The following is a 57671-nucleotide window of genomic DNA, read 5'->3' as shown; positions in this document are numbered from 1 at the left end:
GAGAACTCAAGCTTGTCCACCAGGTCGGCCGAGCACTTGTTCAGGCAGAGCAATTCCATGAACGGCAGCGCGAAGCACAGAAGAGCCCCGACGGGCGCGACAAGGGCGCTCAGGCTGATGGTGATGGCGAAGACGAGGGCGCTCGCGGGAACGGAGAGCGCCGTGCACAGGGCGATGGTGGGCAGGTCGCATACGCTGAAAGACACTCCGAAGCTCATGAGGAGCATGGCCGAGCCCACGCCGCTCGTTACGCCGGCGGCGACGAACACGGCGGCGGCCAGCGCGCCTGCCCCCAGCAGGTTCCCCGCCATGCACAGAAGCGTGGCCGCGGCCACGAGGATGGCGGCGATAACGCGGTTGCGGCGGATGTGCTGGGGTGTGTCGAACAGCGTGCGCGCCTGCTTCAAGAAGATGGCGTACATCAGCAGCGCCGCGGCATGGGTCGCGCCCGAGGTGGCCGATAGCAGCGTCTGCATGGCGGCCGTCTCGGGAAAGAGGATGTACTGGCCGTTGAACATGAAGAGATACACCCAGGCCCAATGCAACCCGAACCCGGCGATGAGCGCTGGCGACACCTTTCCGGGCGCGCCCGTCTCCTCTTCGCGATATTCCACTTCAACCTTGATGTGCGGCAGCTTCATGGTTCCCCTCTTCCAGCGCATACCCCGTAAGGGCGTTCCTCGAAACGCTCCTCCGGCACTTCTCTATGCAGCTGCTCCCCCATATGTCCGCAGCAAGATTTTCGCTTGGGCGATGATAACACAGAGTCAGCAACTCGGCGAAAAAATGACGGCCCTTTCAACTCGACCCCAGGTCAGGGGGTCTCATATGACCTTATCTCCGCAGAAATAATAAGCCGAATCATAGATGCCCTATGAAGGGGTGCACTGGCTGCCTTCGTAGAATTGCGCCCGTAAGGCACCGGTCTTCAAGCGTCCCGGGGAAAACGGCGCAGCGTCGCTCGACAGCGCGGCGTCGTGGGACATGTCGCCCGCAGACTCGGTGGGAGAAACGGCAAGGAACAGAAAGAGAGAGGTGGGGATTTTATGGCACAGCTAACCATGTCGCGACGCAACTTCGTGAAGACGATGGCCGTCACCGGCGCAGCTGCCGCAGTAAGCTCCTCGATGGTCGCTCCGATGCGAGCCCTCGCCGAAGACGCCGATGCCACCGCTGGCGAGCTGAAGCACGTGCGCACGTGCTGCCGCGCCTGCGGCAAGGTGGAGTGCGGCGTGTGGGTGACGGTGCAGGACGGCAAGGCCATCAAGGTGGAGGGCGACGAGTCGGCCCCCCAGAGCCGCGGCCATTGCTGCGCAAAGTCGCAGTCGTCCATGCACGCGGCGTATCATCCGGACCGTCTGCGCTACCCCGTGAAGCGCACGAACCCCAAGGGCTCGGACGATCCGGGCTGGGTGCGCATCACGCTGGATGAGGCCTTCGAGCTGACCGGCCAGGGCCTGGGCGAGTGCGTCGACAAGTACGGCGGACAGTCCATCTTCGTGATGTGCGGCACTTCGCGCGTGTGGTCGCTCGGCCCCTACCAGGGCATGAAGCAGCTGTTCGGCACCCCGAACGCGCATCTGGCCTATCAGGTGTGCAAGGGCCCGCGTCACTGGGCCGGCATCATGACCGACGAGATGGGCTCCCCCTGGATGGAGGTGGAGGCCGAGCCGAAGGTGTATCTGCAGTGGGGTACCGCGGTAGAGTACTCCAACTACGACACCACCAACCGCACCATCTCGGATGTGGCTCCGCATGCCACGGCGCACATCTGCGTCGACCCGCGCGTGACGCCGCTGTCCAAGGAGGCCGACATCTGGCTGCCCCTGCGCCCCGGCACCGACGGCGCGCTGGCGCTCGGCTGGTTCAACTGGATCATCGAGAACGAAGCCTACGACGACACCATGGTGCGCCGCTGGTCCAACGCCCCCTTCCTGTTCTGCGACGACAAGCCGTGGAAGACGGAAGGCTGGCTCGTGGAGGGCAACGGCGGCATCAACATGCGCACGAAGCTCATCACCGAGGCCGACATCAAGGAAGGCGGCAAGTACCAGCGCTTCATGGTGTGGGACGAGAACAACAACCGCCTGACCTACTGGGATGCCGAAGAGGGCAAGTGGGAAGGCGAGATGCACAAGATCCCGACCACCGGCTCGTTCATCGAGCACCCGCTGGAGGGCCTCGTGGCTCCCGGCTGGCTGCCCGACCCGTCGGTGTGGTGCGACCCGGCCGATGCCAAGTTCGACGCCTACTGGGACGAGGGCAACGAGAAGGGCAAGATGACCAACCCGGCCGGCCTGCCCAAGAAGCCCGCGCTGTTCCCCGGCGAGGTGGAGGTGCAGCTGAAGGACGGCAACACTTATAAGTGCCGCACCGTGTGGGATGGCTTCCACGACCTGACGAGCCAGTACACCTGGGACAAGGTGGAGGAGATCACCGGCGTTCCGGCCGACAAGAACGAGGAGGCCGTGAAGACGTGGACCACCCGCGTGGACCCGCGCCACGGCAACGGCGGCATCCACTTCCAGCTGGCCACCGACCAGAACGGCAACTCCATCCAGAACTGCCGCGTGCTGCAGATGATGTCCTGCGTGACCGGCAACTCCGATGAGCCCGCCGGCAACCGCGGCTCCTGCAAGAGCCAGTTCGACGGCAACCCGGGCCGTTCCAACATGCAGAAGGCTGCTCCCTACGGCGATGCGGCCAAGGTGTGGCCGGGCCGCGACTACTCGCTCGAAGAGGTCGCCAAGCACATGCAGGATTTCGTGCAGTACCTCATCGACGAGGATTCTCCCCTGGCCGAGCGCTACGGCAATGCGGTGCCCTCCGACGAGGAGGCCATCGTCATTGCCAAGCGCATGGGCGGCGCCATGCTGCCCTCCCAGGGCTGGCCGAATCCCGCGACGGTGTTCATGCGCCAGGCCGGTCAGGTGGACGCCGACCGCTTCCCGCTCAACCGCTTCTGGGCCCGTTGGGCCGATGCCAATGCCATCTGGGACGCCTGCCTGCAGGATCCGGACTGGTCGCTGGCCATGGAGAACGAGAACAAGGAAGTGGGCTACAACGTCAAGGAGACCCTGTACGCCCTGCACGGCGGCGTGTGCCAGTCCGGCGATATCATGAACATGGGAAACATCGCCCGTGCGTGGGATGCCACCACCCAGCTCGACTTCTTCGTCGATATCAACCTGTGGTTCTGCCCCAACAACGGCAACGCCGACGTCATCTTCCCCTGCCAGCACTGGATGGAGATCGACTCCACCCGCGTGTCCCAGGGCTCGGGTGGCATGTTCGGCTGCTGCTGCCAGGCCATCGAGCCTCCGGGAGAGACTATCTACGACCCTGACTGGAACGTGGGCATGTACAAGGCCATGGGCGTGCCGTGGAACACGAAGGACCCCGAGGCCGCGCCGGCCGAGAACCTCAACTACGCGCCGCAGTGCCAGACCTTCATCGACAAGTGGTCCGAGCAGCTCGGTGCCGACTACGACGCCTCGGGCGCGCCGAGCTACCTGTGGCCCGATCACGACCGCGTGCTGAAGGACAACGTGGACGCGTGGAAGACCGCCGAGTTCCCCGACGGCCCCACCTGGGCCGAGGCCAAGCAGTGGTTCACCGACCATGGTTGGATGGATTGCCGCGAGTGGCATCCCGAGCGTTGGGGCACCTTCCGCCGTCATGAGATGGGCTGGCGTCGTCAGCAGGGCGGCTTCAACCTGTTCCCGCTCGTGGACTTCCACCCCGGCTTCATGACCGCGTCGGGCCTGGTGGAGATCTGGTCGCTTGTGTGCGAGGCCTACATCTGCAACATGGGCGAGGTGCCGGAGGACTCCGACAAGTGGGCGCACTCCGACCTGCCGCAGTTCCAGGGCGACGACGATCGCTTCCCCATCTACCGCGAGCCTACCGACTCGCCGGTGGCCAAGCCCGAGTTGTACGACCCGGCGCTCATCGATCAGGCTGACGACACCTACTTCATGAACCACGGTTACAAGGACACCCTGAAGGCCATGCCCGAGAACATCTTCCTCATGACCACGGGTTCCCGTCAGCCTACCTACTTCCACTCCGAGCATCGCCAGCTGCCCTGGTGCCGCGAGGTGTGGCCGTCTCCGCGCATCGAGATGAACCCGAAGGACGCGGAGCGTCTGGGTCTCAAGCAGGGCGACTGGGTGTGGATCGAGACCCCGTGGGGCAAGGTCCGCGAGGTGCTGGATCTGTACTACGGCATCTCCCAGGGCGTGGTGAATGCCAATCACGCCTGGTGGTTCCCCGAGTTCGACACGGCCTCCCATGGCTTCGAGCTCGTCGGCATCAACTGCGTGAACGACCCCTACGGCCAGGACACTGTCGGCGGCTGCGCCACCATGCGCTCCACTCCGACCATCGTCTACAAGGCCACCGCTGAGAACTCCCCGTTCGGCAACCCGGTGCCGTGCGACCCGAACGGCGTGGAGTGCATCCATGACGCCTCCGACCCGCGCCTGCGCGAGTGGGTGCCCACGGGCAAGGGCCTGCGTGCCCGCTTCGAAGGCGAACCCGAGTGGGATGGGAGTGTGATGTAAGATGGCCCGCTACGCTATCGTTACCGACCTGAACCGCTGCGTGGGCTGCCAGGCCTGCTCGGCGGCGTGCAAGACCGTCAACGGCGTCATGCCCGGCGACTTCTGGATCAAGACCCTGCGCATCGGCCCCACGCCCACCCCGGGCGGCTCCGGCGACTGGCCCGACGTGGAGATGTACTTCCTCCCCATCCAGTGCCAGCACTGCGAGGATCCCGAGTGCGTGAAGGTGTGCCCCACCCAGGCCTCCCATGTCACCGAGGACGGTACGGTGCAGATCGACAAATCGAAGTGCATCGGCTGCCAGTTCTGTGCCATGGCCTGCCCCTATGGCGTGCGCTACCTCAACGAGGAGGAGCGCGTCGTGGAGAAGTGCACCTTGTGCCAGCAGCGCACCGCCCAAGGCGAGCTGCCCCAGTGCGTGGCCCAGTGCGGCTCCCGCGCCCGCTTCTTCGGCGATTTGGATGCCGGTATCGACTCCTTCCAGGCGCTCGCCCCCACCCATGACTTGGCGACGCCCTACGAGGAGATGATGCAGAACCGCACCACCCTGAAGGACTGGGTGGAGCCCTACACCGAGGCGGACGTGTACCACCTGACCGACACGGGCAACGGCCCGAAGCATTGCTACATCCTGCGTAATCGCACGTGGCAGGGAAAGGAGTAGCGCGATGGAACTGCAATGGCCCCTTATTCTGTTTACGACGCTTCTGGCGTGGTCTGCGGGCGTGTTCGGCACCCAGTGCCTCTACGCGCTGCGCGGCCAGGGCGCCCGCACCCAGATGCCGGCGCTCATCACCTCGACCGCGCTTCTGGTCGTGGGCGGCATCGCGGTGTTCTTCCACCTGGAGCACTGGGAGCGCATCTTCAACGGCTTCGGCCACTTGAGCTCGGGCATCACCCAGGAGCTCATCGCCATCATCGTGCTGTTCGTGGTGATGGTGGTCTACTTCGTGTACCTGCGTCGCGGCGGCGATGAGGCCAAGGTGCCCGCATGGCTTGCCGTGGTGGGTATCGTGATCTCGGTAATCCTCGTGGGTGTGATGGGTCACTCCTACATGATGGCCTCGCTGCCCGCGTGGGACACTGTCATGCAGATCGGCTCGCTGCTCGGCGCGGCCTGCGGCTTCGGCCCGGCCACCATGGCCATTCTCGTGGCCGTGAAGGACGAGTCGACCGACTACGCGGCCAAGGTGAACCTCATCGGCCAGGTGGTGAACGTGGTGCTGGTGGTGGCCTACCTCATCGCCATGCAGGCCACGGCCGGTGCCTACACGCAGGTTGAGTTCTGGTTCGACCCGACGAGCCCGACGCTCGACGTGACGCCCGACGGCTCCACCGAGCCCTTCTCCGGCGCGTCGCTCGGTTTCTCCATCGCGGCCATCGTGGCGGCGGCGTGCGGCGTGGCCGCCGCCTTCGCCGGCAAGGCCAAGGGCGACTGGAAGGTGTGGGGCGCCATCTGCGTGGCCTGCGTGCTCGTGAGCGCGCTCGCCCTGCGCACGGTGTTCTACATGACCGGTGTGAGCATCTACCCGTTCTTCTAGGAACAGCCGGGCGCGTGCCCGTGCGGTGCGCGCCCCCGCTTTAGCGGATAGACGGGTCAAGCGGCCCGCTTTCGACAAAGCGCCGCAACTGAGAAGGCCTCCCTGCGGGGAGGCCTTCTTCACGTTCGGAGGTGGTGTGCGGCTTAGATGCGGTCTAGCTCAGTTTCCCGCCCAGCTCTTTGGCGGCGACCGTTCTTATGCCGTTTGCCAGACGTCACGTCCGAACTTGCTAATAGTTGAGGCCGAAGGCCCAAAGGGGCACGACGTTGGCAAAGCCGTATTCGATATCGTCCTTAACCACGTATCCCCGCTCCGCACTTCGCACCTGGTCGGAGCCTTTGCTCTTGCCGCCCACCTCGAATGTAATGCCGTCGATTTCGAAGTCGGATACGGGGGATGCCGTCACCAGGTGGTTGACGCGCATCTGATTGAAGAAGAAGGTCTCGCGAACCGTTCCTCGATCGGAGTTCTCATCGCCAAGGTTCATGAGGATGTTGGAGTTGTCCAGATACACCTTTTCAACTTTGCCGAGCAGGTTGATGGACGAGCCGGATTGCCTGAGCCGGGCTATCATCCCCGCCTTCTCCATGAACATGAAGTAGTCCTCAAGGTTGTTGCGGCTCACCTCGATTTTGCCGGCAATGCTCGCCATGCTCGGCTTGAAGGGAGCCATGGTGCTTACGAGGGCCATCAGGCGTTTGAGCTTGCGGCCAGTCGCGGCATTCATGTTGGCGAATTGCGGTATGTCCACTTCCAAGGTGCGAGTGATCACCTGACCGAGCTCGATATCAAATTCAGGATCGCTTCCAAACGGATAATAGCCGCTTGCGAGGTATTCCCGGAAAAGAGGAAGGGGGTGCTCGACCCCCGGGATCACAGCTTTGTGGGCGAGTATCTCCTCGAGCGTATAGGGCTCGCAGCTGATGTTGTGGCGCATGGTGAGGAACTCTCGGAAGGAGAGGCCCTGCAGGTGGTATTTGGGGGCGCGGCGGCTGAGGTCGGCCTCACCCTTCTCGATGTCGAGCACCGAGGAGCCGGTGAAACGCACGCGCAGATGGGGGAAGGAGTCGTAAATCGCTTTCAGCTCGCGCGACCAGCCCTCGTATTTGTGCACCTCGTCGATATAGAGGAAGGTGCCGCCGTTTTTCGAGAAGGCCTCGGCGGTATCGAAGAGTGTGTGCTCCGCGAAGTACATGCTGTCGGCAAATACGAAGAGGGATTCATTTACCTGATCGCTGTTGAGGATGTGCTGAAGGAGAAGGGTCGTCTTGCCCACGCCGCGAGGACCGACAATGCCGAGCATGCGGCTCTCCCAATGAATATGCGGGTAGAGATACCGAACAAACCGATTCGGTGTGTTAGCGAGCAGTCGATGCATATTTTCATAGAGCTGATCCACGGGCGCTCCTTCACAGTATTGCACTCATTGAGTGCAGTATTCTAGCATATTCTGCACTCAATGAGTGCGATTTGCTTTTAGCTCTCTTAGGGTGCTTTGGCTTTTTAGCGAAGAAAGCCCTCGCAACGACCCGCGTCCCAAAGCTGAACTGCCTTCCATTTCTCGTTGTCAAGAAATGGAAGGCAGTTCACCGGGAGACCTCGTTTTTGCGTCCAGTTGCCAAATATCTGAGTGAAAAACTTTGATTTATCCCCTTGAACCTCCAGTAGCTGGAAGTTGTAGAGTCGCCTTGGCTCGATGGCCGGGCGACTTCTTTTCCGGGTCGCCCTAAGTTTCAAATCAGAGAAGAGGAAGGAGGTCGATGCCATGATGGCTCAGAGAGGCGTGACGCGCCGCATGCTTATAGGAGGGGCGCTCGCAATGGGCGGAGCGCTGGCAGGTGGTGCGCTGTGCGTGATTCCCGGGGGCACTTCGCAGGCGCAGGCAGATGAGGGGATCTCAACGGCTGATGCGCATCGCGATGGCATGCAGTACGGGTTCATCGTGAACGCTCATCGCTGCATCAACTGTGGTCATTGCATCGAGGCTTGCCGCCTGTGGAATCGCACGCCGGAGGAAGAGCAGGCGCGCCGACGCATCAGCACATATCAGGTCAGAGATGGTGGAGAGGTTTATCTGTCCACTTCGTGTATGCATTGCGAGCGCCCTTCCTGTATGGACGTGTGCCCAGCAGGGGCCATTACCAAGGGCGATGGCGGCATTGTGCATGTTGACGGAGACCGGTGTATTGGCTGCAAGTACTGCTATCAGGCATGTCCCTATGGTGTGCCTCATTACAACTCCAGCGGCATGGATAAATGCGATTTCTGCAGCGAAGTCGGAGTGGAGCTGGGCGATCGCCCCCATTGCGTTCGGGCCTGCAAGACCGGAGCCCTGCGATGCGGCCCCTTGGACGAGCTGCTTGCTAAATCGGAGCGGGTTCGCCAGCTTGATGGGCCAAATGGGCCGTCGCTGGTGCTTCGCTGAGGGCGCCGGGAGAAGAGTCGAGAGGTCGGAGGAGTATAAGCTATGGAAGGACTTGAGTTGGTGTGGGGATGGCAGCCAGCAGCCTACCTCTTTTTGGGCGGTTTGGGGGCAGGCGCCTTCGCAACGGCGGCGGTCTTGTTCTTGCATGATCGCGAGAAGGCTCGCCGGGCACTGAACATGGCCATGTGGGCGGCGCTCGGCTGTTTGGGGCTGGGACTGCTCTTCCTCGTCACCGAGCTGGTGTTCCCCCTGCGGGGAGTGCTTTTGTGGCAGAGTTTCAGCCATTTCACCTCGTGGATGACATTTGGTGCCTGGGTGGCGTTTGCCGCCATGGCGGTGTTTTTCGCCTGCGCCGTGCTTACTTGCCCCCAGGTACAGAAGCTCGTTGACGGTCGGCGGAACGCAACCGCGGATCAGCTGAAGGATGGTGGAGAAGCTGCCAAATCGCTGTCTGATCGGGTAGCGCGCCCGCTGTATCAGAGCAAGGCGGTGACGGTTCTGATGGCAGTGGGCCTGGTGCTGGCCCTTGGCGTTGCGGCCTATACGGGCATGTTGCTCATGTCGGCTCCAGGCGTCCCGCTGTGGAACAGCCCGTTTCTCCCGTGCTTGTTCACGGTGTCGGCCCTCGACACCGGTGTGGCATTGGTGGAGCTGCTTGTTATAGCGACACGGGAACCCGTCGGGAAAAAGGCGCATCGAGGGCTGGAGATCGCCGTCGTTGCCCTGGTGCTGCTCGAGGCGATTGCCCTCGCGGCGCTTCTCACTTCGGCGCTCAACGGGTCGGGCGCGGCGGGGGCTGCATCGGCGGCCGCAGCGACGTTGCTTTTGCAGGGCGGCTTTGCGCCGTGGTTCTGGCTCGTGTTTGTGGGCCTCGGGCTGGTCTTCCCCCTTGCCGCTGCTATTGCGGGGCTTGCTGCGTCGAACATCTTCATGAGAAAGGTTACGGTTGTGGGGGCGGCGGGGGCCTTGGTAGGCGGTTGTGCGCTCCGGTTTCTCGTGGTGTTCGCGGGTATGCACGCCGACTATCTGGCGTACGCCGTCGCGCTATTGAATTGATGACAGGATCTTCGCGTTTTGAAGGCGATGGGAATATGAGAGAAGGGATGTAGTTATGAAGCGAAAGTTATTGGCAGGGGGAGTGGCGCTGGCGTTGGCCGCGACGGCCTCTCTCGCAGGCTGCGCGCAGGGCGCCGTTTCCGAGACGGCCGATCCTGAGCTGGTTTCGGCGGGGTTGCCGAAGATCGTGGAAAAAGACGATGGCACCCTTATACAGATTACGCCAGAAGACACCATCGACGATGTTGCGTACTTCAAGCAGCCGGGGTTCCAAGCCTACAATACGGTATACCTGGATGCCGACAACCGTGGCTGCAAGTCGTGCCACGAGGATCTGCGCCAGCTGCTCGCAGATGGGGAATACGAGCACCCGGGACTCAACGGCATCGACTGCGAATGGACGGTGGACTCCTGTATCGACTGCCATGAATACGGCCGCGGTTCCTACCAAACAGTCGAGGACTCGTTCTCCACGATGATTCATGCGATCCATCGCGATGATGCCGACTGCTGGAGCTGCCACGATACTTCCACTACCGATGAGTCGTCGAAGAGCACCATGTATCTGTGGGATGCCGTCAAGCATGCGAAGCTGCGCGGTATCACCGACATCGACAGCGATGGCATAACTGGGGCTTTCGCATCCACCCAGGACGGTGCTGTGTCGCAGGAGGAGCTCTTCGACCTCAACGCCATCTACTTCGATTGGGATCGTCTGCGCCGAGACAATCGGGTGGAAAATGTGCCGCTGGATGAAAGCCTTCTAGACGAATGGACTATCACCGTGGGCGGCGCTGTGGAGCAGGAGAAAACCTGGAGCCTGCGGGATCTGATGGAGAACGCGCCTTCCGAGACCCATCTCATCAAACTGCACTGCACCCTTGAGCCCAATGGCGGCGGCGGTATCGGCCAAGTGGAGGCCACGGGCATCCCCCTGTCGTTCTTCACCGAGCAGGTGGGCGTGAAGGACACGGCAGTTTCCATCATGCTCCAGGGACAAGAGGGCTACGCCGCCGGTACCACCATGGAGAGCATCAAGGATCAAACCGCAATGGTGGTCTATGAGATCAATGGCGAGCCGGTGTCTTGGAGCAACGGCTATCCCTGCTTGTTCATGACGGGGGGCACCGGTGCTGGGTGCTTTGTGAAGGAGCTTTCCGGCATCCAGTTCTGCGATGCTCAGACGACGGCGGAGAACGGTCTGGGCGATCGCAACGGCTGGTGGGACCAGGACTACGTTATGGTGAATACCCCCAACGCCGGCATCATCGGTCTCGAAGAGGGTGAGATCGTGCAAGCCGGACAGCCGCTGACTATCGAGGGTTATGCCGATGCCTATGATCGTCCCATCGTCGCCATCGAAATATCCATGGATCGCGGCAAAACCTGGAAGCGCTTCGACATAGAGGAGAACAATACCGATCAATGGGTGCGCTGGTCCTACGAGTTCACCCCTGAGGCGGACGGCGCCTACTGCATCGCGGTGCGAGCTCTTACCGATCCGTCTCTCGAGCAGACCAATCCCCAGCGTCGTATCCTCGATGCCGAGACGGGCGAATGGGAATTGATCAGCACTCCTAGCGTGACGCCAGACCCCGTTGAAGTGATGTTTGTGGCTCATTCCGATCTGGACGCATTGCGCACTGCGGCCGCGAGCGAAGCCGACGCTCAGTAACCAGGAGGGAGAGAAAAGTTATGAAGAAGACGCAAGTTATGAGTTTGGCGGCCTCTGCGCTGCTCGTTGCTGGAAGCGCGACTTCTGCGACCGCCTTAGCTGCCCAACCGGCTCTGGCCGACAGCGCGATTGACGAGGGTGTCGTGGCTGATCGAGCGGGCAACCCTATGGTTCTGCTGCCGAATGCGGCGGGTGCCTTCGATTATTCTCAGGGGGCGCCTTCCAGCCTGGGCGAGATTCGCCAGGCACTCGGCCAGATTCCGCAGGTTCTTTGCGGAGCGCAGGCTCCGGACTCCCGGAGTCTTTCCGAGACTGAAGCCGCGGCGTGGTCGGTGACGGTGGGCGGAAGCGTGTCGTCGGCGTTTACGGCTACGTTGGGCGAGCTGGCTGAGGAAGGCGAGGCCCGCGTTGTCATGATGGGATGCTCGTGCGCCGGCAATCCGGCGGGGGAGTACGGGGCGGTCAACGCGGAGACGACCGGCGTGACCCTCGCTTCCATCATGGAGCGCGCCGGTGTTTCGGAAAGCGCCAACACGGTGGTGTTTACCTCCGAGGACGGCTACGAGGTGGCGTTGCCCCTCAGCTTCGTCAGGCATCGCTATGCCATGGTGGTATATGCCATCAACGGCGCGGAGTTGGCCAATTCCGTAGGCGGCACGAACCAGGTTTGGATGGGAGCGACCTCGGCTCAGAACTTCGCACGCAACGTCGTATCGATCCAGTTCGAGGAGCGCGAGACGCCGCCCGCGGTTCCGGGACTCGTTGAAGTGGGCGCCTAGGCTTCTACCCGGAGAACAATCTGAAAGATGTCCTCGGATTTCCCGTGCATGAGCGCTGGGATATCCGAGGGCACTTTTATGAGGAAGTCGCCGTCGGGGGCAAGGTCGTTTTCCTCCGCATGGCGCAGAAGGGTCTGTGCGGCTCGAATGGTAGCCCGCTCGTTGGTTTCCTCATCGGCCATGCCCCGACCGCCCATGGTGAGGTATTCGCCGGAGGGAACGATAGTGAGACGATTCTCCAGGGCGTCCCACGCTACGGGGGGCACCACGACGAAGGCGCTGGCGAAAGCTGGGCTGCGATCTCGGCACGCCTGCAAGGTGTAGCGGGCGCCTACGTTGCGGAAAAGCAGGGAGAGGGGGATTTCCAAATGCTCTGCGTCGAGGGTTTCGGCAATGGCGATCTTAATGGCGCGCAGATCGCGCAGCCAGATGGCCAGGGCGTCTTCATAGTCAAAGCTGGTGGTGTTCGGCAGGCTGCTCTCTCCCATGGGGAACTCCCAAATTCGCTGTTCGGGAAGAAGCTCGCGGGTAATGGGGGCCGCTTCTGCCCGATAATGCTCAAAGAAGTCGAGCCCGCGGAGCATCTCGCGGGTGGCTGCGAGGGACGCGCTGACGACTTGCAGCTGGTGATCGAGATCGGCGATGCGTTCCGCGAGTGCTCGTCGCAGAACGTCCTCGTCGCTCGTGTCGATGATCGTTTTGATATCCTGCAGGGAAAGCCCGGTTGTCTGCATCTGCTGAATGAAATCGAGGGCGGAGCATTGTTCCAGGGAGTAGTAGCGCCGACCGTTCTCCAGGTCGATGCGGTCGGGCACAAGGAGGTTCTTGTCGTGATAGAAGCGCAGGGTCTTATCGGAGATGCAGTTCAAGGACGCCATGCGCCCGATGCTCAGCCAATCCTCTTCCATGGTGCCCCCCCTCATGGTACGTCATGGTATGCCAGTAGTATAACAAGGAATGTGGAGGGGTAGGCAAGGAAGGAACTGGTATGGGAGGCAAAGGGCAGCTGCATTATCCGATTGTCGGCGCGGCCCTGCTGATTCTCGCGGCTGCTTTGCGAGGCGCTGGAACGCTTGCCGTGAAGGATGCCGTCGACATGTGTGGGTTCGCGGCGGCTGTCGGGCTGCGCTTCGCCCTGGCCGCTCTGTTTCTCGCGGGCGTGGGTTCCCGGCATCTTGTGAGGGGCTTGTCGCCGACGCTGGTGCTGCATGGCGTTGCCCTTGGTGTAATTTCTGCTGGCGTGTTCCTGCTCAATCATGCGGGCCTTGCTTTCGTGAGCCCGTCGCAAAGCTCTTTTCTCACGTCGACATATTGCGTTGCGGTTCCGTTCGTTGCCTGGGCATTTGCGCGAGTGCGCCCGAGGGCTTCTCTCATGGCGGCGGCGGTTGTGGCGGTCGCGGGCATATGGTTGCTGTTCGAGGGTGCTGAGGGCCCTGGGTTCACATGGGGAGCCACGCTGAGCCTGCTCGGTGCCGGGCTGTTCGCCGTGCAGGTTGTGGCAACGGGAGCGATGGTCGATGCCCGAAACGCCATCGCACTGTCGGCGGTGCAGATGGCCACCGTGGGCATCATCGGTCTCGGTATTGCGTTGCTGCAGGATGGCGCTGGGGTCATGAAGGCGGTCGGAACCCTTGACGTATGGGGCCTGATGGGGTTCGTCGCAGTGTTCTCAACGCTTGTGCCGCTGCTGTGCCAGAATGTAGGACTGCGCTTCGTTCCTCCGTCCCTGGCCTCTATTCTGCTGTCGACCGAGGCGGTGTTCTGCGTGATTACCTCGGCGATATTAGGCACAGAGTCTCTTCAGGGTATGAGCTACGGCGGCTTTGCCTGCATCTTCGCAAGTGTTGTTATCGCGTCGATGGGAAGCGCCCGAGGTATGGGGGATGCTTCTGCCCCCTCGGGTGAGGAAGCGCTTTAGTCTCCCGCGGCAGCGCATCGGCACCACTTCGTTGTCGTGCTAAATGGTACTGAGAAGTGCGCTCAATAAGTGCGCCTCTTCTTCAAATCCTGCACTCATTGAGCGCAGTTTGCTTTAACTCTTTTAGGTCGCTTTAACTTTTTTAGCGAAGAAAGACTTCCCGGTCGGAGGAGGTCTTTGGGATTGAGAAGGCCTCCCGAGGGAGGCCTTCCTTGCGTTCGGAGATGGTGCGCGGCTTAGATGCGGTCTAGCTCAGCTTCCCGCCGAGTTCCTTGGCGGCGGCTGCCTTGTCGAAGTTGCCGCCGGTGCGCTTCGTGAGCTCGCCCATCACGCGGCCCATGTCCTTCTTGGTGGTGGCGCCGGTGTCGGCGAGCACCGCGTCGATGAGCGCGATCAGCTCGTCGCCCTCCACCTGCTTCGGCAGATAGCCTTCCAGGATAGCCACCTGCTCGGTGAGGGTGTCGGTGCGCTCCTGGTTGTTCCCCGCCTTGATGGAGCCGTCGAGCGTCTCCTTCGTCTGCTTGATGACGCGCTTGAGCATGGCGTCCACGTCGGCCTCGGTCACGTCGCGGCGCTCGTTCACCTCGATGGCCTTCAACTCGGTGTGCACCTGACGCAAAATGTCGCGGCGATGGTTGTCGCGTGCCTTCATGGCCGCCTTGATCTCGTCTTGCAACGACTGGTATTCCATGCTGGTCCTTTCGCCTGCGGAAATTTCAGGCTCCATCATAGCGCTTTTTACCCCTCGGTGAGGGCGGTTTTCGTGATGCCGCGGGCGGCCAGGTAGGTGACGAGCATGTAGCCGCCGTAGATGACGACGGTGAGCCCTGCGGCCATCATGATGGGGGTGAGGGTGCTCACGCCGATGGCATCGAACATGGAATCGGACAGCACGCCGATGGCGCAGGACGCGTGGCATACCGCCAACGCCAGCGGTACGAGGAAGTACACGAGCACCTGGGCCAGCAGCGAACGGTAGATCATGCCCGCGTCGCAGCCGAGCTTCCACAGGATGCGGTAGCGTGGCGCCGAGTCGGAGGCTTGGCTCAGCTGCTGGATGGCCAGGATGGCGGCGGTGGACACGAGGAAGATGAAGCCGATGTAGAGCGCCAGGTAGGTGATCATGAGGCGCAGGCCGGCCGATTGATCGGTCATCTCGTGGGCCGTGAGGATGCGCGTAACGGGCCACAGCAAGCTTGCATAGGGGTCGTCGGCGCCGCTGCGCCCCTTCTCGAAGCCGCCCATGTCCGCAGGCTGGGTAGCGGCCACGATGTCTCCTAAAGCCGCATCGTTTTGGGCGGCGGTCTTGCCGTTGTCGGCGTACATCACGTTCAGTATCTGGGTCGTGGGAATGAGCCCCTCGGCGCGCAGAGCCTCCACCGCTTCATCGGGCACCACGAAGATCAGCGCAGTGGCGGTCATGGCGTTGTCCTCCATCTGCGTGTCGTAGATAGGGCCGGCCAGGGCGAGCTCTTGGCCCGCCACGGTAATGGTCGGGGCCGCCTTCAGCACGGCATCGGCCAAGGGCTTGACGATCTCCATGTTGTTTGCCAGGCCGCAGGTGCCCGGCTCAAGCTCCACGGCCGGCTGCCCCTGCAGAGCGCGGGTGGCGTTGAAGTCGGACAGCGACACCACGCCCACGGCGGTATCGCGCACCTTCCCCAAATCGTCGAGGCGCATGTCGTCGGCGCTCGCCACGGTCTCGGCGGCGTTGATGAGGGGGTCGTAGGTCATATCGGGCAGCGACCAGGTGGTCACCTGGGCCCACTCGCCTATCGTCTCGGCCCACAGCTCGGGCGCGCCCGCTTCAAGCACGGCGGCCATATCCCAGTCGTACTCTTCGGCGATGGTCAGACGGTCGGGGGCATCGGCTTCCATCTCGGCGCGGCGCTCGCGCTCGCCGGCCGAGGAGCCCGGTGTGCCGTCAGGGCCGTACCACACCCCGGCGCTCAGACTGGCCGAATAGGGATTGGCCTTCTCCACGCCGCCGACAAACACCTCCACGAGCCCCATGCCCGACGAGAACACGGTGATGGAAAAGAACAGCAGCACGCACACGGCCCACAGCGACAGAAACGCCGTGTTCACCTTGCTGGCGATCTGGCGCACGGTGAACAGGTTCAGCTTGCGCAGGTACACGCCGCGCAGGTGCGTGAGCACGGCGATGGCGAAGCCGGCAAGCGACCAGAAGAACATGAGCGAGCCCACGAGCATACCGATAGTGGCGCGCACGAACTCGGGTTGGTCCATCATCACCAGGCCGTTCTCTATGAGCTGTTGGTAGGCGTAGGCCAAAACGGCGATGGACGCGATGAACACCACGAGGCATACCCACGGGTTACGCACGCCGGCCCGCTCGTTCTTCTCGCCGGCGCGGATGAGGTCGATAAGCTTGCAGCGGCTCACGGTGAGCGTGTTGAACAGAGCCACCACCACGTAGATGGCCGCGAAGCAGATGAGGGTGGTCACGAGCGCGTCCGGTGAGAACACGAACTGGTAGTTGCTCATGGTGGTGCCGAACAGCGCCGCGGTGAAGAACGACAGCGCCTGGGACAGCAGCACGCCGCAGATAAGTCCCACGGCCAGCGAGATGAGGCCCACGAGCACCGTCTCGTACAGCACGATGCGCGACACATGCCCCGGCGTCATGCCGAGCACCAGGTAGGTGCCGAACTCGCGCTTGCGGCGGCGGATGAGGAACTGATTCGCGTACAGGATGAGGAAGCCCAGCACGCAGGCCACCACCACCGAGAACATGCCGAGCATCTGGGTGGTGGCGTCGAAGATGTTCGATGACGCCGAGCTTTCCATGTCGAAGAGAATCTGCTGGCTGCCGATGGAGTTGAACGCGTAGAACACCGCCACGCCGAACAGGAGCGTGATGAAGTAGACGGCGTAGTCGCGCACCGATCGGCGGATGTTGCGCAGGGCGAGTTTAAGATACATGGCCGGCCTCCCCGCCGAGGAACGACACCACTTCCATGATGCGGGCGAAGAAGGCGTCGCGGCTCTCGTCGCCCCGGCGCAGCTCGTTGAACACGGCGCCGTCCTTGATGAACAGCACGCGGTTCGTGTAGCTGGCGGCGAAGGCATCGTGGGTGACCATCATGATGGTAGCGCCCATCTGGACGTTCATCATCTCCATGATCTCGAGCATCACGGTGGCCGCGCGGGAATCGAGCGCGCCGGTGGGCTCGTCGGCCAAGATGAGCTTCGGGTCGCACACCATGGCCCGTGCCGCGGCCACGCGCTGCTTCTGGCCGCCCGACATCTGGTAGGGGTACTTGGAAAGCACGCCGTCCACTCCGAGGCGCGCGGCTATGGCGTTCACCTTGCCGGGAATGGTTCGCGCCGGCTCGCCCTTGATGGTGAGCGCGAGCGAGATGTTCTCGAAGCCGGTGAGGGTGTCGAGCAGGTTGGAGTCCTGGAAGATGAAGCCCAAATCGTCGCGGCGGAACTTTGCCAGCTGGCGGCGGGACATGCCGGTGATGTCGCGGCCGCCCACGATGATGTGCCCGCTCGTGACGGTGTCGATGGTGGACACGCAGTTCAGAAGCGTGGTCTTGCCGGAGCCGGACGGCCCCATGATGCCGACGAACTCGCCGGCGACCACGTCGAAGGAGATGCCGGCGAGGGCATGGGTGACCGAGTCGCGGCTGCCGAAGACCTTCTCGATGGAGCGCACCGACAGGATGGGGGAGCCCGCAGGGCGCGGGGCAGCCGCGTGGGCGCCGTGGGGCGCGGAGGCAGGGGCGCCGGCTGTGTGGGCGGCGCGGCCCGCGGCGGCCGAGGAGGCCCCGGGTGCGTAGCTGTCGCGCGAGAAGGCGGCGGCCAGGCCCTCGAGGGCGTCGCGGTCATCGGCGGAAAGCGGCAGCGGCGTGCCCGGGTCGGTGGGGTTGGCGCCGAAGGCCGAGGGGGTGGGTTCGGTGTACACTTCAGCCATTAGTGGTAGCTCCTCTCGGTCTTGGGCAGCTGGTGGGCGATCATGGCGCCCACCACCCCGATGATAGCAACGGCAAGGATGATTTTCCCTGGCATGTTCACGGCGTTCCTTTCTCTCGGCGAATGCGGCTCGGCTCTTCGCCCCTGCTGGAGGCAGTCGAGCATGCCCTATCCCTCCAAGCTCGACTTCGGGATACTCCGATTCGCTCAGACAGTCCTCGCTCGGCGGAACAGTCCGCCGGACTGTTCCGTTCGCTGCGGAACTCGCTCGGTCGAAGCATCCCGAAGCCGAGCTCTACGTAGTCGGGGTCGGCGCATGCCCGGCATAACGTGGGTTGCGAGCCTGGTTTCATCCTAGGGAAAGGGACGCGGCGGCTCCATCGATCGGGCTTACGCTTACCTTACGAACGTGTCAGGTTGGGAAGGGCACCCCGGGGGACGCCGAGCGTTCCTGGGCGGCAGGCTGCCCCGTCGCTCAGGCCTCATCGAGTGCCCGCACCGAGCGAGGAAGGTACAGCACCAGCCCCAACGTCAGGCAGGCGAGGCCGTCTAGCAGGAAGAACGGTGCGATGCCGATCTGCTCGGCCAGCACGCCGCCGACGGCTACGCCGATGGGCGCCGCAAGGCCGGTGGCCGCCGTGAGCAGGCCCATGGCGCGACCCATCTTCTCGTCGGGCACGTGACGCTGGGTGAGCGTCATCAGCGGCCCGTTGAACCAGGCGCAGGCGACGGCCATGGCCCCCATCATCAGCACGAAGGCGGGGAAGCCGTCGGGTGGCAAGAGGCCGCAGACTGCTGTGCACACGCCCACGACGACCGCGGCCACGGCGATGAGCCCCGCCAGGCGCCGGCCCCCGCCCCAGGCCATGAGGATCATCGAGCCCGCCAGCATGCCGATGCCGAAGGCGGCCTCGCCGATGGAGGCGTCGTAGCCGTTGCCGCCGAAGTGGTTGTAGGTCATGAGCGGGCACATGGCCGACAGTGGGCCGAAGATCATCATGCCTACGGTCACGCCGCCGATGAGCAGCAGAAGCCCGCGGGTCTTCGCCACGGCGCGCCAGCCGTCGCGCAGGTTGGCCAGCACGTGCTGACGCTCGGCCGACGGGTCTACCACGGTGGGCACCTTCGCCAGCAAAAGCCCCGCGACGGCAATGCAGGCGCCGGCGAAGTCGAGGAACATCACCGACGAGAAGCCGAGGGTGGTGTACAGGAAGATGCCGAAGGCCGGCGCCCCGATGGAGGCGATGGCGGCCAGCAGCTGGTCCAAGGTGTTGATGCGCAAGAGGTGCTTGTCGGGCACGAGCATGGGCATGGCCGCCATCATGGCCGGGGTGTGGAAGGCCTGGCCCACCGCGCGGGCTACGCACACGGCCAAAAGCAGCGGAAGGGACACATCGCCGGCTAAGATGAGCAGGCCCGCAACCAGCGATATTGCGCCTACGGCCCCGTCGGCGGCGATCATGATGAGCTTGCGGTTGTGCTTGTCGGCCACGATGCCGCCGAAGGGCGAGAGCAGCCCGATGGGCAGCATGGCGGCGATGTTCATGGCGGCTAGCGCGAGTGCGCTGCCGGTGGATTCGGTCACGTACCACACCACCGCGTAGCCGGCGGCGAAGCTGGTGATCATGGAAACCGCCTGGCCGGCCCAGATGAACGCGATGATGGCGAGCCAGTTTTTGGCCAAAGGAAGGCCGGCGGCGCTCAAGGGCGCGCTGGGGGCAGAGGGGACGTGCGGTGCAGTTTGGGGGTTCTCGGTCACGGGAATCTCCTTCGAGGTATGGTCCGGCGGCGGTCGCCCTCGCAAAGAAGCGCGGGGCACGCTGTCCAGTGTGGGGTTGCGGATGCGGTTGCGCCATCACCTGCGGATTGCAAATGCGCGCGCAACGAGAAGTTGCCCTGTCGGCAACGAACGCTCACGGCCCGGAGCGTATCCGGACGATAGCGAAGCGCGTATGTTAGAGCAAAAGCATCTCGGCCATCAAAGCACCTTACCTCGGTCGATTCCAAGTTCGCCCAGTGTAGGAAAGAAAACGCTCTAAGTCAAATTGCTGCATTTGAATGAGAACATTTGTGCTATAATAAAACAAATGTTTAGGTTGGTTCGCCTAACTCCTCGGAGGACAGCCGATGGTCGGTGGTGAGAGTTAATCGGCAACACTCTCTTATTAACAAATATAAAAATATTTGTTATTCTGAGGAGGTGCAGAAGAATGAAGGGGTATTCTTCTCGACAAGTTATCAGGTTGCTGAGGGCGGATGGCTGGTTCGAAGTGGCTGTGGTGGGCAGCCACCACCAGTTCAAGCACCCTGAGAAGCCGGGTCGGGTAACCGTGAAACATCCCGTTAAGGATATCCCGCGGAAAACGCTCGACTCCATAGGACGGCAGGCAGGGCTTGTGTTCCCCTGACAAGAGTGATGAGAGAAGGGGCTATGATGAAGAAACCCGAACGATATTTCTATCCTGCGGTGTTCTCCTACGAGGAGGGGGAGGACATTGCCGTGGTCTTTCCCGATCTTGATGTTGCGACGAGCGGTAAAGACGAGGACGACGCGTTGCTCGCCGCCCGTGAGCTGCTTGGCTGCGTGATGTTCGGCCGGGAGGAGGACGGCGAGGAAATTCCGGCGCCCACGGCGCTCAACAGGCTTTCCCTGGGGAAGAACGAGGAGACGGTGCTTGTCGATGTATATATGCCGTCGGTGCGTCAGGCGCAGTCGTCGAGGGCGGTCAATCGCACGGTCACCTTGCCGGCGTGGCTCAATGCGGCGGCGGTGGAGCATGGAATCAACTTCTCTCAAACGCTGCAAATTGCTCTGCGACAGCAGCTGGGGATGTGAGGCTGATGGTTCAGCTTACGCGGGAAAACTTCGATGAGGAGGTCACAGAGGCAGCGGGATGCGTGCTCGTGGATTTCTGGAGCCGGGGATGCGGCCCGTGCCGCGCCATGGAGCCGGTGCTTGAGGCAGTGGCCGCGCATCATCCAGAGGTGAAGGTGGCTCAGCTGAATGTGGCAGAGCATCCTGATATCGCGTGGGCGTTCCAGGTCGTAAGCGCCCCGACGTTGCTGCTATTCCGTGACGGAGTACTCGCTGGTGAGATCGTCGGCGCCGTTCCCCGCTCGCGCATAGAGGAGCTCTTGGCGACCGGCGCGGTTCGTTTTTGAGCGAATAATCCGCTACTGACGTGCTATCATACGAGAATTAGCGTGTTGGAATGCCGCCGCAGGGGGCGGCCGTCCGCGATCAGCCGAGGAAGAGGGAATTCGCATGGTGTCCTTGAGTCGTATCTTTCGTCGGGGCGAAGCATCTGGAAGCGAAGCGGGCGACGCTCAGGCGAGCAACCCCTCCCCCGCCGAGCCGTCCGCTCCTTCTGCGAGTCCCGAGGTTCCCGCAGCTCCCTCGCCGGACGCGAGCCCTGCGGAAGCGCCTGATGTGCTGATGCTCGCCCGGGAGTTTCTCGGCAACTTCCCCGGCGGCATGTTCCGCTATCCCGCCGAGGGACCCGATACCCTGGATTGCGTGAGCGCGGGAATGCTCTCCCTGTTCGGGTGCGCCGACGCCGTCGCGTTCAGCGCGCTGACGGGCGACACGTTTTCGGGGCTCGTGCATCCTGACGACCGGGAGCGCGTGCTGCGCGAGATCCAGGAGCAGATAGCCGAGCGCAACGACGACCATGTGCGCTACCGCATCCTGCGCGCCGACGGCGAGGTGCGCTGGGTGGAGGACTGGGGGCATCTGGCCGCCGACGCCGAAGGCAAGCGCTGGTTCTACGTCACCCTCATGGACATTACCGACCAGGTGCGCGACGAGGGTGACCTGCGCCGCGCCAACGAGCGCCTGGAAATCCTCACGGCGCTCTCCAACGACGTGCTCTTCGATATTGAATGCGCCACGGGGGCGGCCCATGTGTACGGCGATTTCGAGGGGCGCTTCGGCCGCGCGCCGGAGCAGCCCGACTTCGTGGTGCACCGCCGTTGCCAGAAGCCGTGCAATCTGGACATCACCTCCTACGACCTCTCGCCGCTCATGGAGCAGATCGGCGAGAACTCCCTGGTCGACTTTGAGACCTCCACACCGGGCCCCAACGGGGAGCCGGTGTGGTACCGCTACCAGTCGGTGGTGCTCTACGACGAGGAGGGCGGTCCGGTGCGCCATGTGGGGCGCCTGCTGGATACGAGCGAGGCGGCCCAGCGCGAGAGCCAGTTCCGCCGCAAGGCCGAGCGCGACGGCCTCACGGGACTCTACAACCGGGCGGCGGCACTCGACCGCATCGAGACGCTGCTCGCGAGCGAAGACCGCCCGTGCACGCTCATCGCTGTTGACGTGGACGACTTCAAGGGCGTGAACGACACCTACGGTCATTTGGCGGGCGATGCGGTGCTGAAGGAGCTGGCCGCGTTCCTCTCGCAGGTGATGCGCAAGGAGGACGTCGTGGCCCGCATGGGCGGCGACGAGTTCCTCATCTTCGCGCCCGGCCTGGCCGCCGGCCCCGCCACCGACCGCGTGCTCGAGCATTTGGCCCGCGGCCCCTTCGCCACCCAGCGTGCTACCGACGAGGCGGCCAAGGCCGCGGGGCAGGCGCCTTCCCACGCCACACCCTCCATCAGCATCGGTGCCGCGTGCTGCCTCACGCCGCCGATGCCCTTCGAGGAGCTGTACGCCGTGGCGGACAGCACGCTCTACCAGGCGAAAGACGCCGGCAAGGCCCAGTACTGCCTGACGGTGATCGGCTAGGTGCCGGTACGATCGCGCGCGGCACGCGGCGCATGAGTGGGTGGCGCGCGGTGCGGGCTGGTGCCCGGCGCCCGCGGGATCTAGCCCTTCTGCAGCAGCGGCCCCTCGCAGCGAGTGTGCGGACGCGCATCCGCGGTGGCTACCAGGTGGGCCAACTCGTCCATCGAGCGCGGGAAGAGGCAGCGGTCTAAGTCGCACTGGTCGAAGAAGCGGTGGTCCACCATGGATGCCAAAAAGGCGGCCAGAGGATCGTAGAAGCCGTCGATGTTCAGCAGGAAGCACTCATGCGGCCCCAGGTCGAGCCGCACGCGGGTGATGATCTCGGAGATCTCCTCCAAGGTGCCCACGCCGCCGGGCAGCGCCACGAACACGTCCCCCAGCTCGATCATCTTCGCCTTGCGCTCGCCCATGGTCTCGCACACGATTAACTCGGTGAGGTCGTGTTGGGCCACACCGGCCTCGATGAAGAACGCGGGCTCCACGCCGATGACGGGTGCGCCTCCCTCGAGGGCTGCCTGGGACACAGCGCCCATGAGCCCCACGGAGCTGCCGCCGTAGACGAGAGTGTGCCCCTCTCGGGCAATCCAGACGCCGAGTGCGCGGGCCGCTTCAATGAAGCGCGGGTCGTCGCCGGGGTTAGACCCGCAGTATACGGTAATGTTCATGGTTCTCTCCTCGGTAGTGGGTTTCAGCTGGTCGGAGAAAGACCCCAGCATAGCACGACGTCTGCGGAGCGGCAAATCGTCCGATCCGGTCTCCGCCCGCGAACGCCCTGCTGTGCGGATGCACCTGCGATTCGGTCCTCCTTCGGGTGCTCCGACCCTGCGCGCTGATGCCTTACGGCCTCCAATCACTTCCCTTACTCTGCTGTCACCTTTGCTGCGCGATGGCAGCCGCCGCGCTATGCTGACCCTCGTCCGATGCACAAGAGAGAAGGAGCGGGCCGGTGGGCGCCATCAAGCATTTTCTGGGGAACTACAGCGAGAACTTCGCGGCGGCGCTCATTCTGTGGCCGATAGTGGCCTTCCTGCTGACCTTGCCGATTCTGGCCTACCTGTACCATCGGGACGGGCGTTTGCGCTTCGGCTCGTTCGCCGGCGCGTACCTGGCGGTCCTCTACATGGTGGGACTTGGGTGCTTCACGCTGTACCCGCTGCCCTCCGGCGATGCGGGGCCGGGCATCACCTATGCAGTGCCCGCCAACTTCAACCCGCTGAACTTCGTGAACGACGTCGCGAAGGACGGCTTGAAGGCGGTCTTTCAGCTGCTGTTCAACGTGGTGTTCTTCGTGCCGCTCGGATTCATCGCCGGCCGTCTCCTGCGCCTGCGCTTCGTGCCGTCGGTCCTGCTCGGCCTGGCCGCGTCGGTGCTTATCGAGACGGCGCAGCTCACGGGATTTTTCGGGCTGTACCCTTATGCCTATCGCTGCTGCGATGTGGACGACGTGATCACCAACACGCTCGGCGCGGCGCTCGGGTGGCTGTGCGCCTGGCTTCTGGGGCGGGTGGTGCCGCCGGGAAAGCTCGCCGATGCCGAGACGACCGAGCGACCGGGTTTTGTGCGCCGATGCGTGGCGCTGTGGCTCGACCTGCTCATCGTGGGCCTTGCGGCCATCGTGCCCTACGGCGCGGCAGCGCTGGCCTTGGAGGCGGTCGGCGCGTCGGCTCTGCAGCTGCCCGGGCTCACGGCGGCTCAAACGGTGGACGCGGTCATGGGCACCTGCGCCGTGGCGGCCTTCGCGCTCGTGGAGGTCGTCATCCCCTGGATTCACGACGGCTCCACACCCGGAGGCTCCTTCGTGCGCATGACCTTCGAGACCCATCCGCGCACGACGGGCTACCGCGCGGTGTTCTACGTCGTACGCACGGCCACCCTCGTCGCCGCCCTCTTCGTGTGGCCGTGGCTCATCCCGCTGCTGCTCCTGTTCTACCTCATCAAGCGCGAAATGCCCTACGACCTCATTCCCTGAGGCGGTCTTTTGAGCAGAAAATGCCGGTTTTCGTAGAATTGGCGACACAGTGCCGTGAATTGTGAAGAGTCCACCTGGGAAAACGCCTGATCTGGAATCGGCCGGGCCTCTACTTGGCTACGAAAACCGTCGGTTTCTTCCCCGTTTGCGCGAAAGGGGCTGTTTTGTGCAGTCGCTCAGCACCTTGCGGGGCGTTTTGGCCCCTCGCGGAGGCGAAACGGGACGGCAACGGAAGCCGTGCCATAATAGGCGAGGTCGGCTCGCGGGGCGGCCGCGCCGGCAGTCGCGCAGCAAGCGCGGCGGGGCGCGGGGCGCACGAGCGGGCAGGCCGCGCCTGTTCGCCGCGATGATGCGAGGTTTGCCAATGAGCGATACCAAGACTGTGCCCACCATGGGTGCCGACGATGCCCCCGACGCCGTTTACGATGCCCGAACCCTGGGCGCGCCGAAGATGACCATCTTCGGTATCCAGCACATGTTCGCCATGTTCGGCGCAACCATTCTGGTGCCCACCCTCACGGGGCTTTCCGTGTCGGCGACGCTTCTGTTCGCCGGTTTGGGCACGCTGCTGTTCCACTTTCTCTCGAAGGGGAAGGTGCCGGCCTTCCTGGGCTCGTCCTTCGCGTTCATCGCCGGATACGCGGCCATCGCCCCGAACGGCGAGGCGCACCTTCTGCCCTACGCGTGCCTGGGCGTGGCGTGTGCGGGTCTTCTGTACCTCATTGTCTCGGCGCTGTTCAAGGTGTTCGGGCCGCGGCGCATCATGCGCTTCTTCCCGCCCGTGGTCACCGGCCCCATCGTCATCTGCATCGGCCTCATCCTGGCCTCGTCGGCCATCGCGAACTGCGAGACGAACTGGCCCGTGGCGCTCGTGGCCATCGCCATCATCGTCATCAGCAACATCTGGGGCCGCGGCATGATCCGCATCATCCCCATCCTGCTCGGCGTCATCGGCTCCTACGTGGTGGCGGCCATCGTGGGTCTCGTGGACTTCACGCCTGTGGCTGAAGCCTCATGGGTGGGCCTGCCGGTGCTGTGGGACAACACGGTGTTCGCCCTGTTCGGCCCTGAGTTCGATACCGGACTAGCCATCACTGCCATCATCACCATCATGCCGCTGGCCTTCGCCACCATCATCGAGCACATCGGCGACATGTCGGCCATCAGCTCCACCTGCAACCGCAACTTCATCGCCGAGCCGGGCCTGCATCGCACGCTGCTCGGCGACGGTCTGGCCACCATCCTGGCGTCGCTCTTCGGCGCGCCGGCCAACACCACCTACGGCGAGAACACCGGCGTGCTCGCGCTGACCCGCGTGTTCGACCCGCGCGTGGTGCGCATTGCGGCGTGCTTCGCCATCCTGTTCTCGTTCTGCCCGAAGTTCGCGGCGGTCATCTCCTGCATGCCGGCCTGCGTGATCGGCGGCGTGTCGCTCGTGCTGTACGGCATGATCTCGGCGGTGGGCATCCGCAATCTGGTGGAGAACCACGTGGACTTCATGGCCAGCCGCAACGTGCTTATCACCGCGCTCATCCTGGTGCTGTCGCTCGGTATCGCCTATAGCGCGGCCGGCGCCATCGCGTTCGAGGTGGGCGGCGTGACCATCGCGCTGTCGGGCCTGGCCGTGGGTTCCATCGTGGGCATCGTGCTGAACATCGTGCTGCCGGGCAAGGAAGAGGCCTGGGACGGCGGCCTGGCTGCCGAGGCCGAGGCCGACGATGTGCCGCTGCCTTTGGAGGCGGAAGTCACGAACCTGCCTATCGCGGACTAGCGCGGCGAATTTCAATCGTCCGGGCGCGTGCGGGACTGCCCGGCGCGGGGATGGGGCGGAACGCCCCGTGCTCAAGCAATGGCTCGCTCGGCGGAACAGCCCACTGGGCTGTTCCGTTCGCTGCGCAACCTGCGCGCGGGGCGCCCCGCCCCATCCCCGCGCCTCCCTCGCTTGGCGGTACGCGCCCTATTCGTGCTCAGGGAGCCACTGGGCGAGCACGACGGCTTCGTTCTCCTTCTCGTTGCGGGCGGCGTACAGGAGCGTGACGCGCGGGTAGGCTGCCACGTCGGGACCGGCGAGCTTCTTCGCGAAGGCGAGTGCCTCGGGGTTCGCGTTCAGCTCTTCCACGTACTTCGCCTGGAACATGTCCCATTTCGCCGGGTCGTGGCCGAAGGCCTTCCGCAGTTCGGTGGAAGGGGCCAGAAACTTCGCCCACTCGTTGTAGTGCACGCGCTCCTTCGTCAGCCCGCGCGGCCACAGCCGATCCACCAGCACCCGGTAGCCGTCGCTTTCCTCGTAGGGCTCGTATACGCGCTTGATGACGATTTCCATGACTGGCCTCCTTGTCTGACGGCCATGATTATGGCGGCCGAAGTCCCTTGCGTGCTGGGCGGGCGCAGCCTGTAAACAAAACGCTCTCGCCTTGTAACAGGCGAGAGCGTTTTCGATTGCGGGGAGTCGGGCGAGAACTCGGCGGAGTTGCTCGCGCGCAGGGTGCGCAGCGGCCGGGTGACCCTACAGCGCCAGCTTGTAGATCTCCGCGGCGTCTTCCAAGGTCAGCTTTTTGAAGCTGCCGAAGGGGACGCCCTTGTTCTGGGCGAGCGTCGGCAGCATCTTCGGGATATCGGCCTCTTCCACGCCCAGCTCGGTCAAGGTGGTGGGCATTCCCAGGCTCGCGAAGAAGCTGCGGGTCTCATCGATGGCCGACAGCGCGTCGGCGTTCACGTCGCCAGTGGGCACAAGCCCGAACACCGCCTGGCCGTAGAAGGCGAAGCGCGCCGGGTTCTCGCTGTAGACGTACTCCATCCAGGCGGGGAACATGACGGCGAGGCCCGCTCCGTGGGTGATGGCCGGGTCGAGTGCCGACAGCTCGTGCTCCAGCCCGTGGGTGGCCCAGTCCTCGTGGCGCCCCACGCCGGCGAGCCCCTGGTGGCAGAGCATGCCGGCCCACATGATGTTCGCGCGGGCATCGTAGTTGTCGGGATCGGCCAGCACGCGGGGCGCCTCGGCGCGGATGGTGTTCATGAGCGACAGGTTCAGATTGTCGGTCACGGGCACCGCGCCCACGTCGTCGAAGAAGCGCTCCAGCAGGTGGCAGTACATGTCGGTGAGGCCCGCGGCCGTTTGGAAGGGCGGCAGCGTGAAGGTGAGCTCGGGGTTCATGAAGGCGAACTTCGGGCGCTGGGCGTTGTTGGCGTAGCCGGTCTTGCGTCCCAGCTCGTCGTTGGAGACGACGGTGTTCTTCGAAGCCTCGGAGCCCGCAGCCGGAATGGTGAGCACCACGGCGATGGGCAGCACGTCGTGGTCGAGCGCCTTCGTCTCGAAGAGCTCCCACACGTCGCAGTCCACGCAGGCGCCGTTGGCGATGGCCTTGGCCGAGTCGATGACCGAGCCGCCGCCCACGGCCAAGATCCAGTCGACGTCGCCCTCCTTGCACAGGCGCACGCCCTCGCGCACGAGCGTGATCTCGGGGTTCGGGCGCACGCCGCCCAGCTCGATATGCTCGATGCCGGCGGCGTCGAGCGAGGCTCCCACGCGGTCGATGAGCCCCGAGCGGCGGGCGCTCTCGCCGCCGAAGTGCACGAGTACGCGGCGGGCGCCGGCCTCGGCCAACTTGGCGCCGACCTCATCCTCGGCGCCGCGGCCGAATACGAAGTGGGTGGGGGAGACGAATTCGAAGTTCTCCATGGATATCCTTTCTATCGGGCGATACGGTCGAGCAGGTCTATCTTCTTGCGCACGGCGTCGACGATGGTGGCGATGCGGCGCTCGGGAATGTTGGGGTTCTTCGCGAGGATGGCGCCCACCTGCTCGGCGTAGCCATCCAGCATGGCGGCGTCATACCAGTCGAAGTAGCCGTCAAACAGGCGCAGCTGGTCGGCCGGCTTCATGCCGTTCATTTTGAAGGGCTTGGCCATGTACAGGAAGTCGCCGGGAACCTCCAGCAGCTCGGCGTTGGACCACAGGCACGACCCCGTGTCGAACACCGGCGCGATGCCGGTCACCTCCAGGGTTTCCACGTTGCGGATGATGCCGAAGTTGCGGTAGTGGCGATCGCGGTTGGCCAGCACGAAGTCGCCGGCGAACATCTGGGCGAGCGCGGTCATGGTTGCATCGCGATCAAGGCCGAGGTCTTCCAGCCGTTTCACGTAGAAGCCGAGGTCGGACAGGTTGTTCGGCTGCTTCACGTTGCGGATGACATCCCAGGCGGCCACGAGCTCCTCGTCGGGTCCCAGCAGGTTGGCGCAGGCGGAATAGACGCGGCGCCCGTCCTCGAACAACTCGTAGGGCGTGAACGCGCCAGGTGCCATGATCCGCTCGTGCAGCGCCGTGGCGGCCACCTCGTTGTAGGGCTCCTGGTTAACGAAACCCACCCCCGATTTCAGCAGCACGCGCTTCCCGTTCACGATCTTCCACTTCTTCAGAAGGTCGCCGCCGAGGGTGCTGTTGGGCGACGATAGGTTCACCGTGTGGTAGTCGGGCGCGTCGGGGGAGGAGCCCGCCGAGTCCTGGCCGAGCGTGAGGAAGCCCAAGTCGTCGGAGAAATCGTTGTCGAAGAAGTTGATGTCGTCCCAGCGCTTCGGGTCGTCCTCGTCGTTGAGCCAGTAGCGGTCGGAAAGCGACAGGCCGAAGCTCTTCTCGGCGAGCACCAGGGTGCTTTCCAGCTGCAAGTTCTCGAGCAGGCGCTTGACCTGCGCGCGGGAGGCCGGAATGGCGCGGTGGCGCCACCAGTAGTTCAGCTCGGCCCTCGAGATATCGCCGTGGCGGTCGGTAAGCCCGAAGGGCGCCGCCTCGGGCGCGATTACCTCGCGGATGCGCACGGCCTTGTGGTCGTCCAGGTCGTAATCGAACGAGAGCACGGGCGTGTTCTTGTTCATAAGCGTGTAGTGGGCAGTTGCCATCGACTCACCGCCTTCCAAAGCCCTTCCGCATGATGCTTCCCCATTATAAGGGAGGCGGCTTGGCCCTGCGGCGCTACAATGGGGGAGATTTCGGAAAAGGAGGAGCCCCATGACCGTACTGTTCGTGAACGCCTGCCTGCGAGGTGAGGAGTCGCGCACGCTCACCTTGTGCCGCGAGTATTTGGGGGGCATCGAGGATGTGAAGGAAGTCGATCTCGCCGAGCTGAAGCTCGAGCCCTACTACGGCCCGTCGGCAGCCTATCGCGCCCAGCTGGAGGCCAAGGGGCTCTTCGACGACCCCATGTTCGACATCGGAAAGGACTTCGCCGAGGCCGATGAGATCGTCATCGGCGCGCCGTACTGGGACTTGTCGTTTCCCGCGGCGCTGAAGATATACATCGAGCACGCGGCGGTCATGGGCATGACCTTCCACTACACCGAGGAGGGCCGCTGCGAGGGGCTGTGCCGCGCGAAGCACCTCACCTACATCACCACGGGCGGCGGCGAGGTGAGCACCATGAACTACGGCTACGAGTACCTCTGCGGCATCGCCGGCATGTTCGGCATTCCCGAGACGCGGTTTGCGGCCGCCGAGAACCTGGACGTGGTGGGCGCCGACATCGAGGCGAACATGAACGAGGCCCGCGCCACCCTCGCCAAGCTGAAGGCTGCGCGCTAGCCTTCCAGCTCGCGGGCGAGGTAGCGGCCGGTGATGCTCATCGGGCAGGCGGCCACCTGGGCGGGCGTGCCCTCCGCGACGATGCGGCCCCCCTGCTCGCCGCCGCCCGGGCCCATGTCGATGAGGTAGTCGGCGTTGGCGATCATGTCCAGGTCGTGCTCGATCACCACCACGGTGGCGCCGTGCTCGATGAGGTTCTGCAGCACGCCGATGAGGGTTTCCACGTCCAGCGGATGCAGCCCGATGGTGGGCTCGTCGAAGACGAAGAGGGTGTCGTCCTGGTTGCGACGCATCTCGCTGGCGAGCTTCAGGCGCTGGGCCTCCCCGCCGGAAAGGGCCGGGGTTGCCTCGCCTAAGGTGAGGTAGCCGAGTCCTAGGTTGTGCAGGATCTCCAGCTTGCTGTGCACCTTCTTCAGGGGCGCGAGGGCCGCAAGCGCCTGATCCACCGTGAGCGAGAGGATCTCCGGCAGCGAGAGGGTGCGCATGCCGTGGAAGTCGGCGGCGTGGTCACTCGCGCGGTGCGCGGCGGTTTCGGCGGCCTCCGCGTTTTGCGTAGCGTCGGACGCGCCGGGATAGTCGTTCACCTCCATCTGGATGGCCTCGGCCTCGTGCCCGTAGCGCGAGCCGCGGCAATCGGGGCAGGGGATGTCCACGTCGGGCAGAAACTGCACGTCGAGCGACACCTGGCCGGTGCCGTCGCAGGTGGGGCAGCGCAGCGACCCGGTGTTGTAGGAGAAGGCGCCGGCTTTGAGCTTCGCCGCCTTCGCCTCGGGTAGTTTCGCGAAGGCGCGGCGCAGCTCGTCGAGTACGCCGGAGTAGGTGGCCACGGTGGAGCGCACGTTCACGCCGATGGGCGTGGCATCCACCAGATCCACCCGCGCGATGCCCGGCGCATCTGCCTCTACCACGTGCCCGGGCAGAGTCCGCCCTGCCAGCTGCGCCTTCAGGCCGTCCACGAGGCTTTCCAGCACGAGCGTGGTCTTGCCCGAGCCGGATACGCCGGTCACGCAGGTGAGCCGTCCCTTGGGAATGCGCACCTCAAGCGGGTGCACCGTATGGATGGCGCCGGTTTCCAAGCGGATCGCGCCCTCGTCGAAGAGGTGCTCGGGCGCCACGGGTACGCGCACGCGCACCTTCGCCGTGCCGGCCAGAAACGGCCCGATGCGGCTTTCCGGGTCCGCTTCAAGGGCGGCCACCGAGCCTTGGGCAATCACGCGGCCGCCGTCGGCGCCCGAGCCGGGGCCGATCTCGATGAGGTGGTTCGCGTGGCGCAGCACGGCCACGTCGTGGTCTACCATCACCACCGAGTTGCCGTCGGACAACAGGTCGTCCATCACGCCGAGCAGCCCCTCCACGTTGGCCGGGTGCAGCCCGATGGAGGGCTCGTCCAGCACGTAGAGCACGCCGGTGGTGCGGCTGCGTACGGCGCGCGTGAGGGCCACGCGCTGGCGCTCGCCGTTGGAGAGCGTCTCGCTCGCGCGGTCGAGGGCCAGATACCCCAGCCCCAGCTGTTCCAAGCGTTCGATGGGCTCGCGCATCTCGCTTGTGATGGCCTCGGCCATCGGCCGCATATCGGCGGGCAGCCAGGGGGCCACCGTGGGCAGCCAATCGCGCAGCTCGTCCAAGGTGAATGCCGTGAGCTGCGCCAGGTTCAGCCCGTTTATCTCGCTGCCGCGGGCCTTCTCCGACAGGCGCGTGCCGTGGCAGGCAGGGCAAACCGACTCGCAGAGGAACTTCGCCACGCGGGCCATGCCCTTCTCGTCCTTCACCTTCGCAAGGGCGTTCTTCACGGTGTTCACGGCGCTGTAGTAGGTGAAGTCCAGCTCGGTGGCGTGGTCTTTGCCCTTGGGCACGTACAGGATGTGCTTCTTCTCCATGGGGCCGTGCAGCACGATGTCCTGCTCCTCGGGGGTGAGGTCCTGGTAGGGAACATCGGTGCGCACGCCCATCTCGCCGGCCACCTGGCTCATGAGCGACCACATGAGCTGCCGCCACGGAGCCACCGCTCCCTCGTCCAGGGAAAGCGTGGGGTCGGGAATAAGCGTGGACTCGTCGATGGTGCGCACCACGCCCGTGCCGCCGCACTCGGGGCACGCGCCGCCGGAGTTGAAGGCCAAATCCTCGGCGCCGGGGCCGTAGAACTCCTCGCCGCACACGCAGCAGGTGATGGGCTGCTCGGCGGCCACGGCCAAGGTCGGCGGGTTCAGGTGGCCGTGCGGGCAGCGGTGGCTGCCGAGGCGCGACATCATGAGGCGCAGGTAGTTCAGAAGCTCGGTGGAGGTGCCGAAGGTGGAGTGCACGCCTGGCACGCCCGGGCGCTGGCGCAGGGCGAGGGCCGCGGGCACGTGCAGCACCTCGTCCACGTCGGCGCGGCCGGTCTGCGAGATGCGCCGGCGGGTGTAGGTGGAAAGCGCCTCCAGGTAGCGGCGGCTGCCTTCGGCGTACAGCACGCCCAGCGCGAGCGAGCTCTTCCCCGAGCCCGACACTCCGGCAATACCCACGAGCTGGCGCAGCGGCACCTTCAGCGAGAGGTTCCTCAAGTTGTGCACCCGCGCCCCGCGCACCTCGATGCACTCGGGCTCAGTGAAGGTAGCGGGGCTGGCAGACGCCGGGTTGGCCAGCGCAGTCACGGCGGGGGTAGCGGAATCGGTCATAGTGGCTCCTGGGGAAAGGTGCGATGTCTTCCTGCTAGTGTAGCCCTTTGCCGCCGCAGGAAGGCGGCGACTTCGTTTCAGTTCCCCGAACGACGCGTTTGCGCACCTTCCGATTGAGGCACTGGTCGAAGAAAAAGCCCCGCAGATATTGGATGATCTCGAGAATATTTCGCCTATGGCGTCCCATAGCTCCGATTGGGTCTACACCTTCGGACGTGACAACGTATGGCAGCAACTCGAGCGCGCCATCTCTGCCGCTTCTAGTAGGTTGGCGAGCGGGTGTTGCCCTGAGAGCGCGGCTGTGGCCGCTGCTTTCTCACGGTTCGAAGGCCCCCATCCGCCCTCAGGTCCGCCAATTTTTAGGACGCGTTCGCAGACGGTTTGCGCCTGGCTTCGCAGCGTTCACTCTGGGAAAGGAGGGGCGTCCCCTGCTAGTCTTGAGTCAAGGGTGCTGAAACATCGTTGACGCAGGGAAATGTAATGTAGATTGCGGGTTGACCGAAGCTGAGTATTGCTTGAAGATGAAGCAAACAGTCCTATCGATTGTTTTCGATGGTTTCCCTTCGTGTCCACAAATCAGGAGGAAGCGTGCCGAAGTCCCTCAACGCCCTCATGAAGCATCTTCGCGATAGCGGGATAGCTATCAGCGGCTCCTCGCAGAAGCGGAAGTTGAAGAACATCGGGTACTATCATGGGTACAAAGGTTATCGATTTGCCGGCAAGGCCGTGAACAGACTTCCTATTACCAGCTTTACTCAAGTTGCGGCGTTGTACGACTTCGATACCCAGCTCAAAACACTGTTTTATCCTCGTGTTATGGCTATCGAAACGGCGTTGAAGAACTATGCGCTGGAGGCTGTGGTCCAAGACGCAGGCTCGGCGTCCTTCGAGATCATATGGCGCAAGAGTCTCACGGGCTATCGCTCCAAAACGGGAAAAGCCTATCGCAAGGCCTGGGAGGAGAGACAGCGCTTGCGTCAAGAAGTAGATGGCATGATTTACGGCCACAGAGGCCGAGACGTCATCGGCCATTTTCGGGATGCCGACAAGGACGTCCCTATCTGGGCTATCTTTGAGGTGATGACGCTCGGCAACTTCGGTGCGTTCTACCGTTGCCTCGATGCGCGCGTCAAAGCGAAGGTTGTGGACGATCTGGGCATGCCGGCGAACATCGATTCGGAGCGCAGATTGGGAGAGATGATCTTTGCGCTGAAGGACTTTCGCAACGCTATCGCTCATAACGCGGTTGTGCTCGATGTCAGATTCCAGAGTGGTGCAATCAGCGCAGCCGTTTCTCAATTACTCAAGCAGGAGACGGGCGTGAGTGGAGTTGACTTCGCGGACATAACGGACTACGTGGTTTTGCTCGTGTACCTCTTACGCCGCATGGGTTTCTCCAAGACGGAGTGCAGGCAGCTCATTGCAGGATATGATGCCATTATCGAGCGATATCGCGCGGAGCTTCCCTTCAATATGTACTCGAAGATTGTCAAGACGACCGCGCGCGGGAAGTTGACCGCCCTCCGACAATTCGTTAGCAACAGTTAGCGCTGGGCGGCTCGTTTGACATCCGTGTTAGAATGTTCCTTGAAAGCGGTGGAAGGCTGCGGCCGACACCTAGAAAAGCCCGACGCGTCGGGCTTTTCTCATGTCCGGCAAAGGATGTGGCATGATGGTCTGAGGAGCCGGAGGATTTCCTGGGCCTGCTGTGGCACTCCTGTGATAGTCTGCGGGCAACCTCGCTCAAAACGAAAGCAGGCCAGCAAGCTTTTCACCTGCTGACCTGCGGAAGTTCTGGAGCCAACGAGCGGATTCGAACCGCTGACCTACGCATTACGAGTGCGTTGCTCTACCAGCTGAGCCACGTTGGCATACGCGCTTCTTTCAGAAGCGACTGCAAAGTATAGCGAAAGCGAACGGGTTTCGCAAGGAGAAAACGCGAGGTCTTCGCAGGGGAGGTGAGCGGGGCGCGGGCGTTGCTGCCTTCCCTGCACCCGCCCTCTAAGCCGGGAAGCGGATGATGAGGTAGATCGCGGCGATGGCCACGGTGAGCAGCATGCAGGGGAAGCCGACGCGGAAGAACTGCGCGAAGGTGATGGGGTGCCCGTTCTGCTTGCCGATGTCGGCGAGCACCACGTTGGCGCTCGCGCCGATGAGCGAACCGTTGCCGCCGAGGCACGCACCGAGCGAGACGGCCCACCACAGCGGGGTCACGTCCATGCCGCCGGCCTGCATCGAGAGCAGGATGGGAATCATGGTGGCCACGAACGGGATGTTGTCGAGAAACGCCGAGACGATGGCCGAGCCCACGAGCAGCACGAGCATGGTGGCGAACACGCTGCCGCCCGTCGCGCCGATGATGCCCTGGGCCACCATGCCGATCACACCCGTTTCCGTGAGCGCCCCCACGATGACGAACAGCCCGGTGAAGAAGGCGAGCGTCACCCACTCCACCTCCGACAGCGCCTCCTCGATGCTCGTGCGCGACAGCAGCAGGATGGCGGCCGCCGCGGCGAGCGCGATCACGCAGGATTCAAGCCCCAGCGCGCCGTGGAACACGAATCCCACCACCACGAGCGCCGTGAGCACTGCCGACAGGCGCATGAGGCGGCGGTCCTTGATGTAGTCGGCGGGGTTCAGGGCCATCACCACCGCGGGGTTACGGGGGCTCCGCTCCATCTTCCGTCCGTAAACCAGATAGAACACGACCATCACGGCCGCAAGCGCCACGAGCACGGCCGGCCCGTCGACGGCGAGGAAGTCGGCGAAGGTGAGCTTCGCCGCCGAGCCGATCATAATGTTGGGCGGATCCCCGATGAGGGTTGCCGTGCCGCCGATGTTCGACGACAGGATCTCCGCCAGGAAAAACGGCACAGGGTGCAGATTCAGAAGCCGGCACAACGTCAGGGTGACCGGTCCCACCAACAGCACCGTGGTCACGTTGTCGAGGAAGGCCGACAAGCAGGCCGTCAGCACCATGAGCAGCGCCATAATGGCCCAGGGCCGCCCGCGGGCCGCCCGCGCGCAGCGGATGGCCAGGTACTCGAAGACACCCGAGCGCTTCACCACGGCCACGAACAGCATCATGCCCAGAAGTACGCCGAGGGTATTCAGATCCACGTGATCCATGGCCTGTTCGAAGGACACCACGTGCAGGATGAGCAGCAGCACCGCGCCGGCCAGCGCCGCGAGCGCGCGGTTCACCTTCTCGGAGATGACGAGCGCCAGCGTGCCGAGGAACACGATCACGGAGATGATCTGCGCTGCGGTCACCGGACACCTCCCGGACGAGTGTAGCTGGCAAGAACTGAGAATTACGCAACAACATTCTAGATCCGGACACCGTCTTTCGAGATTGCCCTTAAGCGCCTGGGAACGTGCAGGGGGAGAATTGTTACCCCGCAGATGAAGTTTCGGCAATGGCCCCCTGCCGGCCGCAACCACCCGTTTGGGGGGAGGGCGGCTGTGGTAGGGTGGCCTCGCAACAGAAAGGGGTTTCCATGATTTGCAATGTATATGCCAGCGTGCCTTTCGTGAACGGCGGCCGCTCCCTGATCTTGAACGGCTACGATCACACGCCGCCGTCGGTCAAGCGGGCCTACGTCGATGCGCTGTTGGGGGAGGCGGCGGGGTTTGCCGGCGAGGCTGTCGCTTGGGACGTGCGGAGCCTGACGTTAGGCGGCGGCTCGGCAAGCACGTTGCCCGAGGAGGAGCTGGGGAAGATGCTGCGGGGGCTCGGCCGGCTCCTTCCCATCGATCGCGCCACTCCCCTGTATGCCACGTTCGATCCCGGGTTGCTCACGGTGGGCCAGGCGAACCGCCTGCGAGAGGCCGGCCGCCCGCTGCCCGAGTTCCGCTATCTGGCTGCCGAGTCGCGCATCGCCGCCCTCTTTGAGATGCCCGCTGGTGAGGTGGAGATGGCGAAGACCGATCTGCTGCTCGAGCAGGTGGGTATCGACGATATCGGCATGCAGGTCGTCGTGGGGGCTCCGGGGCAGACTGCCGAGGAGGTTGAGGCGTCGCTGCGACGGGCCCTCCGCTCGACGGTGCAGCGCTTCACCCTGGTAACGCCGACTGCGCTTGGGGCTGATGCGCGTGAGACCGCAGTGGGCCACTACCGCCGGGCGGCCGCATGGCTCGGGGAGCGCGGGTTCGTCGAGCAGGCGCCGCTGCACTTCAGCCGCAACGGATCGGTGAATCCCGCGGTACTCGACCGCTACGCGCCCCTCGACGGCCCTGGTGTGGCAGGGCTCGTGTGCCTCGGGCCCTGCACGGCATCCTGCGCCGATGGCCTTGCCTGGTCGAACACTGGCGACATTGGCGCGTACATCGCAGCCGAGGGGGACTCCGAGATGGTGACGGCCCAGGTGGTCGAAATCGATACGCCGCTGCGCCGTTTGCGCGCCGACTTGAACGCGCTGTGGCGGGGCGATGCGGTGCAGGCCGATGCGTCCCGTCGGGCCGCGCTGACGGAGGGCGGTCTGTTCGAGAGCTGCGGCTCCGATGCCGTCGCGCTGTCGGAGTGGGGCCGCCTTTGCGCGGCTGAGGCCATGGCCCGCGCCGCGGAGGCTCTCTTCCGCTAACGCCTGCCTCGCCTCGCCCTCTGCCGCAGGGCTCTCCCGCGTCTCCCTATCGCAAGGGGCCCATCCCCGCAGAGATGGGCCCCTTTCTGCTATCGCCCCGATGTCGGGGGGTGCGGAGCCGGGCGCGGGGGAGGGAGGACGGGCCGCGCCCGGCAACGGGAAGGTCCTACATAGGGGGAGCGCCCTGGGGCTCGTTGGCGCGTGCCTCGGCCATCTGGGCTAGGAGAGCCTGGTACTCGTCGGCGGCCTGGTTGTCGGCCTCCAGGTTCTGGGCGATGTGCTCGCCGGCACAATAGCCCTGGGTGATGGCCAGGCCCACCGAATTGCCGGCCAGAAGCGTGTGGTACTGGATGGCGTAGCGGCCGCCGGCGGTGTTGCCGCAGGCGTAAAGCCCCTTGATGATGCTGTCGTCTACGCGGCGCACCTGGTGGTTGTCGGTGACCAGCACGCCGGACATCTGCACCATGCCGCTCATGCAGCGGCCCTTGTCGGCGGTTCCGGCCATGCCGAAGAAGGGCGGTGTGTCCAGGGGGTTCATGAGGTCTGCATCGCGTCCCCAATCGGTGTCCTTGCCAGCGGCGCACATCTCGTTGTAATGGGCGATCTCGTCCAACAGACCCTGCTTCGCCTCACCGGTATAGCCCAGGATGTCAGCGAGCTCGTCCAGGGTCTCGGCGGCGTACATCTTCGACTTGTTCATGCCGTAGCCGGTAAATCCGTACACCTCGAACCCGTCCGGACCCGTCGTGTAGTTGGCCAGATCCTGCTTCACCAAATCCCATTCGCGTGCGCAAGTGGTGGAGGACATGTTGTGCTCATAGCCCTGGTTCAGGATGTTCTCCTCCCACTTGCCGTCGGCGATGGTGCACATCAGCTCGCCGCGAGCGCGCCGGGCGAAGAAGCCCTGGCCGCCAAACTGGAGCTGCGCATCGTTGTAGAAGCGCTTGCCGTCGGGCCCGAACACCGGGTAGTTGCCGATGGCCGTCAGTCCGGGGGCGCCCATGCCGTTGCCGAAGTTCATGGCCGCGCGCGGACCCGGCTCCATCACGCCGCCGGCCCAGCAGGCCAGCTTCTGCCCCATGCCGTCCTGGCCCATGCCCATGAAGGCAGACGGGTCGGACGTGTCGATACCCGAGGTCTCGGCCAGCTGGCGCACCTCGTCATTCAGCGCGAGCACCATTTCGCCATTGCCGGAGAAGTCTCCGCAGGCCAGCAGCACCGCATCGGCATTCACGCGCACGATGCCGTCGGGGCCGTCCCCGTAAGCGCCAGTCACGCTGCCCTCGTCATCCTGAATGAGCACGATGGCCGAGGTCTGGAACAGCCACTCGGCGCCCAGTTCCTGGGACTTCTCAATGCTGTGGCGCATGATGGGGCCCCAGGCGGGCTGGTTGGCCCCGTTGCCCAGCGTGTCATTGAAGTCGCGATGCGAGACGGTGCCGGGGAACGAGGTGTAGCCGCTGTGGTTCACGGCCACTTTGTTGCGGCCGTTGGGGAAGCTGTAGAAGACCTGGAACTCGTCCAGCTGCTCCTGAGGGGCCAGTTCGCACACCCAATCGTACGCCTCGCCCGAGCGCGTGGCGTACATCTTGGCCACCGAGGGCATCGAGCGGCAGTACGTGCGCAGCTGCCACTCGTTGAGCACCTGCATCTCGTCGACGGGCTCGGCTCCAGTGTTCAGGTAGGCCGACGAGTTGATGGTGCCCACGTCGCAGCCGATGGGCGCCCAGGTGTCCTCGGGCTGCTTCTCCATGACCACCACCTGCATGCCCAGCTCGGCTGCGCGCCGTGCGGCGCACACGCCGCTCTCGCCACCGCCGATGACGAGCAGGCCGGTGTCGATGGTGCGCGTGACCTCGTCCTCATTCACCACGGGGGCGTCGCCCAGCCAGGACGGGTTTTCGCTCGCGCTGGGAGCCTCGACGTCCTCGCCGGTAGCGGCCATCTCCGACTGCTGCGCGGGCGCGCAACCGGCCGCCAGTCCTGCCGCGGCCATGCCGGCGCCGGCCAGGGCCGCTCCTCGCAGGAAGTTGCGGCGCGAGACATTGCTCGTTTCCAACATGTGAATCCCTCCTTGTGTATCCACATCGAATTTGCGCCCGGAGTCCAACGCTCCGAACGGCTCCGAGACTACCTCGTAACATCCCACCAGAAACGGGTGGTTTTCACGTATACTGGGCAAACATGGCAAAATCGGGTTCGCAAGGGAGGTGCGGCGAAGATGCAAGACGGTGGCGCGCGTCCGCGCGCGGGGGTGGCCACCCTGGGCCTGGGGCTTTTCCTCGCATGGCAGATGGCATCATTGTCGCTGCTGTTCCCCAGCTCTGCCTTTCCGGGCTTCTCCCCCTTGGCCCTGAGCGCGTTCAGCGTCGTGGCCCTCGGGCTGCTGTGCTATTACAGCTACCGCAGGGATGCGGGATCCTTCACCGGCCATTGGCTGCGCTGGCTTGCCGCCATCGCCGCTGCGGGGAGCTCGGTTGCGGGGCTGCTCCTTATGCTCGGTACGCTGCCGGTGTGGGGCGTCTACGGCGCGGCGGCCATCTTCGGCCTGTCGTCGGCCATGATGATGCTCGTGTGGGCGCTCTTGTGCGCACGCCTTTCCGGCACCTGCTGCCGTACCCTCGCCTTCGGGTCGCTGGCCCTCGGGTGCGCCGTTGATTACGCGGTCATGGTTCTGGGGGGCGATCTCATTCCCTTCATCCTCGTCGGCTGCCTGATCGGCTCGTGGGCGTGTCTCATGGTTGCGCTGGGATCGGTGCCCGAGGCGCAGCGCCCGTTGCTCGTCCGCCCCACGAGAACGCGCGATTTTCTCATGCTTGCGGTTGGCGTGGTCCTGTTCGCCATTGCCCTCGGCATCGTGGGCGGCACCACGGCTCGGGTGAGCACGCCCGAGAGCATGGGGGAACTGAATGCCGATGTGGCCCTCTCGGGGGTGGTGGTCGCGGCCATTGCCGCGGCCTGCTGCGGCATAGGGGGCCGCCACGTCGATCCCATCACGCTGCTGAAGGTGTTCGTGCCCTGCGTCATCGTCGTTATGCTGGCGAACATCATGGACTACGAGCGCAGCCAGTTTCTGCTGACCCTCACGCTGTCCGGATGGCCCTTCTTGCTGATCTGTCTCTTCCTGCTCATCGTGCAGGTCGATCGTGTCCGTATTCTCAGCATTCCACTGGGGTTTCCCGTCGGCTGGGCGCTCGCGTGGTCTGGCTTTGGCGTGGGCGTTGTCCTTGGTCAGAATGCGTTTCCCTTGGCAAGCGCCGATGTGCAGGCTATGACGAACAGTATTATCGTCGTAGTGGTTCTGGCTGTGATATCAAGCGTGCTGCTGCTGAGCAACGGCTTGGTCGTGCGCCTGCGTGCCGATGTGCCACCGGTCTTGCAGTCTGAGGCGGCCGAGGGGGAGCCTCGGCGTGAGGCGGAAGAGCTCGAGGAGGACGGCTTGGAGCGATGCTGCGGTCGCCTTGCCGACTTCTATCATCTCTCGGCTCGCGAGGCCGAGGTGTTCGTCCTGCTCGCGCAGGGCCATACTCGGGCGAGCATCGCCAAGAAGTTGTTCGTTTCCGAGAACACCGTGCGCGACCACGCGAAGAGCATTTACCGCAAGCTCTCCATCCACTCGCGTCAGCAGCTCATCGATTTGGTGGATGCGCGACGCTGATATCGTGTCCGTGCCGTCCCCACGGTATACTGAATGCCGCAAAACCACCGAGGACTCCGCTGTCCTCCAGATAAACGTTGAGGTGCGCATCATGGGCTTGAGGTTTACGCTCGCGAAGACGGCCGGGGCCGTTTCCACCTGGGGGTTGCGCCACGTGGCCCATCGTCCCGCGGCGAATCTGCCGGGGAAGATCGCGCTCGCGATAGATCCGGCGCTGCTCGGCGAGCTCGCCGGCAAGTGCACCGAGGGATCGGTCATCACCGTGGGCACTAATGGGAAGACCTCGACCAATAACCTGCTCGCCGACGTTTTCGAGGCCGCGGGACGCACCATCATCTGCAATCGGACCGGCGCGAACTTGGCGGCGGGCATCTCCTCGGCGCTTTTGCAGCAGCCGGCTGCCCAGTGGGGCGTCTTCGAATGCGACGAGCTGTGGCTTGCCCATGTGCTGCCGCGCCTGCGTTCGAACTACGTGCTGCTGTTGAACCTGTTCCGCGACCAGCTGGATCGCTGCGGCGAGATCGACCGCATCCAGACATCCATTGCCGGAGCCCTCGCGGCATCGCCCGACACCGTGCTCATCTACAACGCCGATGATCCGCTGTGCGCCCGCATCGCCGATGCGGTGGACAACCGATCGATACCCTTCGGCTTATCCGAATCCATGAACTTGGCCCAGAACACCGTGGCCGATGCCCAGATGTGCCAGAAGTGCGACGGCATGATCCAGTACCGCTATCGCCAGTACGGCCAGCTCGGCGACTACTTCTGCGAGCAGTGCGACTTCGCACGGCCCGAGCTTGCCTATGCCGGCCGCGACATCGTCCTCGGCGCCGACGGCGTGACCATGGAGATCTGCGGGCCGCAAGCTTGCGAGCGGGTGCGCACGCCCCAGCCGACGCCCTATGCGGCCTACAATCTGGTAGCCGCCTACGCGCTCTGCCGCGAGACGGGTGTGCCCACGGCCGACTTCCAGCGGGCGGTGGACGCTTTCAATCCGCGCAATGGCCGCCTGCAGCGCTACCGCCTCGACGGCCGCGACGTGCTGCTGAACCTGGCGAAGAATCCCACGGGCTTCAACCAGAACCTGAAGATCGTGGAAGCCGACGAGGGCCCCAAGATGGTGGCGTTCTTCATCAACGACCAGGTGGCCGACGGCCGCGACATCTCCTGGATTTGGGACATCGACTTCGAGGAGCTGGCTGCTCAGGAGAACCTGGTGGTGTTTGCCGGTGGTTCGCGCGCCCACGACCTGGCCGTGCGCCTGAAGTACGCCGGGCTGGATGCGCTCGTCATCGAGTCCGTCGACGATGCCTTCACGCGCCTCGGGGCCTTGACGGCCGCGGGTGCCATGCCAGCCGATGCCGCCGTGTACGCCATCGCGAACTACACGGCGCTGCCCCCGGTTCACGACGCCTTGGATGCCATGGAAGCCGCCGAGGCCGCTCGCGCTGGCACGAGCGCTGGCGCGCATCCGGCCCCGGCCCCTGTTGGCTCCGCAGCCCCCGCCGCCTCCGCTGGTGAAGGAGGCTCTTCTCAAGCTGCCGCCTCCGGGGCCACCTCCCCGGCCGCTCCCGCTGCGGAGGCCGTCGGCACCGCCGCCGATCCCGCTTCCGCCGAGCCGCCCGTGGTCATCGCCCATATGCTGCCCGACCTGCTGAATCTCTACGGCGACGGCGGCAACGTGCGCATCTTGGAGCAGCGCCTGCGCTGGCGCGGCATTCCCGTGGAGGTGCGCCGCGTGGGCCACGGCGAGACCGTGGACCTCTCCGAAGTGGACCTCGTCTTCATGGGCGGCGGCCCCGACCGCGAGCAGAAGCTGGCGAGCGAGCAGCTGCTGGCCATGCGCGACGATTTGGCCGCCTACGTGGAGGCCGACGGGCCCCTGCTCGCCATCTGCGGCGGCTACCAGATTCTCGGCCGCCAGTGGCTGTGGGGCGACGAGCTCGTGCCCGGCCTCGGCATCATCGACATGGAAACGCGCCGCCCTGGTACCTCGGCCGACCGCCTCATCGACAACATGGTGCTCGAGTCGCCCCTGGCTGCTCACCCCGTGGTGGGCTACGAGAACCATGCCGGCCGCACCTACCTGGGCCCGGGCGTGGAGGGCTTCGGCCGGGTCATTTCGCCCTGCGGTCACGGCAACAACGATGACGACCGCGTGGAGGGCGCGCGCTACAAGAACGTCGTGGGCACCTACTCCCACGGTCCGGCGCTTTCCAAGAACCCCGAGGTGGCCGACTGGGTGCTCGCCCGCGCCCTCGAGCGCCGTGCCGCGCGCACGGGGTTGGCAGCCCCCGCCCTCGCTCCGCTCGACGATACCGTGGAGCTCGCGGCCAACGAGGTGATGGTGAAGCGGCTCTCCTGACCTCTTCGCTTGGCGTTCCATCCTTACATTTATGGACAAACTGCCCGCATCCTGTGACGTTTCACTGGTAATGCGGGCCGTTTTCTTGCGCCGCGGGCCGCTTTTTACCAAAATGTTACTTCTATGACCTGCCTGCAAGGTCTGCGGCCGCGTGCCGTGGGCCCGTAATCGATGAAAGCGAGACCGCCCCGGATGACCGAGACATCAGGAAGCAACAATCCTCGCGCCCAGCATGCCTCCCAGCCGGTGGGGAGCAACAACCCCCGGCATTCCCAGCCCGTTGGGCAGACGAACAACCCGCGGCATTCCCAGCCGGTGGGCCCCTCGAACAATCCGCGCCACTCCCAGCCTGTCTCCCCGCAGCAGGCGCTCGGTGGCGCGACGCTGAACTCCGCGCCGCTTTTGCCGGCCATGCCGGACAACCCCTACGCGCGCGCCGCCGCCGGCGACGACTACGCGAAGGACCGCCGCCGCAAGAAGCGCAACCGCGTCATCGCCGCGGTGCTGGCCGTCGTGCTCGTGGGGGCTTTGGGCGCCGGCGGGGCCGCATTCGCCGCGCTCAACTACGTGAACAAGATCGACACCAACATGAACGAGGAGGTCACCCCCGAGGTGAAGGAGGCGCTGGAGCCCGTGCCCGCCTACGAGGGAGGCACCTTCTACATGCTGCTCCTCGGCACCGACAAGTCGGAGGCCCGCGCGGAATCCACCCAGTACGCGGGCGACACCTTCCGCTCCGACTCCATGATCCTCGCCCGGGTCGATCCCGAGAACAAGAAGGTCACCATGGTGTCGCTCCACCGCGATACCGAGGTGGAGATCGAGGGCGCGGGCGTGCAGAAGCTGAACGCGGCCTACGCCATCGGCGGCCCGGCGCTCGCCATCAAGACGGTGTCCCAGATGGCCGGCGTGCCCATTTCCCACTACGCCGAGATCAACTTCGACGGATTCGAGGAAGTGGTCGACGCCCTCGGCGGCGTCACGGTGGACGTGCCCATGGAGATCGACGACGACGAGGCCGGCGGATACGTGGCCGCGGGCGAGCAGGTGCTCTCCGGCGAGCAGGCGCTCATCCTGTGCCGCAGCCGCCATTCCTACGACGAGTACGGCGACGGCGACCGCTACCGCGCGGCCAACCAGCGCATGGTGCTCGGCGCCATCGCCAAGAAGGTGCTCTCCTCCGACATCGGCACCATCACCAAGTCGGTGGAAACGCTGTCGCAGTACGTGACCACCGACTTCACAGTGGCCGACATCATCGCCCTGGCCGGATCCATGCAGGGCATCGACCCGAGCACCGACATCTACTCGGCCATGGAGCCCACCGAGAGCGAGTATCGCAACGACACCTGGTACGAGAAGCTCGACACGGCCGCGTGGCAGAAGATGATGAACCGCGTGCGCGAGGGCCTGCCGCCTACCGAGGAGGACGAGGTGGACGAGCTGAACGGCACCGTGCTCGCCAGCATCGGCGACGGCACGGCGGCTGCCAGCGACAGCGACGGCGTGCAGGGCACCCAGCGCAAGACCTTCGGCGAGACGCGCACGGGCATCGTTACCATCAAGAACGGCAACGGCATCAACGGCGTGGGCGCCGAGGCCCTCGAGCGCATCAAGCCCCTTGGCTATACGGCCGACGCCAGCAACGCCAACCGCTTCAGCTACGAGGAGACCGTGGTGGTGTTCGACACCCCTGACCAGCGCGTGTACGCCGAGGAGCTCATCGACGCCCTCGGCTGCGGCCGCGCCGTGCAGAACACCAACGGCGAGTACGTCTACGACGGCGACTTCCTCATCCTTATCGGTTCCGACTGGCAGTAGCGAGGCCGCGCCCGCCCCCATCGAGTATCATGGAAGGCCCCGGACAGCCCGGGGCCTTCGCAGTAAAGGAGTCCCATGCGTTTCGTCTCGTGGAATGTGAACGGCATCCGCGCCGTGCTGAAGAAGAACTTCCTGGAGGTGTTCGACGCCTTCGACGCCGATATCTTCGCCATCCAGGAAACCAAATGCCAGGTGGGCCAGGTGGAACTGGATCTGCCGGGCTACCACCAGTATTGGAGCGCCGCCGAGAAGAAGGGCTACTCGGGCACGGCGGTGTTCACCCGCGAGGAGCCGCTGCGCGTGCTGCACGGGCTGGGCAACGACTACCTGGATGCCGAGGGGCGCATCGTGGCCTGCGAGTTCCCCCAGTTCTGGTTCGTGAACGTGTACACGCCGAATTCCCAGAACGAGCTGGCCCGCATCGACCACCGCATGGAATGGGACGACGCCTTCCGCGACTTCTGCAAGGGGCTCGAGGCCGGCGTGCTGCCAAGCGGCGAGGCGAGCGAGCCGAAGCCCGTGGTGATGTGCGGCGACTTCAACGTGGCGCACCAGGAGATCGACCTGAAGAACCCGGGCCCCAACCGCGGCGCCTCGGGCTTCTCCGACGAGGAACGCGGGAAGTTCACCGATCTTTTGGATGCGGGCTTCACCGACACGTTCCGCCTGCTGCACCCCGACGAGACGGGTCGCTACAGCTGGTGGAGCTACCGATTCCGCGCGCGGTCCACGAACGCGGGATGGCGCATCGACTACTTCCTCGTGAGCGACGAGGTACGCGATGCCGTGGTGGCCGCGAGCATCTACGACGACGTGGAGGGGTCGGACCACTGTCCCGTGGGGCTGGAGCTCGACCTTGGCTAGGCGCGAGGCGGCGAAGCCATGCTGCGCATAACTGTCATCGCCGTGGGCAAGCTGAAGGAGAAGTTCTGGGTCGCCGCCTGCGAGGAGTACCTGAAGCGGCTGCGGCCCTACGCGAAGGTGAGCGTTGCCGAGATTCCCGATGTGGATCCGGCGCGGGCCGGCGGGGTGGAGGCGGCGCGCATCCGCGAGGGCGAGGGCATTCTGGCCGCGGTGCCCGAGGGAGCCCGCGTCATCCTCATGGCCATCGAGGGGAAGCAGCGCTCAAGCGAGGGCTTCTCGTGCCATTTGGATGAGCTGGCCCTGCGTGGTGAGAGCGATTTGGCCTTCGTCATCGGCGGCTCCGATGGCGTAAGCGATGCCGTGCGCGCCCGGGCCGACGAGACGTTCTCGTTCGGCCCCATCACGCTGCCGCACAACCTGGCCCGCGTAGTGCTGCTCGAGCAGATCTACCGCGCCTTCAAAATCTCCCGCGGCGAGCCGTATCACAAGTAACGGGCGGCCGAGGCCCTACTTCTCCACCACTTCCACGGTCACCTCGGCCGGGGCCGGCAGCTCGGCGGTGCAGTGGGGGCAGCGGGTGGCGCCCACATTGATCTCCTCCAGGCAGAAGGGGCAGGTGGGGGCGTGCTCGATGACCTCCTCGTTCTTGCCGTTGCGGCGAACGAGCTTCTTCGCGCCGCCGTCCTTCATCTTGTTGAAGGCCTTCACCATAAGGAAGACCACCCAGGCCACGATGAGGAAGTTGATGATGGCGCTGATGAACGCCCCGAAGTCGATGCCGTTCTCGGTGCCGGGCACCGGGATGGTGAGGCCGGCCACGTCGGTGCCGTTGCCGCCGGTGATGAGCTTGATGAACGGGTTGATGATGTTGTCCGTCAGCGACGTGACAATGGCGGTGAACGCCGCGCCGATGATGATGCCGACGGCCATGTCGATCACGTTGCCGCGGTTGATGAACTCCTTGAACTCGGTCAGCAGGTTCTTCATAGTCGATCCCTTCTCGCAGGAGGCCTTCTGCACGCTATTATGGCGCTCTTTCCCCGCGCTTCGATGACGCCGTGATAACATGGCACCAACCGTTTACAAGGAGTTACGACAACCGTGGATACATCGAAGATTGAAGCAGGCGTCCGCCTGATCTTGGAGGGCATCGGGGAAGATCCCGACCGCGAGGGCCTGTTGGAAACGCCCGCGCGCGTGGCCCGCATGTACGAGGAAGCGCTCGGTGGCCTGGAAGAGGATCCCTCGCGGCACTTCGACGTGACCTTCGACGAGGGCCACAGCGAGATCGTGCTGGTGGGCGACATTCCCTTCTACAGCATGTGCGAGCACCATCTGGCGCCGTTCTTCGGGCGCGCGCACGTGGCCTACATCCCCGGCGAGGACGGCCGCATCTGCGGCATCTCGAAGCTGGCCCGGCTCGTGGACGGCTTCGCGAAGCGCCCCCAGGTGCAGGAGCGTCTGACCGGGCAGATCGCCGACACGCTGGTGGGGGCGCTCAATCCGGCCGGCGTCATCGTGGTCATCGAGGCGGAGCATTTGTGCATGTCCATGCGCGGCGTGAAGAAGCCGGGCGCGAAGACGACGACCCGGGCTGTGCGCGGCTGTTTCGAGACCGATGCCGACGCCCGCGCCGAGGCGCTGTCCCTCATCTTACGGAAGTAGGGCGGCCGCGTGCCCGTCCTGCAGGCGGGCTGGATCCCTGTGGAATTCAGGAGAAAGAAGGAACCTATGAAGTGCGTTATCTCCGTTCTGGGCAAGGACCGCTCCGGCGTGGTGGCCGCCATCGCCGGCGTGCTGGCCGACTGCGGCGCCAACATCGACGACATCTCCCAGACCATCCTCGGCGAGGGCCGCATGTTCTCCATGACCATGATGGTGACCCTCGATACCGCCATCGCCGACTTCAACACGGTGCAGGAGCGCCTGACCGCCACCGGTGAGACGCTGGGCATGCAGGTGCTCATCCAGCGCGAAGACGTCTTCCAGGCCATGTACCAAATCTAGCGTTACGATTTCGGTAAAGTGCGGTAAGAGGGACGAAGTGGGGACTTCGAGCCCTTGACCGGTACGGTAGAATGAAGGCTCAATGAAACAAAGCCAGTGAAAGGAGGAGCTTTATGGCGCACGTAGTCGATGTGGCAGCGTACATTCTTGAAGAACTCGGAACCGTTTCCACCATGAAGCTCCAGAAGCTGGCGTTTTACAGTCAGGCTTACTATCTGGTGGAGCACGGCGCCCCCCTTTTCCCGGAAGAATTCGAGGCATGGGCCAACGGTCCGGTAGCCCCCGATCTGTTCAGGCGCCATAGGGGGGAATTCGTCATCACGCGCGGGTTTTTCGGCCCGGTGAGGGAAGCTGCGCTCTCGGAAGACGAGTGCGAGGCTGTGGACCATGTCGTCGGCCGGCTGAAGGGTTGGTCGGGCGCCCAGCTCAGTGACCTTACTCATAGCGAGGCTCCCTGGCAGGCGGCGCGCACAGGGCTAGCGCCGAACGCCCGCTCGCAGCGGCCCATCGAGATCGATTTCATGAGGGCCTGCTACGAGACGAGGCCGGCGGCCAATCCTGTATTCGCATGAGCGGGACGCGAATCTCCAAGACCAAGGTAGGTAAAGCGGGGAAGGTGCTGACCTCCTCGCTTTCTTCTTCCCAGGAGCGCACCGATGCGCTCGCGATTGTAAACTACTGGCGCGAAATCCACGCCGAGGCATTGCAGCGTGCCCTTGGGGACATCGAAAGCTTAAGCGGCGTCGGTTCGGATGTGCTTGTCGCAGGGCGCATTAAGAAGCTGTCGACGATTGCGGATAAGCTTGAAAGGCCGAGCACACCTTCCGATCTTCAGACCATGTATGACATTGCCGGGTGCCGCCTGGTGGTGCCGGATATGCGGGCGCTGGATCGTGTGCACGATGAGCTCTCGACGCTTGCCGCCTTCGATCTCCCGAAGACAAGCCGACATGATTACATCGGCCATCCTCGTTCCAGCGGATATCGTGGCAAGCACGTCATCCTCCGCTACGATGACTTGGAATGTGGCCATCGGCTGTTCGTCGAGGTGCAGCTGCGCACGGAGCTTCAGCATGCCTGGGCCACAGCGGTGGAGATGCACGATGTGGCGGTGAAAACGCGGCTGAAGTTCAATGAGATAGACAACCCAGCGGGCCGGTTCTTCCGCAAGGCGGCGCTGCTCATCGCTCAGATAGAACAGCTCGGGGAAGTGGATGCGAGGGCCATTCGGAGCCTCTCGGAAGGAAGGCTGGAGCTGTCCGCAGCTGTCGGAGCCGTTGATGCGCTCGAGGCGGCCTGCGACGCGGTCTGCCTCCTCTCCGACGACTTATCGGGATGCGCCAGCGATTACTACCTGGTCGACTTCGTGGTGGAGGAGCAGACTCTTGAGCTTACGCGGCTCGATTCGATGGACGCCCTCGCAACGTACTTCGAAGCCGAGGGTGCAGACGGCGGCGGTGGCCGCGATCTCGTGCTGACGCGGGGTGCTTCCTACGAGCGGCTTGCGAAGTTGTATCCGAATTACTTCGGCGATATCTCCGATTTCGTGGGGCTTATCAAAAGGCACCTCGACGCGTTTGCGTAACTGCTCGGGCTCGATGCTTCGGGCGTCCAGGTGCGGTGCGACTGTGCGGTAGCGCCTACCGGGGACGATGGGCTTCGCCCCAGGTGCACATTTGATCGAGCACTTCCATGAGCGAGGTGCCCAGATCGGTGAGGGAGTACTCCACCTTCGGGGGAATCTGAGGGTACTCGGTGCGCGCGATGAGGCCGTCACGCTCGAGCTCCTTCAGGTTCACCGAGAGCGTCTTGTCGGAAATGCGGCCCAAATAGCGGCGCATTTCGTTGAAGCGTACGGGCTCGTATTCCATCAGGCAGTAGAGAATCACCATCTTGTGCTTTCCCTGGATGAGGGAGAGCGTGTAGCTGTAACCCGTCTGGGAGAAGTCGGCTTCGGCGATGGGGAGGCGCGTGCCGTCTGTCGGGGTCGGCGCGCAAGACGCGCTCAATGAGGTATTTCCTGCCATTATTCACTTTCCTTTAAGATAGTACCTAACTAATAAACCAGTACTAGAATTTAATTCTTCTGTATACGATACTCGAAGCGAACGGAAATGCAAGGCCTTCGAGAAAGGATGCGAACATGAAGAAGGACCTGGGCAGCGCGAGCGAGTTGTTCCCCCAGTCGGTGTTCATCGTGGCCAGCTACGATGAGGCTGGCGTACCCAACGCCATGAACGTGGCTTGGGGCGGCGCGTGCACGCGCAACGAGGTTGCCATCAACATCGGCGACCACAAGACCACCGAGAACATCCTGGCCAAGGGCGCCTTCACCGTGGCACCGGCCGATGCGGCCCATGTGGTGGAGGCTGACTACTTCGGCATGGCCACGGGCCGCACGGTGAACAAGGCCGAGAGGTCGGGGCTGACCTTCGTGCCGTCGGAGCATGTGGATGCGCCCGTCATCGAGGAATTCCCCCTCACCATGGAGTGCGTCGTGCGCGACGTGCAGGATTGGGGCGGCGAGAAGCGCTTTATCGGGGAAGTGGTGAACACGCGGGTCGACGAGGCGATCCTCGACGAGGAGGGCCGGGTCGACTTTGCCCGCATGCGCCCCATCGTGTACGACTCCACGCGGCGCATCTACCGCGTCGTCGGCGAGGAAGTGGGCGGTGCCTGGGACGCCGGCCGCGTACTGGTGTAGCGAATGGGGCTGTCATCCTGGCCGATACCAACGAGCGGCCCAAAGCCTGCGTGATATCAGCACCTAGATCAGCCAAGCGCGCGACTCCGCCAGCCTCCCGGCGGGGTCGCGCTCGTGTACAATGGGGGCGATAAGCAACGCGAGGGCAAGGTGGAGGCCATGACGCAGTCGACTGAGAAGCAAGGCATCGACGCGAAGGCGGCCGAGGGCTGCAACACCGTCACGTTCACCGCAACGGACGGAACGGTGGTATCGTTTCCGCTGGACTTCCTCATCGAGCGCGGTGCCATCATCGCCGACAAGATCAACGGCGAGAACATCGCCGATGTGATGGGGTGCTCCAACCAGCTGTGGATCCCCGGTTTCCCGGCCAAGTACTTCATTCGCGATATTGCGAAGATCGATTTCACCTGCGAGGAGGAAGTGCCTCCGTTGCCCGACTTCACCGATGACGGGCATGACTACACCAACCGCCCCAACGTCTCCTGCAAGGCGGAATACGTGGGGCGTGTGGGCGAGCCCATGATGTTCGAGGGTTGGGCCGACGATTTCGACAAGCGCATCGTGGCCGTGGAGTTCTCGCTCGATGATGGCGTGACGTGGACGCGCCATGAGACGACGGGCGCCGATGCCGTGCGCTGGGTATGGTGGACCTTCGAGTGGACGCCGCAGGAAGAGGGCATGTTCTCCATGAAGGTGCGCTCGGTCAACGAGGACGGAAAGGCAAGCCCCACCCCCGCCGTCCATAACTTCCAGGTTATGGAGTGATAGAATCTCGCGATGCGCAGGCGACAGCCGCGCTGGTCTAGGGCCGACTGCGACTTCAAGAGGCGAGATATATCTATGACGCGAATCTATACGAGCAACACTCCCATTGAGGCCGATCTGGTGGATGCGTTCTGCGCGCTGCAGAAGGGCTTCACCGACCAGTTCGTGTACTACGACAAGCAGCGCTCCTGCCGCTACATGGGCCTCGGCCGCTGCATCGCGTTGCCGAGCCTGCGCGAGGTGGAGTGGGTGTACGGCGAAGGGCCCTGCGGCGACGTGGGTGCGGAGGCCGCGGGTGGTTTCGGCCTGGGCGCGTTCCCCAACGGCGCTGCCCTGGGCGCCGCAACCTTGGGCGGCGCAGTCCCTGGCAGCGCAGCTCCCGGCGGCGCTGCCCAGCCGCCGGTGTTCTTCTCGTTCAACCGCTTCGACGCCACCAACCCCGCTCCCGCCGACGAGCTCATGGCGTCGTTTCCCCGCCTGCGCTTCATGCTGCCGGAAATCGTGCTCATCGAGAACGAGCGCGGGCGCTTTCTGCAGGTGAACTCGCTCGGCCCCGTGTATCCGGGGCGCGTGGCCCGCTTCCAGCGCATGGTGGCCGCCGCGCCGCGCCGCCAGGCCGAGGCGATCCCCTTCACCTTGGAGCCCGACTCCCGCGCCGCATGGGACGCGGAAATGGAGGAGGCCCTGACCGCCATCGCCGCAGGTCGCGTGTCGAAGGTGGTGCTCTCGCGCCGCCAGCGCCTGGTGGCCGCGCGTCCCTTCTCGTCCAAGGACCTGCTCGTGAACCTCATCGACGGCGACGCCCGCGGCACGGTGCTTTTGTACCGCTACGCCGACGTGTTCTTCTGCGGCTGCACGCCGGAGCTGCTCGTGCGCAAGCAGGGCGACCGGGTGGAATCCATGTGCCTGGCCGGCACGTGCTCCGCAGGCGCGACACCGGCGGAATCGGAGGCGCTGGCGGCGGCCCTTCTGGCCGACGGGAAGAACCGCGCCGAGCACGACTACGTGGTGCGGCTCATTCGCAGCGTGCTCGAGCGGGTGTGCTACGACGTGGACGTGCCCGCTACGCCCCAGATCATGCGCCTGGCCCACGTGCAGCACCTGTTCACGCCGGCCGCCGCCCGGGTGCTCGCGGGCGTGACCCTGTCCGACCTCATGGAGGATCTGCACCCCACGCCCGCCGTGGCCGGCACGCCGGTGGGCGAGGCGAAGATGCTGCTGCGGGCCATCGAGCCCTACAACCGCGGCTTTTTCGCCGGCGCCTGCGGCTTTGTGGACGGTGCGGGCGACGGCGAGTTCTCCGTGGCCCTGCGCACCGGCGTCTTCGACGGGGAAGTGGGCTGGGTCTACGGCGGCTGCGGCATCGTGGAGGGCAGCGACGCGGCGGCCGAGTACGACGAGATCGGCCTGAAGCTGCGCACCATCCTGTCGGCCTTCGGGGAGTAGGCGGCTCCGAGTTTCGGTACCTGCCGCTGCGCCCATGATGCGATGTTGTTGGAGTGGCGATGCGGCCCGAGTGCGATCGGGAGCGCTATCATAGAGCGGAACAACAGGCGGAAGGACGCACTATGACGACGAGTACCCATCAGACTGATACCGCGCTCTTCGTGGCGGCTTTCTTCGACGAGCTGTGCCGCTGGGGGGTGTGCGATGCCGTCATCAGCCCCGGGTCGCGTTCGACGGCGCTCGCCATGGCAGCCTACGAGCTGTCGCGCCGCCGTCCCGACGATTTGCGGGTATTCGTGGACATCGACGAGCGCGGGGCGGCCTTCCTCGCCCTCGGCATGGCGAAGGCGAGCGGGCGTCCGGCGGTGCTCGTGTGCACGTCGGGTACGGCGTTGGCCAACTATTACCCGGCGGTCATCGAAGCGGAGACGTCGCGCGTGCCGCTCATCGTGCTGTCGGCCGACCGACCGCCGCAGCTCCAGGGTCTCGGCGCCCCGCAGACTACCGACCAGCTGAAGGCCTACGGCGACCATGTGCGCTCCTTTCGCGCCATGCCGCTGCCCGGCGGCCGCGACGGCGACTTGACCTTCGCGCGGCAGGCGGCCCGCGAGGCGGTGCTTGCCGCCCTCGGCCCCTCGGCCACCATGGCCCCCGGCTTCGTGGCCGCGCCCGGCCTGCGCTCAGGGCTCGACGACTTCGCGGTGTTCGCCAATTACGATCTGGGACAGCAGGTGGCCTCGCGCGCCTCGGCGCACCTTGCCGGGCCGGTGCATCTGAACTTCCCGCTGGCCGCCCCCCTGAAGCCCGACTTCGCCCAGGCCGATGCGCAGGCTCTTCTCCGCGGCGTGCGGGACTGCTTCGCCGTCGGCGCGCGCCCCGTGCCCCCGTCCCGCCGCAAGGACGAGGACGAGGTGCCCGAGCGTCCCCAGGTGGGGCCGCTGCTGGGGCCGACGGGGCAGCTCTCGGGCGCGAATGTGGCCGCTCTTGAGGAGACATTGCGCAAGCGCCGCACACTGGTGCTCGTGGGGGAGGGCGCCTGCGAGACTCTCGCCGAGGCCGAGGAGATCGTAGCTTGGGCGCGCCGCTGGTCGTTCCCCCTGCTGGCCGACCCCCTCTCGGGCCTGCGGTCGCTCGACGAGCCGCTCGTCATCGACAACTACGACAACCTGTGCCGCCACGGCTCGTGTCCGCGCCCCGATGTGGTCATCCGCTTCGGCCGCTACCCCATCTCGAAGGCCACGGCGGCTTTCCTCGAGAAGGTGAGCCCGCTGTCCATCGTGGTGGATGTCGCCGAGACGCGCGACTTCAACCTGGCCACCGACGTGTTCATCGGCACCACGCCGCTCGGCTTCGTGCGCAGCGTATGGCACGGCGAGGGGCGCAAGGTGCAGCGCGCCTTCGCCGATGAGTGGATCGCCGCCAACGACGAGGCTCGCCTGCGGATTCTGGCAGTGGAGCGCGGCGAGGCAGCGGGCATTCCCCTGACGGGCGAGACCATGGTCTTCCCGCCGATGGGGTCGCCGCGCGGCTCGCTCGTGCTGCCCGCCGATGCGCCGCCGGCAGTGGAGGGCGCCTACGTGCGGGCGCTTCTGGAGCTTATTCCCGAGGGGTCATGCCTGTTCTCGGCCAACTCCATGGCCATCCGCGCGTTGGATACCTTCTACCTGAAGGACGGCAAGCCCATCGCCGTTATGGCGAACCGGGGGCAGAACGGCATCGACGGCGTGGTATCCACGGCGCTCGGCGCGGCCCAGCATTTCGGGCAGACTACGTTCCTCACTGGGGATTTTACCCTGCTCCACGACTTGAACGCCCTGGCCCTCCAGCGCGAGATCGTCGCGGTGCACGGGAGGCCCGACCGGCCCGAGGTCCCGAGCGCCGAGGAAGCGGGCGCTGCGGCCGGGCTTGCGGCGGCCGGTATGCGCAGCGCCGACGAGACGGCGATGCTCGCCCCCGTGGATGACGGGGACGCCGGCATCGGCGAGGCGGCCGCCTTCGAGCCCGCGCCTGCGGTGCCCTCCATCGTCATCGTGCTTCTGAACAACAACGGAGGCGCCATCTTCGACATGCTGCCCCAGGCCTCGGACGACCCTTACTTCGAGCGCTTGTTCCTCGCTCCCCAGGACGTTGACTTCCAGGCGGCGGCCGATGCCTTCATGGTGCCCTCGGCCCGTGTGTCCTCGGTGGAAGATTTCCGCGAGGCCTACGCCGGCTTTTTGGGGCACCCGGGCATCAGCCTCATCGAGGTGGAGCTGCCCTTGCGCGGTGTGAAGGAACGCTATGCTCCCTACCAGGCCTAACATGACCGCGCTTGTCTTCCTGCACGGTTTCGCACAAACGCCTCGATCGTGGGATGCGGTGGCCCGCGCGTTGCAGGAGGCGGGCCACCGCACCTACGTGCTCGACTTGTACGGGGCGGTCTTGGAGGCACCGAGCGTGATCGGAGCGGCCGAGTCCGGCTCGGCCAGCGTTCCCGGTGATTCCCTGGCATCGCTCGCGGCCGCGTGCGACCGCGTGGCTGCCACGGTGCGAACCGTGGCCGCAACCGAAGGCGCGCCGGTGCTCGTGGGCTACTCCATGGGCGGTCGCATCGCCGCCGAGACGGTGGTGCGCCACCCCGATCTTCCGCTTGCGGGGCTTGTGCTGGAAAGCGCGGGCCTGGGCCCGGCCGACGAGGCAGCTCGCGCCGCATTGGCCCAGCGCAATGGGGAATGGGCCGCGCGCCTGCGCCGCGAGGGTGCGGAGGCTTTCATGGACTGGTGGGAGATGCTGCCCCTGTTCTCCAGCCAGCGGGAGCTGCCCGCGCCGGTGCGGGAAGCCGTGCGAGCCGAGCGTTGCGCCCACGATGCCGAGACGCTCGCGCTCAGCCTGGAGCGATGGGGCGCCCATGAGCAGGCGTCCGAGCCGGAAACGCTTGCGGCCCTGGGGCGCGCGCGGGAGCAGGCCCTTCCCGTTCTCTACGTTGCCGGGGCGAAGGACGCCAAGTACGCCGCTGTCGCCGAGCGCATCCGTACTCACGGCGTGCCTGTTGCGCTCATCGAGGGCGCGGGGCACAACGTCCACCTCGAGCAGCCCGAGGCGTTTGCGACGCTCCTGAAGGAAAAACTCGCTCTTTTGGCTTAGAAAACACGGTTTTGTTACGCAGAAGGCTCGGAAAGGCGCCGGATCGCCTCGAAAACTCTCCCTTTTGCCCTTCGATGGCTTGAAAACGACGGTTTTGCGACATGGCCGGTAACAAAACCGTGTTTTCTAAGCCAAAAGAGCGCGATCGACGTTCGCTCGGGGTGCTTCGCGCTAGGCGACTTCGAAAACATGACCCACAAGCATGCTTTAATGTGCTAAAGTATCGGCCATGATTTTCGTTCAGGGACATAAAAGCGGTATGGACGCTGCGGCGCTTGCCGTGGCCAGCCAGCACATCGCCCAGCAGTCGTGCGGCGCGGTGGCCTGCGCTCTCATGAGCGCGCACAAGGCTGCCCAGTGTTGCGGCGACGCGGTCGAGCGCGCCAAGGCTCGCGTCCATGCGGCTGCTCAGTGCATCGCCGAGGCCGCCCGCGCTGTGGCCAGCCAGCATTTGGCCCAGCAGTCCCTGCGCGAGGTCTCCCCACAATTTGAGTTTCGATACCAATAGCACACGGGTTTTCGCCCGTGGCTATTTTTTTGTAGCCCCCGGCGAAAAGTCGTGTGCGCCTTGCGTGTCGGCCTCGAATGGTGGGGTCGCCGGCGGCCGGGTATCCGGCTGCCGCATTGGGTCGCATGCCCGTGGGGACGGGCGTGCGGCTGGCAGTATTCGCGCGTTTGAGAAAGAAGAGGGACATGATCGCGAAAATTCTCCTCGTCGTGGCCTTTGTGGCCGTGGCCGTGGCAGTGGGCATCTACTGCCGCAGACACACCGGCACGGTGGACGGGTTCATCCTGGGCGGCCGCAACGTCGGCCCGTGGATGAGCGCCTTCGCCTACGGCACCAGCTACTTCTCGGCGGTGGTGTTCGTCGGCTACGCGGGCCAGTTCGGCTTCAAGTACGGTATCTCGGCCACCTGGGCCGGCATCGGCAACGCCATTTTGGGCTCGCTGCTCGCCTGGTGGGTCTTAGGCCCCCGCACCCGCGAGATCACCCATCGCCTCCAGGCGTCCACCATGCCCGAGTTCTTCGGGAAGCGCTACGATTCCCGCGCGCTGCGCATCGCGGCGGCGGCCATTATCTTCGTATTCCTCATCCCGTATACCGCGAGCGTCTACAACGGGCTGTCGCGCCTGTTCGGCATGGCCTTCGCGCTGCCCTACGACGCCTGCGTCATCGGCATGGCGGTGGTCACGTGCATCTACGTGGTGCTCGGCGGCTACATGGCCACGGTGATGAACGACTTCATCCAGGGTATCGTCATGCTGCTCGGCATTACCGCCGTCATCGTGGCGGTCATTCTGAACAACGGCGGCTTCTCCGAGGCTATCGTGTCGCTTTCGCAGATTCCCGCCGAGGGCAGCGCCATGCAGGGACCCTTCGTCAGCTTCTTCGGGCCCGATCTGTTCAACCTGCTCGGCGTGGTCATCCTCACGTCGCTCGGCACCTGGGGCCTGCCGCAGATGGTGCAGAAGTTCTACGCCATCAAGACCGGCCCCGCCA

The 57671-nt window shown here is 64.6% G+C and carries 48 protein-coding genes, 1 tRNA gene and 1 pseudogene (1 of these 50 running past the window's edge); 33 read left to right on the top strand and 17 right to left on the bottom strand.

Going from position 1 to position 57671, the window contains the following annotated elements; genetic code table 11:
- Window positions 1-641, bottom strand: partial view of a LuxR C-terminal-related transcriptional regulator gene (locus Q5064_RS06600; RefSeq protein WP_302963188.1) — the 5' portion only. Its footprint begins 1105 nt before the window's first position; only the first 641 of its 1746 coding nucleotides appear in the window; its start codon is at window positions 639-641; its stop codon lies beyond the left edge, outside the window.
- 405 nt (window positions 642-1046) lie between these two features.
- Between Q5064_RS06600 and Q5064_RS06595 the strand changes: the two genes are divergently transcribed.
- Genes Q5064_RS06595 through Q5064_RS06585 form a run of 3 tightly spaced genes read left to right on the top strand, consistent with a single transcriptional unit; the run spans window position 1047 to window position 6106 of the window.
- Window positions 1047-4565 carry a molybdopterin dinucleotide binding domain-containing protein gene (locus tag Q5064_RS06595; RefSeq protein WP_302963187.1) on the top strand — a complete coding sequence of 1173 codons (3519 nt, stop codon included), beginning with the start codon at window positions 1047-1049 and terminating at the stop codon, window positions 4563-4565.
- A 1-nt stretch (window position 4566) separates the two neighbouring features.
- Window positions 4567-5229 carry a 4Fe-4S dicluster domain-containing protein gene (locus tag Q5064_RS06590; protein ID WP_302963186.1) on the top strand — a complete coding sequence of 221 codons (663 nt, stop codon included), beginning with the start codon at window positions 4567-4569 and terminating at the stop codon, window positions 5227-5229.
- 4 nt (window positions 5230-5233) lie between these two features.
- Window positions 5234-6106: a DmsC/YnfH family molybdoenzyme membrane anchor subunit gene (locus Q5064_RS06585; RefSeq protein ID WP_302963185.1), complete on the top strand. Its 873-nt coding sequence runs from the start codon at window positions 5234-5236 to the stop codon at window positions 6104-6106.
- A gap of 229 nt (window positions 6107-6335) precedes the next feature.
- Here the strand turns inward: Q5064_RS06585 and Q5064_RS06580 are convergent, their stop codons facing one another.
- Entirely contained in the window at window positions 6336-7505 is a 1170-nt protein-coding gene (locus tag Q5064_RS06580) for an ATP-binding protein (protein ID WP_302963184.1), read from the bottom strand.
- 366 nt (window positions 7506-7871) lie between these two features.
- On the opposite strand from Q5064_RS06580, the gene Q5064_RS06575 reads away from it, so the two are divergent.
- Genes Q5064_RS06575 through Q5064_RS06560 form a run of 4 tightly spaced genes read left to right on the top strand, consistent with a single transcriptional unit; the run spans window position 7872 to window position 12041 of the window.
- Window positions 7872-8531, top strand: a complete 660-nt coding sequence (locus tag Q5064_RS06575; RefSeq protein ID WP_302963183.1) for a 4Fe-4S dicluster domain-containing protein — start codon at window positions 7872-7874, stop codon at window positions 8529-8531.
- A gap of 42 nt (window positions 8532-8573) precedes the next feature.
- Complete coding sequence (gene nrfD, locus Q5064_RS06570; protein ID WP_302963182.1) at window positions 8574-9587, top strand: NrfD/PsrC family molybdoenzyme membrane anchor subunit; 1014 nt, start codon at window positions 8574-8576, stop codon at window positions 9585-9587.
- A gap of 55 nt (window positions 9588-9642) precedes the next feature.
- Window positions 9643-11262, top strand: coding sequence for a molybdopterin-dependent oxidoreductase (locus Q5064_RS06565; protein WP_302963180.1), 1620 nt, complete (start codon window positions 9643-9645; stop codon window positions 11260-11262).
- A gap of 20 nt (window positions 11263-11282) precedes the next feature.
- Complete coding sequence (locus tag Q5064_RS06560; RefSeq protein ID WP_302963179.1) at window positions 11283-12041, top strand: molybdopterin-dependent oxidoreductase; 759 nt, start codon at window positions 11283-11285, stop codon at window positions 12039-12041.
- Here Q5064_RS06560 and Q5064_RS06555 read toward each other — a convergent pair.
- Window positions 12038-12949, bottom strand: a complete 912-nt coding sequence (locus Q5064_RS06555) for a MerR family transcriptional regulator (RefSeq protein ID WP_302963177.1) — start codon at window positions 12947-12949, stop codon at window positions 12038-12040. The genes Q5064_RS06560 and Q5064_RS06555 overlap by 4 nt on opposite strands.
- An 80-nt stretch (window positions 12950-13029) precedes the next feature.
- On the opposite strand from Q5064_RS06555, the gene Q5064_RS06550 reads away from it, so the two are divergent.
- Window positions 13030-13959 (top strand): DMT family transporter, encoded by a 930-nt coding sequence (locus Q5064_RS06550; protein ID WP_302963175.1) that lies wholly within the window; start codon window positions 13030-13032, stop codon window positions 13957-13959.
- A gap of 247 nt (window positions 13960-14206) precedes the next feature.
- On the opposite strand, the gene Q5064_RS06545 is transcribed toward Q5064_RS06550, so the two are convergent.
- From Q5064_RS06545 to Q5064_RS06530, 4 genes are all read right to left on the bottom strand, one after another.
- Window positions 14207-14650 (bottom strand): GatB/YqeY domain-containing protein, encoded by a 444-nt coding sequence (locus tag Q5064_RS06545; RefSeq protein ID WP_302963174.1) that lies wholly within the window; start codon window positions 14648-14650, stop codon window positions 14207-14209.
- 47 nt (window positions 14651-14697) lie between these two features.
- Window positions 14698-16905, bottom strand: a complete 2208-nt coding sequence (locus tag Q5064_RS06540) for an ABC transporter permease (RefSeq protein ID WP_302963173.1) — start codon at window positions 16903-16905, stop codon at window positions 14698-14700.
- Window positions 16895-17653, bottom strand: coding sequence for an ABC transporter ATP-binding protein (locus Q5064_RS06535; protein ID WP_302963202.1), 759 nt, complete (start codon window positions 17651-17653; stop codon window positions 16895-16897). The genes Q5064_RS06540 and Q5064_RS06535 overlap by 11 nt, the downstream gene beginning before the upstream one ends.
- Window positions 17654-18376: 723 nt before the next feature.
- Window positions 18377-19660 (bottom strand): MFS transporter, encoded by a 1284-nt coding sequence (locus tag Q5064_RS06530; protein WP_302963171.1) that lies wholly within the window; start codon window positions 19658-19660, stop codon window positions 18377-18379.
- A gap of 451 nt (window positions 19661-20111) precedes the next feature.
- Here Q5064_RS06530 and Q5064_RS06525 point away from each other — a divergent pair, with 451 nt between their 5' ends.
- From Q5064_RS06525 to Q5064_RS06510, 4 genes are all read left to right on the top strand, one after another.
- Window positions 20112-20309 carry a type II toxin-antitoxin system HicA family toxin gene (locus tag Q5064_RS06525; protein WP_302963169.1) on the top strand — a complete coding sequence of 66 codons (198 nt, stop codon included), beginning with the start codon at window positions 20112-20114 and terminating at the stop codon, window positions 20307-20309.
- Between the two features lie 23 nt (window positions 20310-20332).
- Entirely contained in the window at window positions 20333-20737 is a 405-nt protein-coding gene (locus Q5064_RS06520; protein ID WP_302963168.1) for a type II toxin-antitoxin system HicB family antitoxin, read from the top strand.
- A 5-nt stretch (window positions 20738-20742) separates the two neighbouring features.
- On the top strand, window positions 20743-21063 hold the full coding sequence (locus tag Q5064_RS06515; RefSeq protein WP_302963166.1) for a co-chaperone YbbN: 321 nt from the start codon (window positions 20743-20745) through the stop codon (window positions 21061-21063).
- 274 nt (window positions 21064-21337) lie between these two features.
- A complete protein-coding gene (locus Q5064_RS06510; RefSeq protein WP_302963201.1) occupies window positions 21338-22633 on the top strand; it encodes a sensor domain-containing diguanylate cyclase in 1296 nt (431 codons plus the stop codon).
- A gap of 80 nt (window positions 22634-22713) precedes the next feature.
- On the opposite strand, the gene Q5064_RS06505 is transcribed toward Q5064_RS06510, so the two are convergent.
- Window positions 22714-23298 carry a TIGR00730 family Rossman fold protein gene (locus Q5064_RS06505; RefSeq protein ID WP_302963164.1) on the bottom strand — a complete coding sequence of 195 codons (585 nt, stop codon included), beginning with the start codon at window positions 23296-23298 and terminating at the stop codon, window positions 22714-22716.
- 281 nt (window positions 23299-23579) lie between these two features.
- On the opposite strand from Q5064_RS06505, the gene Q5064_RS06500 reads away from it, so the two are divergent.
- Together Q5064_RS06500 and Q5064_RS06495 are read left to right on the top strand one after the other, a co-directional pair.
- Window positions 23580-24602 (top strand): VanZ family protein, encoded by a 1023-nt coding sequence (locus Q5064_RS06500; RefSeq protein ID WP_302963162.1) that lies wholly within the window; start codon window positions 23580-23582, stop codon window positions 24600-24602.
- A gap of 364 nt (window positions 24603-24966) precedes the next feature.
- Window positions 24967-26373, top strand: a complete 1407-nt coding sequence (locus tag Q5064_RS06495) for a uracil-xanthine permease family protein (RefSeq protein WP_302963160.1) — start codon at window positions 24967-24969, stop codon at window positions 26371-26373.
- 186 nt (window positions 26374-26559) lie between these two features.
- On the opposite strand, the gene Q5064_RS06490 is transcribed toward Q5064_RS06495, so the two are convergent.
- The 3 genes from Q5064_RS06490 to Q5064_RS06480 all read right to left on the bottom strand — a co-directional run bounded on the left by Q5064_RS06490 (window position 26560) and on the right by Q5064_RS06480 (window position 29495).
- A complete protein-coding gene (locus Q5064_RS06490) occupies window positions 26560-26925 on the bottom strand; it encodes a DUF488 domain-containing protein (RefSeq protein ID WP_302963158.1) in 366 nt (121 codons plus the stop codon).
- A gap of 183 nt (window positions 26926-27108) precedes the next feature.
- Window positions 27109-28281, bottom strand: coding sequence for an iron-containing alcohol dehydrogenase (locus Q5064_RS06485; RefSeq protein ID WP_302963157.1), 1173 nt, complete (start codon window positions 28279-28281; stop codon window positions 27109-27111).
- Window positions 28282-28292: 11 nt separating this feature from the next.
- Window positions 28293-29495: a hypothetical protein gene (locus Q5064_RS06480; protein WP_302963156.1), complete on the bottom strand. Its 1203-nt coding sequence runs from the start codon at window positions 29493-29495 to the stop codon at window positions 28293-28295.
- A gap of 109 nt (window positions 29496-29604) precedes the next feature.
- Between Q5064_RS06480 and Q5064_RS06475 the strand changes: the two genes are divergently transcribed.
- Window positions 29605-30174, top strand: a complete 570-nt coding sequence (locus Q5064_RS06475) for an NAD(P)H-dependent oxidoreductase (RefSeq protein ID WP_302963154.1) — start codon at window positions 29605-29607, stop codon at window positions 30172-30174.
- On the opposite strand, the gene Q5064_RS06470 is transcribed toward Q5064_RS06475, so the two are convergent.
- Entirely contained in the window at window positions 30171-32828 is a 2658-nt protein-coding gene (locus Q5064_RS06470) for an excinuclease ABC subunit UvrA (RefSeq protein ID WP_302963153.1), read from the bottom strand. The genes Q5064_RS06475 and Q5064_RS06470 overlap by 4 nt on opposite strands.
- Before the next feature lie 588 nt (window positions 32829-33416).
- Between Q5064_RS06470 and Q5064_RS06465 the strand changes: the two genes are divergently transcribed.
- A complete protein-coding gene (locus Q5064_RS06465; RefSeq protein WP_302963152.1) occupies window positions 33417-34376 on the top strand; it encodes an Abi family protein in 960 nt (319 codons plus the stop codon).
- 247 nt (window positions 34377-34623) lie between these two features.
- Here the strand turns inward: Q5064_RS06465 and Q5064_RS06460 are convergent.
- Together Q5064_RS06460 and Q5064_RS06455 are read right to left on the bottom strand one after the other, a co-directional pair.
- Window positions 34624-34699, bottom strand: a tRNA-Thr gene (locus tag Q5064_RS06460).
- Window positions 34700-34829: 130 nt separating this feature from the next.
- On the bottom strand, window positions 34830-36101 hold the full coding sequence (locus tag Q5064_RS06455; RefSeq protein WP_302963151.1) for an ArsB/NhaD family transporter: 1272 nt from the start codon (window positions 36099-36101) through the stop codon (window positions 34830-34832).
- Window positions 36102-36328: 227 nt separating this feature from the next.
- Between Q5064_RS06455 and Q5064_RS06450 the strand changes: the two genes are divergently transcribed.
- On the top strand, window positions 36329-37411 hold the full coding sequence (locus Q5064_RS06450) for a hypothetical protein (protein ID WP_302963150.1): 1083 nt from the start codon (window positions 36329-36331) through the stop codon (window positions 37409-37411).
- Window positions 37412-37577: 166 nt separating this feature from the next.
- Here the strand turns inward: Q5064_RS06450 and Q5064_RS06445 are convergent, their stop codons facing one another.
- Entirely contained in the window at window positions 37578-39473 is a 1896-nt protein-coding gene (locus Q5064_RS06445; protein WP_302963149.1) for an FAD-binding protein, read from the bottom strand.
- 159 nt (window positions 39474-39632) lie between these two features.
- On the opposite strand from Q5064_RS06445, the gene Q5064_RS06440 reads away from it, so the two are divergent.
- The 5 genes from Q5064_RS06440 to rlmH all read left to right on the top strand — a co-directional run bounded on the left by Q5064_RS06440 (window position 39633) and on the right by rlmH (window position 46614).
- Window positions 39633-41069 carry a helix-turn-helix transcriptional regulator gene (locus Q5064_RS06440; protein ID WP_302963147.1) on the top strand — a complete coding sequence of 479 codons (1437 nt, stop codon included), beginning with the start codon at window positions 39633-39635 and terminating at the stop codon, window positions 41067-41069.
- A 91-nt stretch (window positions 41070-41160) separates the two neighbouring features.
- Window positions 41161-43437: a MurT ligase domain-containing protein gene (locus Q5064_RS06435; protein ID WP_302963145.1), complete on the top strand. Its 2277-nt coding sequence runs from the start codon at window positions 41161-41163 to the stop codon at window positions 43435-43437.
- Between the two features lie 192 nt (window positions 43438-43629).
- Complete coding sequence (locus Q5064_RS06430) at window positions 43630-45258, top strand: LCP family protein (RefSeq protein WP_302963143.1); 1629 nt, start codon at window positions 43630-43632, stop codon at window positions 45256-45258.
- Between the two features lie 75 nt (window positions 45259-45333).
- A complete protein-coding gene (locus tag Q5064_RS06425) occupies window positions 45334-46122 on the top strand; it encodes an exodeoxyribonuclease III (RefSeq protein ID WP_302963142.1) in 789 nt (262 codons plus the stop codon).
- Window positions 46123-46143: 21 nt separating this feature from the next.
- Entirely contained in the window at window positions 46144-46614 is a 471-nt protein-coding gene (gene rlmH / locus Q5064_RS06420; protein ID WP_302963200.1) for a 23S rRNA (pseudouridine(1915)-N(3))-methyltransferase RlmH, read from the top strand.
- 15 nt (window positions 46615-46629) lie between these two features.
- Here the strand turns inward: rlmH and mscL are convergent, their stop codons facing one another.
- Complete coding sequence (gene mscL / locus Q5064_RS06415; protein ID WP_302963140.1) at window positions 46630-47109, bottom strand: large conductance mechanosensitive channel protein MscL; 480 nt, start codon at window positions 47107-47109, stop codon at window positions 46630-46632.
- A 114-nt stretch (window positions 47110-47223) separates the two neighbouring features.
- Between mscL and folE the strand changes: the two genes are divergently transcribed.
- The 4 genes from folE to Q5064_RS06395 all read left to right on the top strand — a co-directional run bounded on the left by folE (window position 47224) and on the right by Q5064_RS06395 (window position 49714).
- Window positions 47224-47787 (top strand): GTP cyclohydrolase I FolE, encoded by a 564-nt coding sequence (gene folE, locus Q5064_RS06410; protein WP_302963139.1) that lies wholly within the window; start codon window positions 47224-47226, stop codon window positions 47785-47787.
- A gap of 66 nt (window positions 47788-47853) precedes the next feature.
- A complete protein-coding gene (locus Q5064_RS06405) occupies window positions 47854-48129 on the top strand; it encodes an ACT domain-containing protein (protein ID WP_302963137.1) in 276 nt (91 codons plus the stop codon).
- A gap of 113 nt (window positions 48130-48242) precedes the next feature.
- Window positions 48243-48701, top strand: a complete 459-nt coding sequence (locus tag Q5064_RS06400) for a Panacea domain-containing protein (protein ID WP_302963135.1) — start codon at window positions 48243-48245, stop codon at window positions 48699-48701.
- A gap of 44 nt (window positions 48702-48745) precedes the next feature.
- Window positions 48746-49714 (top strand): RelA/SpoT domain-containing protein, encoded by a 969-nt coding sequence (locus Q5064_RS06395; RefSeq protein WP_302963134.1) that lies wholly within the window; start codon window positions 48746-48748, stop codon window positions 49712-49714.
- A gap of 55 nt (window positions 49715-49769) precedes the next feature.
- Here the strand turns inward: Q5064_RS06395 and Q5064_RS06390 are convergent, their stop codons facing one another.
- A complete protein-coding gene (locus Q5064_RS06390; protein WP_302963133.1) occupies window positions 49770-50156 on the bottom strand; it encodes a helix-turn-helix domain-containing protein in 387 nt (128 codons plus the stop codon).
- Between the two features lie 116 nt (window positions 50157-50272).
- Between Q5064_RS06390 and Q5064_RS06385 the strand changes: the two genes are divergently transcribed.
- From Q5064_RS06385 to Q5064_RS06355, 7 genes and pseudogenes are all read left to right on the top strand, one after another.
- Entirely contained in the window at window positions 50273-50833 is a 561-nt protein-coding gene (locus tag Q5064_RS06385; RefSeq protein WP_302963131.1) for a flavin reductase family protein, read from the top strand.
- 159 nt (window positions 50834-50992) lie between these two features.
- Window positions 50993-51601 carry a hypothetical protein gene (locus tag Q5064_RS06380; protein ID WP_302963130.1) on the top strand — a complete coding sequence of 203 codons (609 nt, stop codon included), beginning with the start codon at window positions 50993-50995 and terminating at the stop codon, window positions 51599-51601.
- A 75-nt stretch (window positions 51602-51676) separates the two neighbouring features.
- Window positions 51677-53047 (top strand): isochorismate synthase MenF, encoded by a 1371-nt coding sequence (locus tag Q5064_RS06375; protein ID WP_302963128.1) that lies wholly within the window; start codon window positions 51677-51679, stop codon window positions 53045-53047.
- A 122-nt stretch (window positions 53048-53169) separates the two neighbouring features.
- Window positions 53170-55347 (top strand): 2-succinyl-5-enolpyruvyl-6-hydroxy-3-cyclohexene-1-carboxylate synthase, encoded by a 2178-nt coding sequence (locus Q5064_RS06370; RefSeq protein WP_302963126.1) that lies wholly within the window; start codon window positions 53170-53172, stop codon window positions 55345-55347.
- Window positions 55328-56170 carry an alpha/beta fold hydrolase gene (locus Q5064_RS06365; RefSeq protein ID WP_302963125.1) on the top strand — a complete coding sequence of 281 codons (843 nt, stop codon included), beginning with the start codon at window positions 55328-55330 and terminating at the stop codon, window positions 56168-56170. The genes Q5064_RS06370 and Q5064_RS06365 overlap by 20 nt, the downstream gene beginning before the upstream one ends.
- 229 nt (window positions 56171-56399) lie before the next feature.
- Window positions 56400-56678 (top strand): hypothetical protein, encoded by a 279-nt coding sequence (locus Q5064_RS06360; protein WP_302963123.1) that lies wholly within the window; start codon window positions 56400-56402, stop codon window positions 56676-56678.
- Between the two features lie 185 nt (window positions 56679-56863).
- Window positions 56864-57671: pseudogene (locus tag Q5064_RS06355) on the top strand (sodium:solute symporter); the annotation flags it as partial.

The organism is uncultured Adlercreutzia sp., assembly GCF_958431955.1.
Lineage (GTDB): Bacteria > Actinomycetota > Coriobacteriia > Coriobacteriales > Eggerthellaceae > Adlercreutzia.
This window is presented reverse-complemented; position numbering and strand designations above follow the sequence as displayed.

Excerpts from the sequence above, each read along its gene's own strand:
- Q5064_RS06385 (WP_302963131.1), top strand. The coding sequence starts at position 50,273 with ATGAAGAAGGACCTGGGCAGCGCGAGCGAGTTGTTCCCCCAGTCGGTG.
- Q5064_RS06545 (WP_302963174.1), bottom strand. The coding sequence starts at position 14,650 with ATGGAATACCAGTCGTTGCAAGACGAGATCAAGGCGGCCATGAAGGCA.
- Q5064_RS06590 (WP_302963186.1), top strand. The coding sequence starts at position 4,567 with ATGGCCCGCTACGCTATCGTTACCGACCTGAACCGCTGCGTGGGCTGC.
- Q5064_RS06550 (WP_302963175.1), top strand. The coding sequence starts at position 13,030 with ATGGGAGGCAAAGGGCAGCTGCATTATCCGATTGTCGGCGCGGCCCTG.
- Q5064_RS06370 (WP_302963126.1), top strand. The coding sequence starts at position 53,170 with ATGACGACGAGTACCCATCAGACTGATACCGCGCTCTTCGTGGCGGCT.
- Q5064_RS06425 (WP_302963142.1), top strand. The coding sequence starts at position 45,334 with ATGCGTTTCGTCTCGTGGAATGTGAACGGCATCCGCGCCGTGCTGAAG.
- Q5064_RS06450 (WP_302963150.1), top strand. The coding sequence starts at position 36,329 with ATGATTTGCAATGTATATGCCAGCGTGCCTTTCGTGAACGGCGGCCGC.
- Q5064_RS06505 (WP_302963164.1), bottom strand. The coding sequence starts at position 23,298 with ATGAACATTACCGTATACTGCGGGTCTAACCCCGGCGACGACCCGCGC.
- Q5064_RS06435 (WP_302963145.1), top strand. The coding sequence starts at position 41,161 with ATGGGCTTGAGGTTTACGCTCGCGAAGACGGCCGGGGCCGTTTCCACC.
- mscL (WP_302963140.1), bottom strand. The coding sequence starts at position 47,109 with ATGAAGAACCTGCTGACCGAGTTCAAGGAGTTCATCAACCGCGGCAAC.
- nrfD (WP_302963182.1), top strand. The coding sequence starts at position 8,574 with ATGGAAGGACTTGAGTTGGTGTGGGGATGGCAGCCAGCAGCCTACCTC.
- Q5064_RS06525 (WP_302963169.1), top strand. The coding sequence starts at position 20,112 with ATGAAGGGGTATTCTTCTCGACAAGTTATCAGGTTGCTGAGGGCGGAT.
- Q5064_RS06485 (WP_302963157.1), bottom strand. The coding sequence starts at position 28,281 with ATGGAGAACTTCGAATTCGTCTCCCCCACCCACTTCGTATTCGGCCGC.
- Q5064_RS06405 (WP_302963137.1), top strand. The coding sequence starts at position 47,854 with ATGAAGTGCGTTATCTCCGTTCTGGGCAAGGACCGCTCCGGCGTGGTG.
- Q5064_RS06495 (WP_302963160.1), top strand. The coding sequence starts at position 24,967 with ATGAGCGATACCAAGACTGTGCCCACCATGGGTGCCGACGATGCCCCC.
- Q5064_RS06470 (WP_302963153.1), bottom strand. The coding sequence starts at position 32,828 with ATGACCGATTCCGCTACCCCCGCCGTGACTGCGCTGGCCAACCCGGCG.
- Q5064_RS06375 (WP_302963128.1), top strand. The coding sequence starts at position 51,677 with ATGACGCGAATCTATACGAGCAACACTCCCATTGAGGCCGATCTGGTG.
- Q5064_RS06475 (WP_302963154.1), top strand. The coding sequence starts at position 29,605 with ATGACCGTACTGTTCGTGAACGCCTGCCTGCGAGGTGAGGAGTCGCGC.
- Q5064_RS06430 (WP_302963143.1), top strand. The coding sequence starts at position 43,630 with ATGACCGAGACATCAGGAAGCAACAATCCTCGCGCCCAGCATGCCTCC.
- Q5064_RS06480 (WP_302963156.1), bottom strand. The coding sequence starts at position 29,495 with ATGGCAACTGCCCACTACACGCTTATGAACAAGAACACGCCCGTGCTC.
- Q5064_RS06595 (WP_302963187.1), top strand. The coding sequence starts at position 1,047 with ATGGCACAGCTAACCATGTCGCGACGCAACTTCGTGAAGACGATGGCC.
- Q5064_RS06445 (WP_302963149.1), bottom strand. The coding sequence starts at position 39,473 with ATGTTGGAAACGAGCAATGTCTCGCGCCGCAACTTCCTGCGAGGAGCG.
- Q5064_RS06510 (WP_302963201.1), top strand. The coding sequence starts at position 21,338 with ATGCTCGCCCGGGAGTTTCTCGGCAACTTCCCCGGCGGCATGTTCCGC.
- Q5064_RS06540 (WP_302963173.1), bottom strand. The coding sequence starts at position 16,905 with ATGTATCTTAAACTCGCCCTGCGCAACATCCGCCGATCGGTGCGCGAC.
- Q5064_RS06555 (WP_302963177.1), bottom strand. The coding sequence starts at position 12,949 with ATGGAAGAGGATTGGCTGAGCATCGGGCGCATGGCGTCCTTGAACTGC.
- Q5064_RS06380 (WP_302963130.1), top strand. The coding sequence starts at position 50,993 with ATGACGCAGTCGACTGAGAAGCAAGGCATCGACGCGAAGGCGGCCGAG.
- Q5064_RS06585 (WP_302963185.1), top strand. The coding sequence starts at position 5,234 with ATGGAACTGCAATGGCCCCTTATTCTGTTTACGACGCTTCTGGCGTGG.
- Q5064_RS06520 (WP_302963168.1), top strand. The coding sequence starts at position 20,333 with ATGATGAAGAAACCCGAACGATATTTCTATCCTGCGGTGTTCTCCTAC.
- Q5064_RS06390 (WP_302963133.1), bottom strand. The coding sequence starts at position 50,156 with ATGGCAGGAAATACCTCATTGAGCGCGTCTTGCGCGCCGACCCCGACA.
- Q5064_RS06360 (WP_302963123.1), top strand. The coding sequence starts at position 56,400 with ATGATTTTCGTTCAGGGACATAAAAGCGGTATGGACGCTGCGGCGCTT.
- Q5064_RS06400 (WP_302963135.1), top strand. The coding sequence starts at position 48,243 with ATGGCGCACGTAGTCGATGTGGCAGCGTACATTCTTGAAGAACTCGGA.
- Q5064_RS06575 (WP_302963183.1), top strand. The coding sequence starts at position 7,872 with ATGATGGCTCAGAGAGGCGTGACGCGCCGCATGCTTATAGGAGGGGCG.
- Q5064_RS06565 (WP_302963180.1), top strand. The coding sequence starts at position 9,643 with ATGAAGCGAAAGTTATTGGCAGGGGGAGTGGCGCTGGCGTTGGCCGCG.
- Q5064_RS06440 (WP_302963147.1), top strand. The coding sequence starts at position 39,633 with ATGCAAGACGGTGGCGCGCGTCCGCGCGCGGGGGTGGCCACCCTGGGC.
- Q5064_RS06365 (WP_302963125.1), top strand. The coding sequence starts at position 55,328 with ATGCTCCCTACCAGGCCTAACATGACCGCGCTTGTCTTCCTGCACGGT.
- Q5064_RS06490 (WP_302963158.1), bottom strand. The coding sequence starts at position 26,925 with ATGGAAATCGTCATCAAGCGCGTATACGAGCCCTACGAGGAAAGCGAC.
- Q5064_RS06560 (WP_302963179.1), top strand. The coding sequence starts at position 11,283 with ATGAAGAAGACGCAAGTTATGAGTTTGGCGGCCTCTGCGCTGCTCGTT.
- Q5064_RS06515 (WP_302963166.1), top strand. The coding sequence starts at position 20,743 with ATGGTTCAGCTTACGCGGGAAAACTTCGATGAGGAGGTCACAGAGGCA.